This is a genomic window from Stutzerimonas tianxiuensis, assembly GCF_053470365.1.
This window is the reverse complement of sequence record NZ_JBPVWS010000011.1, coordinates 113,855-171,525: the sequence shown is the minus strand read 5'-3', so window position 1 is coordinate 171,525 and position 57,671 is coordinate 113,855. Positions and strand designations below refer to the sequence as shown.

The window sequence follows — 57,671 nt, the reverse complement described above, 5'->3', positions numbered from 1 at the left end:
GGCGCCAGCACCTGTTTTATCTGGCGCTGCTGGGCATAGCGATGGTGGCGCCGCTAATGGTGTACCCGGTGTTCCTGATGAAGCTGTTGTGCTTCGCCCTGTTCGCCTGTGCATTCAATCTGCTGTTGGGATACGCCGGGCTGCTGTCCTTCGGCCACGCTGCATTCTTCGCCTGCGGCGGCTATATCACAGGCTATATGCTGAGTACCTATACGGGTTTGAGTACCGAACTGGGGATAGTCGCCGGGACACTGGCGTCCACCGTGCTGGGCTTCGTCTTCGGCTTGCTGGCGATTCGCAGGCAAGGCATCTACTTCGCGATGATCACCTTGGCGTTGGCGCAGATGGTGTTCTTTGTCTTCGTCCAGGCGCCGTTTACCGGTGGCGAAAACGGCATGCAGGGCGTACCGCGCGGGCATCTGTTCGGTCTGTTCGACATGCAGAACAACATGTCCCTGTACTACTTCGTGCTGGCGGTGTTCGTGCTTGGCTTCGTGATCATCCAACGCACCATCCATTCGCCCTACGGTCAGGTGCTCAAGGCGATTCGAGAAAACGAGCCGCGGGCGATCTCGCTGGGCTACAACGTCGACGCGCACAAGTTGCTGGCCTTCGTCATCTCCGCGGGATTGACCGGCCTGGCTGGCTCGACCAAGACAGTGGTGTTCCAGCTTGCGTCGCTGACCGATGCCCACTGGCACATGTCCGGAGAGGTGATCCTGATGACCCTGCTGGGCGGCGTCGGCACCATTCTCGGCCCGGTGGTGGGCGCGACGGTGGTGGTCACGCTGCAGAGCTCGCTGTCCAACGGACCGCTGGGTGAATGGGTGCACGTGATTCTCGGGGTGATCTTCGTGCTCTGCGTGCTGCTGTTCCGCTCGGGAATCGTCGGGTGGATGGAGCGCTTGATCAAGCGCAACTTCAAATAGCGGGCTGCTGTTTACGGGCCCTGACGTGCCGCCGCTGGTTGGCCATACATGCGGCGGGAGAGGAGAGCCGAAACGGTGTGGCCGGCCATGCCTTCGCTGGGCCCGGATGGCATCGACCTGACGCAGTGCCAACATATGAGATCCAACATCGGCGCCTCGTTCAGGCTCTTCCTTGAGCCTGTCTTGTCAGCCTTTACGCATGATGATCAGACGCGCCTCAAGCGTTCTGCCAGTTAGGCTTGCGCTTCTCCAGGAACGCGTTGACACCTTCCTTCTGATCCTTTGTATCGAACAGCTCGGCGAACAGCTCGCGTTCCTCCGCCCAACCTGAGCTGTGATCGTCGTTGCGCGCGTTCATCACCAGGCGTTTGCAACGGCTGACCGAGGAAGGGCTCTGCTTGCTGGCACCTTCGGCAAGCTTCAGGGCTGCGTCCAGGGATTGCCCACGCGGGACCACTTCTTCGACCAAACCAATCTTCTCGGCGCGCTGAGCATCGATGCGCTCGCCGCAGAGAATCATGCGCTTGGCCCAGCCTTCGCCCACCAGCCAAGGCAGGTTCTGCGTGCCTCCGGCGCAGGGCAGCAGACCGACGCTGGCTTCTGGCAAGGCCATCTGAGCTTGTTCTTCGGCGATGCGAATGTCGCAAGCCAGCGCGCATTCGAGGCCGCCACCCATGGCGTATCCGTTGATGGCCGCGATGGAAACGCCGCGAAAGCGCGTCAGTGCATCAAAGGCACGGCCAAAGAGTTGCGCGACTTCTCGCGCGCCGTTCTTGTCACCGTCGGCAAACTGTTTGAGGTCAGCTCCTGCCGAGAAGAATTTGTCGCCCTGGCCAGTAATGACCAGCGCGTAGACGTCTGGATTGTCGTTGAGCTGGCCGATCATCCGTTCCAGCGCCGCCAGCGACTCGCGATCCCATGTATTGGCAGGTGGATTGGCAATGGTCACCAGCGCCGTGTGGTCGCGCATTTCGAGATGGATCTTCTGGCTCATGTCGGTTCCTTGTGCTTGAAAGGGGACGGTCGCGCTGAGGCGATACGAGGTTCGATAGACGAGCCTAGCAGTGTAAAAATAGTAAACCCATGGTGCGAAATGCAGAGGTATTCTGTGTTTTTGCACAGCGCGCCGCGGACGGCACGCGTCAACTCGATGGATCTGGAGTCTGCAGTGGATTGGGACAACCTGCGTTTTTTTCTCGAACTCGCGCGTGCGGGCAAACTGACGGTCGCCGCCAGGCGCCTGGCTGTAGACCACACCACGGTAGCCCGACGGGTGCAGGCGCTGGAGAAAAGCCTGGACCGGCAACTGTTCATTCGTGCCAAAGCAGGCTACCGGCTATCGGAGGCGGGCCGCGAACTGCTGGCCCAGGCCGAGGCGATGGAGAGCGCTATTGCCTCCATCGAACAACCCAGCCTCACCGCCGACAAACTCTCAGGCCAGGTACGCATTGGTGCGACCGAGGGCTACGGCACGGTGATGCTGGCAGGCCAACTGGCCAACCTGACCCGCGATTACCCGCACCTGGGCGTGGATCTGCTGGCGGTGCCGCGCTCGGTCAGATTGGCGCGGCATGAGGCGGACATCGTCATCACGCTGGAGCGCCCCGAGCGTGGCCCTTATGTGATCACCAAGCTCACCGACTACGTGTTGCGGCTTTATGCGTCGGAAGCCTACCTGGCGTCACACCCGCCCATCCGCAGCCGGGAGGACCTCAGCGGTCATGTCTTCGTCAGCTATATCGAGGACCTGCTGTACAGCAAAGAGCTGTTCTACCTCGACGAGATCGTTCGTCCCCGTCAGCACTCGCTGCGCAGCACCAGCATCCTTGCCCAGCAAGAAGCCGTTGCAGCCGGAGCCGGGCTGGCCATCCTGCCGGCATTCCTGGCGCGCAAGGAGCCGCTGCTCAAGGAAGTCCTGGTCGGCGAAATCGAATTCACCCGAACCTTCTGGATGCTGATGCCGGTGGAAAACAAGGATCTGGCGCGGATGCGCGTGTGTTGGGATTTCCTGAGGGACGTTGCCGCCAATAGCCATGACGTGATGATGGGGCGCGCATGAACCGCGACGGCAAGGGCACCATTTCCGTCAGGCTGGTGGACGAGGCGCTGCAAGCCTTCACTTCGCCTTCGTTGCCAGCCGATCAGCTGCTGCATCAACTCGGGCTGATGTCGGTCGATCTGGCAGATTCCGAGGCGCGAATCGATGTGGCTGACTTCAGTAAGCTCTGGCGGCGCCTGGCGCGGCACTTCGACGATGAGTTTTTTGGTATGGATGCGCGGCGCATGCGTGCCGGCAGTTTCGCCTTTGTATGCCGCGCGGCGATGGCCCAGCAAACCCTCGATGGCGCACTTCGTGTGGCCCTGGATTTCTTCGGGCTGACCTTCGAAGGCTTTCGCGGCGAGCTGTGTCGCAGCGAGAGCCTGGCTGAAATCACACTGTCGGAGTCACCCGGTGCCCGGCCGCTCAGAGCCTTCAGCTACTTCACTTTCTGGATGCTGTTGCACGGCCTGGCCTGTTGGCTGGTTGGACGGCGCATCCCGCTGCTGGCCGTCGAGCTGCGTTGCGACGAGCCGGCCTACACCGACGACTACCGCGTCATGTTCTCGCGCAACCTGCGCTTCGCGCGGCCGACCACACGGATCATTTTCGCTGCCGAGGTGCTCGACCTGCCGGTGCGCCGCAGCGAGCAGGAGTTGCACGGCTTCCTGGCGCATGCGCCTTCCAACATCCTGGTCAAATACCGCGACACCACGAGCCTCGCCAGCCGCATCAAGGCGCAGCTGCGTGAATTGCCAGCCGAAGAATGGCCGACCAGCGAAGCGCTGGCGCAGACGTTGTGCGTATCAGCCTCGACCCTGCGCCGTCGGCTGGCTGAGGCTGGGCAAACTTACCAGGCGATCAAGGACCAGGTGCGCCAGGAAATGGCCACCCTCTGGCTGGCAGACGCCTCCATCACCTACGCGGAAATCGCCGAGCGCTTGGGTTTCGCCGATGTCAGCTCGTTCTACAAGGCGTTCCGCAAATGGTCCGGGACCAATCCGGGGCAGTACCGCAGCCTGATATTGCGGGCGGACGAACCGGTTACTTCGCGCTTTTCATAACGGAGCCCACACCGACCATAGCGCCTGGCTTGGCCAAACCGGTCATCGCGATTGCGTGCATCGACCATTGTTCGTACCCACAGGTCTGAAGAAGATGAACCCAGCAGGATCCGGCAGCCAATGTGCCGCGATCCCATCCATCTCCATGAGGTCGTGCTGTGGACATTCAAAACAAGGTTTTCCTGATCACCGGTGGCGCATCCGGCCTGGGTGCGGCCGCTGCCGAAGCGCTGGTCGCCGCCGGGGCAAAGGTGGTGCTGGCCGACATCAATGCCGAGCTGCTGAACGAGCGCAGCGAAATGCTGGGCGCCAACGCCCACGCGGTAGTCACCAATGTGTGTGACGAGGTGGCCGCGCAGGCAGCGGTGAGCGCAGCGGTCGAACGGTTCGGCGGCCTGCACGGGCTGGTCAACTGCGCGGGTGTCGCCAGCGGCGAAAAGATCCTCGGTCGTCAGGGCCCACATGGCCTGGACAGTTTCAGCAAGGTCATCGGTCTCAACCTGATAGGCAGCTTCAACATGCTGCGCCTGGCCGCCGAAGTTATCGCCCGCGGCGAGCCCGATGCTCAGGGCAACCGTGGCGTGATCATCAATACAGCCTCTATCGCGGCCTACGACGGGCAGATTGGCCAGGCCGCCTATGCAGCTTCCAAGGGCGGTGTGGTCGCCATGACGTTGCCGGCTGCGCGTGAACTGGCGCGCCATGGTATCCGCGTTATGACCATCGCGCCGGGCGTTTTCGAGACGCCGATGATGGCTGGCATGACCCAAGAGGTCCGCGACTCGCTCGCCGCGGGTGTGCCGTTCCCGCCACGTCTGGGTCGTGCCAGTGAATACGCGGCGCTGGTCCGCCATATCGTCGAGAACGACATGCTCAACGGCGAGGTGATTCGCCTCGACGGCGCGCTGCGCATGGCCGCGAAATAATCGGGAGACAGATGATGAACAACGATCCAATCGTAATATTGGGCTCGGCCCGTACCCCCATGGGCGGTTTTCAGGGTGATCTGAAAAGCCTCAGCGCGCCGGAGCTGGGCGCAGCTGCAATTCGCGCCGCGGTCGAGCGCAGCGGTGTCGCCGCCGAACAGGTGCAGGAAGTGCTGATGGGCTGCGTGCTGCCGGCAGGCCTCGGCCAGGCGCCGGCCCGCCAGGCTGCACTCGGTGCGGGGCTGGGCAAGGCGACCGCGTCCACCACGTTGAACAAGATGTGCGGCTCGGGTATGCAGGCGGCGATCCTCGCCCACGATGCGTTACGCGCTGGCTCGGTCGATGTGGTGATCGCTGGCGGCATGGAGAGCATGTCCAATGCGCCTTATTTGCTGGAAAAAGCCCGCGGTGGCTATCGCATGGGCCATGGCAAGGTGCTCGACCACATGTTCCTCGACGGCCTTGAGGACGCCTATGACAAAGGCCGCTTGATGGGGACCTTTGCCGAGGATTGCGCGCAGAATCACGGGTTCACGCGTGAGGAGCAGGACGCCTACGCGCTGGCCTCCCTGCAGCGGGCCCGCGATGCCATTTCCAGTGGCCGCTTCGCCAGCGAAATCGTCCCGCTTGAAGTAACTCAAGGACGCGCGCAGCGCACCGTTAGCGAAGACGAGCAGCCACCTAAGGCGATGCCGGAGAAGATTCCGTCGCTCAAGCCGGCCTTCCGTGAAGGCGGCACCGTGACGGCTGCCAATTCCAGTTCGATTTCTGACGGTGCCGCCGCGTTGGTACTGACGCGACGTTCCCACGCCGAACAACTCGGGGTGAAACCTCAGGCGGTGATTCATGGGCATGCGGTATTCGCCGACGCGCCCAACCTGTTCCCGACTGCGCCCATCGGGGCCATCCACAAGCTATTGGAACGAACCGGCTGGAGCCTCGACGAGGTCGATCTATTCGAGATCAACGAGGCGTTTGCGGTGGTCAGCATGGTCACCATGCGCGAGCTTGGGCTCGATCACGCCAAGGTCAACGTCAATGGCGGAGCCTGCGCGTTGGGCCACCCGATCGGAGCGTCCGGTGCACGTATTCTCGTGACGCTGATCGCTGCACTGCGCGACCGCGGCCTGCGCAAGGGCATTGCGGCCATCTGCATTGGCGGTGGTGAAGCGACTGCCATGGCCGTCGAGCTGCTCGACTGAGGACTTGCCATGCTGCTCAATGAAGATCAAACCAGCATTCGCGATATGGCCCGGCAGTTCGCTCAGGAGCGCCTCAAGCCGTTTGCCGCCGACTGGGACCGTGAACACCGTTACCCGGCCGAGGCGATCAGCGAGATGGCCGAGCTCGGCTTTTTCGGCATGCTCTGCCCGGAGCAGTGGGGCGGCAGCGAGACCGGCTACATCGCCTATGCGCTGGCGCTGGAGGAGATCGCGGCGGGTGACGGTGCCTGCTCGACCATCATGAGTGTGCACAACTCGGTCGGGTGCGTGCCGATCCTGCGCTTTGGCAATGATGAACAGAAGCAGCGCTACCTCATGCCGCTGGCCAGTGGTGCGCAGATCGGTGCTTTCGCCCTTACCGAGCCGCATGCCGGTTCCGATGCCAGCAGCTTGCGCACCCGCGCCCGGCGTGACGGCGACAGCTACGTGCTCAACGGCGCCAAGCAGTTCATCACCTCGGGTCAGCACGCCGGCACGGTGATCGTCTTTGCCGTAACCGACCCGGAGGCTGGCAAGCGCGGTATCAGCGCCTTTATCGTGCCCACCGACACGCCCGGCTATCAGGTGGTACGCGTCGAGGACAAGCTCGGCCAGCACGCCTCGGACACCTGCCAACTGGCCTTCGAGGACATGCGCGTGCATGAGTCCCAGCGCCTGGGCGAGGAGGGTGAGGGTTACCGCATCGCCCTGGCCAATCTGGAAGGCGGGCGCATCGGCATTGCCGCCCAGGCTGTGGGCATGGCGCGTGCAGCCTTCGAAGCCGCCCGCGATTACGCACGGGACCGAGAGGCATTCGGCAAGGCGCTTACCGAACACCAGGCCGTCGCCTTTCGCCTGGCCGACATGGCGACCCAGATCGCCGTGGCGCGGCAGATGGTGCTGCACGCCGCCGCGCTGCGCGAGGCCGGTCAGCCAGCGCTGGTCGAGGCCTCGATGGCCAAACTCTTCGCCTCGGAAATGGCCGAGAAGGTCTGCTCGGCGGCGATTCAGACGCTGGGGGGTTACGGCTACTTGCAGGACTTCCCTGTCGAGCGCATCTACCGCGACGTGCGGGTCTGCCAGATCTACGAAGGCACCAGCGACATCCAGCGGTTGGTGATCGCGCGTAATTTGGGGTAGGAGACTGGGCCCGGTCACAACTTACATGGGCGGCCTGGGTTCGCTGCGCGACTTGCGACAGAGCCGCTCGCCGACCGTCCGCTTGTCGTAAGTCCCCCACATACGCTTGTGTCTCACATCTGGTATGCGAGCCGCCAAGACGATGCGCTGCGTTTCGAGCAATAGTTTCAACGCCGCGCACTTCCCCAGTTCCAGTGAGGCCAGCTTTGCCGGCAACGACTGGATACGCTCAGCCAGCCCGTAGCGTCGCCGTCTTAACTAGACTTCCTCGCAACCGCATGCCGAGCGCTGGCGAGGGGGACTGAGGATGGAGACGATTCTGGCCCATGGGCCCTATGTCGAATTCGCGGTGCTGCTGATGTTTTCGGCAGCAGCCGGTGCGGTTGCCGTCCGGCTGCGACAGCCGGTGTTGATCGCTTATATCGTTATCGGCATTTTGGTCGGCCCGGCGGTATTCGGCCTGGTGAGGGCGCACGACCAGATCAACCTGTTGGCGGAAATTGGCGTAACGGTGTTGCTCTTCGTGGTCGGGCTCAAACTCGACCTGCAGCATATTCGTCATATCGGACCGGTGGCGCTGGCCACTGGGCTCGGCCAGTTAGCGTTCACCATCGTCTTCGGATTCATCCTGACGCTGGCATTGGGCAAGAGCCCGGTGGAGGCGATCTACATCGCCGTCGCGCTGACTTTTTCCAGCACCATCATCATCGTCAAACTGCTTTCGGATAAACGTGAGCTGGACTCGCTGCACGGGCGCATCGCGGTCGGCTTCCTGATCGTCCAGGATCTGGCCGTGGTGCTGGCAATGATGACGATGAGTGCGCTGCGTGGGGCTGGCGAGGCGGGCACACTGGAAATCGCAGGTTCGCTGATCATGCGCCTGGTGCTCGCCGCGCTGCTGATGTTTCTGTTGATGCGCTATGTATTGCCGAGGGTGATGGCCGCCATGGCTCGCTCTCAGGAGCTGCTGCTGATCTTCGCCATCGCATGGGGCTGCGGGCTCGCAGTGATCGGCGAGTGGGCAGGCTTCAGCAAGGAGGCCGGCGCATTCATCGCCGGCTTCTCGCTGGCCTCGACTGGGTACCGCGAAGCGATGAACGCGAGGTTGACCGGGATTCGTGATTTCATGCTGCTGTTCTTCTTCATCGACCTGGGCGCCAAACTGGATTTTTCCACCCTTGGCGGTGAGGCGCTGCCCGCCGTGGTGCTGTCGCTCTTCGTGCTGATCGGCAACCCGTTGATCGTCATGGCGATCATGGGGTTCATGGGTTATCGCAAGCGCACAGGGTTTCTGGCCGGGCTTACCGTTGCGCAGATCAGCGAGTTCTCCATCGTGTTCGTCGCCATGGGCATCACCCTGGGCCACGTCGATGCCCATGCGCTGGGACTGACTACCCTGGTCGGGCTGGTCACTATCATGTTGTCGACCTACATGATTCTGTTCTCACAACCGCTCTACGAGCGTTTGATGCCCTGGCTTGGCGTGTTCGAGCGCAAGCGCCCGTTCCGCGAACTCGAAGTGGATCGGCCGTTGCGTCCCGAAGGCCAGCCACAGGTTCTGGTTTTTGGAATGGGTCGCTATGGTGCGCGCTTGCTGCGGCAGCTTGACGGCGCGGGTGTCACCGTAATGGGCGTTGATTTCGATCCTGAAGCGGTGCGTGCGCTGGCCCAGAGCGGGTTGAATGTGCGCTTTGGTGACGGGGAGGATCCCAGTCTGCTGGAGGCGCTGCCGCTGCAGCATGCCGACTGGGTCGTGACCACCTTCCCGCAGTGGGAATCGAACCGGGCATTTCTACATGCACTGCGGGTCGCAGGCTTCGGTGGCCAGGTGGCCGGGGTGGTAAGAGACGACCAGCACGGCCGGTCGCTCGATGACGCCGGTGTCGCAATGGTACTCAACCCCTTTACCGACGCAGCAGACTTTGCGGCACGTTGGCTGGTGAGTGACTTGGAAGAAAAGGCACGGCACTAGCGGCACAGCACCATCGTTTGGTCCGCGCGGCGTGCAAGGGTGGGGGTGAAGCGGAGCGTCGTACGGCCAATTGACTGATATGAGCCCACCCGGTTTGACCAAGATCGAGTTCGCACACTGCGCTATCAGTCCCAACCGCTTGTATTTTCGATGGGCTCCGTAATCGACCCCGGCGTTCTTGAAAACCGCGGCGCGGGGGCGGCGTGCAGGGCGCCATCGATGTCGTGATAAACCCCGCGCTCGCGCATATGCGGATGTTGCGCGGCTTCTTCCAGGGTCAGCACCGGGGCGAAGCAGGCGTCACTGCCTTCGAGTAGGGCGCACCACTCGGCTTGGGTGCGGCTGGCGAACAACCAGGCGAGCGCTTCGCTCTGCTCGGCCCATATCTCTGGGTCGTTGCAGCTCTGACGCAATAGGTCGGGCGCATCAATCCGCTGTATCAGTTCAGCCAGGAACTGCGGCTCCAGCGGCCCGATGGCAATGTCGCGGCCGTCGGCGCAGGTGTAGCAGCGGTAGTGCGGGGCGGCTCCTGCGAGCAGGTTGCGGTCGCGCTCCAGCGAGATGGCGCCGCTGGGCAAGAGGCCGGCGAAGAAGGTCATCATCGAGGACACGCCGTCGACGATGGCGGCATCGACCACCTGGCCCAGGCCTGACCGCTCGCGTTCCCACAACGCGGCCATGATGCCGAACGCCAGATACAACGAGCCGCCGCCGAAATCCCCGACCAGATTGAGCGGCGGGATCGCCGGGCCTTCGCGTCCACCGATGGCCGCCAGAGCGCCGGTGATCGCCAGATAGTTGATGTCATGGCCGGCGCTTTGGGCCAAGGGTCCGGTCTGACCCCAGCCGGTCATCCGGCCGTAGACCAGCCGTGGATTACGCGCATGAACCTGTTCCGGGCCTAGGCCAAGCCGTTCCATTACGCCAGGACGAAGGCCTTCGATCAGCACGTCGGCACCTTCGGCTAGCGTGAGGCATTGCTCCCGCCCGGCGTCTGTGCGGATGTCCAGCGTCAGGTGTTTGCGGCCGCGATCAACCACCGGATTGGGCCAGCCATTGCCACCTTCGCGCTCGATGCGAATCACCTCGGCGCCAAGGTCGGCCAGCAACATCGCGCAGTGTGGGCCGGGCCCAATGCTGGCGAACTCCAGTACTCGCAGACCGATCAGCGGACCTTGGCGAGGGGTGGCGGTCGACATAAGGCGCGTTCCTTTTGGTGATGGGGCCATCGCACCCGTACGTGCAGTCATCCGTGTGGTTCCGGCGCGGGCGGTTGTGATCGGCCTGGCGTGCTAAGTGGCATTGATGGCCGGGTTCACGGATGCGCACGGAGATGACACGGTCAGCCAGTGAAACGGCGCGGTTCGTTAGATCCCTCGAGTAGACGAGAGCGGTGGGCCGAAGCTCCAGCCCACGGGTCGCCAGTTAGCTCGCCGGAGATGGCGGGGTGAATCCGTGAAACGGTGCGGCCCGCTACGCTCGCTTGGCTGGGTGAGAACGGTGGGCTGAAGCCCACCCTACGGCGCGCCACAGGGTTCTGCCGCGCTACAGGCTCGCCGCATCCGCTGCGCTTTCCTCCAGCTCGATCAAATGGTCGCGATAGCGGTCGCGCAGGGTTTTCTTGTCAATCTTGCCGGTCGCGGTCAGCGGGACGCTGTCGATGATGACGGCGTCGGGCATCCACCATTTGACGATCTGTGGCTCGAGAAAGGCGAGTACGGTTTCGATGCAGATTTCGGTGTCATCGTGGGGCTCGATGATCAGGATCGGCCGCTCCTCCCATTTTTCGTGCGTCACGCCGACCACTGCGGCGATGCGCACGCCGGGGCAGGCCACGGCGATGTTCTCGATGTCGATGGAGCTGATCCACTCGCCGCCGGACTTGATCACGTCCTTGCTGCGGTCAGTGATGCGCATGTAGCCGTTGGGGTCGAGGGTGGCGATGTCGCCGGTGTCGAACCAGCCGTCAGCGTCCAGTGCGGTGGTTTCGCTGCGGAAGTAGCGCTCGACCGTCCAGGGGCCGCGCACCAGCAAGGCGCCGGAACTGACGCCGTCATGCGGCAGTGCGTTGCCTGCCTCATCGACAATCTTCAGCTCGATACCGAATTGCAGCCGGCCCTGGCGGGTCCAGATGGCCTCGTTGGTGGCCGCTTCGCCCATGGCGGCGAGCTTGGGCGTGGGCGTGGCGACGACACCGAGCGGGCTGGTTTCAGTCATGCCCCAGAGTTGGCGGACGCTGACGCCATATTTCGTCTCGAATTTCTCGGCCAGCGCGCGCGGCACGGCCGAGCCGGCGATGACTAGGCACTTGAGCTTGCCGGTGTCTTCGCCGGTGCGCTCCAGGTGATTGAGGTACATCGTCCAGATTGTCGGCACGCCGCCGGAGAAGGTGACGCCCTCGTTCTGGATCAGCTCCTGCAGGCTGGCGCCGTCCATCTTGTCGCACGGCAGGACGAACTTGCAGCCATTGATCGCGGCGGTAAACGGCACGCCCCAAGCGGTGGCGTGGTAGAGCGAGGAGCAGGGCATGATGCAATCGAAGGCCGAGAAGCCGAAGGCGCCGGTGAGGCCGGCTGCCATGGCGTGCAGAACGACCGAGCGGTGGCTGTAGACCACGCCTTTCGGATTGCCGGTGGTGCCGGACGTATAGCAGAGCATGGCGCCGGCGTTTTCATCGAACTGAGGCCAATCCGTGATTGGCGCTTCTCGAGCGATCAGCGTTTCGTAGCTTTGCGCGCCGACGTCCCCAGGCTCGGTGCGTTCGGCATCGGACAGCATGATGAAAGTTTGGATATGTTCAAGCCGTGGCCGAACTCGCTCGACCACGGCGAGAAAACTGCGATCGAACAGCAGCACGCCGCTGCCGGCGTGGTTCAAGGTGTAGATGATCTGCTCGTCCGACAGCCGCGGGTTGGCCGTGTGCAGCACCGCGCCGATACCGGGTACGGCAAAGAACAGCTCGAAGTGACGATGCGTGTTCCAGGCCATGGACGACACCATGTCGCCAGCTTTCACGCCCAGGCTTAGCAGCATTGTGGCTGCCTGGCCTGTGCGTGTGGCGAGCCCGGCGTAGTCGTAGCGCCAGATAGGTTCATCCACCAGCCGCGAGACGATTTCCCGGTCGCCATGGGCGAGGGCGGCATGGGTCAGAATGCCGCTGATCATCAGCGGGGTCTGCTGCATCGTACCTTTGAGCATCGTCGTATCCTTCTTATTGTTTTCTGGATGGGGGCCGCGCTTGCCCCCATCTGTCATTCGAATACTGCTTGCTGCCATGGCGAGTTGTTCTCGCTCTGTAAATCTAGCCGATTGTCCGCCAAGGGCCCGGCGTGCTCTTACCCGTTGGTCCTGTCCTCCGCGCTGGACCCACGCCTTGCGCGGGCACCCGTCGCTTGTCGTTCATAGCCCGTAATTGTTCAGCTCCCGCGCAATCAGCAGTCGCTGAATTTCGCTGGAGCCTTCGTAGATCTGCGTGATGCGCGCATCGCGGTAGTAGCGCTCGACCGGGTAATCCTCGAGATACCCGTAGCCGCCGTGGATCTGCATGGCTTTGGAGCAGACGTATTCGGCAACCTCCGAAGCGAACAGCTTGGCCTGGGAGGCCTCGGACAAACACGGCAGGTTGGCGCTGCGCAGGCGAGCGGCATGCAGGATGAGCAATCGCGCGGCGTTCAGGCGCGTGTGCATGTCGGCCAGCATGTTCGCCACGCTCTGGTGCTCGATGATCGGCTTGTCGAACTGAATGCGTTCGCGGGCATAGCCGAGTGCTGCCTCGAATGCCGCGCGGGCAATGCCCAGCGCCTGGGCGCCGATGCCAATGCGGCCGCCTTCGAGATTGGAGAGGGCGATGGCCAGCCCCTTGCCGCGTGGGCCGAGCAGGTTTGCTTCGGGGATGCGACAGTCACGCAGGGTCACGCCACAGGTGTCCGAAGCACGGATGCCCATCTTCTTTTCCATGCGGTCGACGACAAAACCGGGGTTGTCGGTGGGCACCAGGAACGCCGATAGCCCCTTCTTGCCCAGGTCCGGATCAGTGACGGCGAAGACGATCGCAATCTTGGCGCGCTTGCCGTTGCTGACGAACTGCTTGGCGCCGTTGATCACCCATTCGCCGTTTTCCAGCACGGCGCGGGTGCGCAGGTTGTGCGCCTCGGAACCGGCCTGGGGTTCCGTCAGGCCAAAGCAGCCGATGGCCCGGCCCGCCGCCAGATCCGGCAGCCATTCGTCCTGCTGCTCCGGCGTACCGTATTTCAGAATCGGACCGCAGCCGACCGAGCTGTGGATGCTCATCAGCGCACCGATGGCGCCGTCGCCGGCGGAGATTTCCTCGACGGCCAGGGCATAGGCGACATAGTCGATATAGGTGCCGCCCCATTGCTCTGGCACGATCATGCCCAGCAGACCGAGCTCGCCTAGTTGGGTCACAGTGTCGTCACCGATCCAGCCGGCCTGTTCCCAGGCCTCTGCCCTGGGCGCGATTTCAGCGCGGGCGAAGTCGCGCGCCATGTCGCGGATCATCCGTTGTTCTTCGCTCAGTTCAATGTCTTGCATATGCAGCTCCTCAGGCGCCGGCGAAGAAGGCCGCCACGCGCTCGGGCGTCACTTCGTCCAGCGTAGGCGGGTTCCAGCGAGGGTTCTTGTCCTTGTCGACGATCAGCGCGCGCACGCCTTCAATGATGTCGCCTTCGTCGAACCACTGGCGGTCCAGGTGAAGCTCCATGGCAAAGCAGTCGGCCAGCGACAAACTGCGACCGCGACGGAGCATTTCCAGCGTGACGCTCATCGACAGCGGCGAGCGGCTGTCCATGGTCTTGAGCGTCTCGGCCGCCCAATCGCAAAAGTCGGGGCGCGTTTCGGTGGCCAGCGAATGGCGAATGGCAGCGACGCTGTCATGGGCGAAATGCTGCTCGATGGCCGGGAACAGCGCCTTGAACGGCGCATCCGGCAATTCGGTGCAACCCATGGACACCAGCAGGTTGGTCAGTGCCTGCACCGGCGCAGCGCCCCAGTCCTGGCGGTCCAGTGCCTGTTCAAGCTCGGCGAAACGCTCGTAAGGCACGCAATAATCGGCGAGACCGGCATACAGCGCGTCGGCCGAGCCGACGTGGTTACCGGTCAGGCCCATGTAGAGGCCGAGGTTGTCCGGCAGGCGCGGCAGGAAATAGCTACCGCCCACATCCGGGAAGTAACCGATGCCGACCTCCGGCATGCCCATTCGCGTGCGCTCGGAAATCACTCGCAGCGAGGCTCCCTGAACCAGGCCCATGCCGCCGCCGAGCACGAAGCCGTTCATCAGCGCCAGCAGGGGTTTGCTGTAGGCATGGATGTACTGGTCCAGCGCATATTCTTCCTCGAAGAACGCCCGATGCAGGCTGTCGCCGCTCTTGTAACTGTCGTACAGCGAGCGGATATCGCCGCCGGCGCAGAAGGCTTTCTCGCCAGCGCCGCGCAACACCACGGCGACCACATCGGGGTCGTCCGCCCAGGCTTGCAGTTGCTCGTGGAGCATCCGCACCATGGGCAGCGTAACGGCGTTCAGCCCGGCGGGGCGATTGAGTGTGAGATAGCCGACGCGGTTGCGTACCTCGATCAGTACCGGCGCTTCTGCCTGGGTCATGTCTCGTCCTCTTGGCGGTAGAGTTTGATGATCGCGGAGAAGTCCAGCCCACCGTGGCCCTGCATGCTGAAGGCCTGATAAAGCTGCTGCGCGAGACCACCGAGGATAACCGGCTGGCGCACCTGTTTGGCCGCTTCACTGGCGAGGCCGAGGTCTTTGAGCATCAGATCGGTGCCGAACCCGCCGCTGTAGCCTCGCGAGGCCGGGCCGTTTTCCAGCACGCCAGGGAAGGGGTTGTTGATCTCCGATGCCCAGCAACGCCCGCTCGACGAGTTGATGATTCCGGCCAGCACTTTTGCGTCCATCCCCAGGGCCACGCCCAGCGACATGGCTTCGGCCACGCCAATCATCGAGATGCCGAGCAGCATGTTGTTGGCAACCTTGGCCACCTGACCGTTTCCTGTGTCGCCGCAATGGACAATGTTCTTGCCCATGGTGGCGAGGATCGGTTGTGCCTTGTGGAAGTCCGCCTCGCTGCCGCCGACCATAAAGGTCAGGGTGCCGGCTGCGGCGCCGACAGTGCCACCGGATACCGGGGCGTCGAGCATGGGGTTGCCGTTGTTTGCTGCGGCGGCGGCGACTTCCCGTGCGGACATTGGGTCGATGGTGGAGGAGTCGATCAGTAGAACGCCGGATTGGACGTTGGCCAGAAGCCCGTCTTCACCGAGGTAGACCTGCTTCACATGCGCGGCAGCCGGCAGCATGGTGATGACGGCTTCAACCCCTGCACCCGCGACGGCAGCCGGAGAGGTCGCCTCTTTGGCGCCGGCTTCGACAAGGCCCGAAACCGCAGCCGCTGAGAGGTCGAACACAGTGACTTGATGGCCGGCTTTGAGCAGGTTGCGCGCCATGGGCCCACCCATGTTGCCGAGCCCTAGAAATCCGATATGCATGGCCGTTTCCTTCTTGTTCTGATTGACGGCTGAAACGGCGCCGGGTGTTGAGCCGACGCCGATCCGATTACTTGAGGTTGATGGTGGTGTTCACCGGGCCGCCGACCTCGTTCTCATCGAACCAGCGCTGGGTGATGGTCTTGGTCTGAGTGTAGAACTGCACCACCTGCTTGCCATACGGGCCGAGGTCGCCAAGCTTGGAGGCGCGCGAGCCGGTAAAGGAGAACATGGGCACCGGTACCGGGATCGGTACGTTGATGCCGACCTGGCCAACGTCGATCTCTTCCTGAAAATGCCGGGCTGCGGCGCCGGAACGGGTGAACAGGGCGGTGCCGTTGCCGTTGGGGTTGGCGTTGATCAGCTCGATGGCCTGGTCGAGGGTGTCGACCTGCATCACGCAGAGCACCGGGCCGAAGATTTCCTCCCGGTAGATGGTCATGTCCGGCTTCACCCCGGAGAAGATGGTCGGCCCGACGAAGTTACCTTTCTCAAAGCCCGAGACCTGCGGATTGCGGCCGTCCAGCACCAGTTCTGCACCTTCCGACACGCCGTGCTCGATCAGCGAACTGATGCGATCCAGCGCAGTGCAGGACACCACGGGGCCGACATCGGTCCCGCTTTCAGCACCCGAATTAACCTTCAGTGTTTTGGCCTTGGCGACCAGATCCGGCAGCCAGCGCTGTGCTTCGCCCACCAGGATCAGCACCGACAGCGCCATGCAGCGCTGGCCAGCTGCGCCGAAGGCCGCGCCGACGAGGTTGTTGAGGGTCTGCTCCTTGTGCGCGTCGGGCAGGATGATGCCGTGGTTCTTAGCGCCCATCATGCACTGCACGCGCTTGCCGGCTCCGCTGGCGCGGTTGTAGACATGGGTGCCGACCTTGGTCGAACCGACAAAGGAAACGGCCTTGATGTCTGGGTGATCGCAGATCAGGTTCACCGCTTCGGCGCCGCCGTGAATGACGTTCAGCACGCCCGGCGGCACGCCAGCTTCCATCGCCAGTTCGGCGAGACGCATGGTCACCATCGGGTCCTGTTCGGACGGTTTGAGGACGAAGGTATTACCGGTGGCAATCGCCATGGGGAACATCCACAACGGAATCATCGCCGGGAAGTTGAACGGGGTGATGCCTGCGCACACGCCCAGCGGCTGCAGCAGCGTGTAGGTGTCGACGCCGGTGGCGACGTTGTTGGCCAGCTCGCCCAGTTGCAGATTGCCAATGCCGGCGGCGTGCTCGACCACCTCAAGCCCGCGGAACACATCGCCTTCAGCGTCCGGCAGGGTCTTGCCCTGTTCGGCAGTGAGGATGGCGGCGAGCTCCTTCATGTTTTCGCGAATCAGCTGCTGGTACTTGAGGAAGATCCGCGAGCGCGCGCCGATGGGGGTCTTGCGCCAGGTCTTGAAGGCTTCCTTGGCACTGGCGACGGCAGCGTTCATCTCCGCCTCGGTGGCGAAGGGTATGCGGGCCAGGACTTCCTGCGTCGCCGGGTTGACGATGTCGCGCCATTCGCTGGTTGATGACTCGACCAGCTCACCGCCGATCAGGAGTTTGACTGTGGGGATGGCACTTGACTGGGTCATGGCGTGTCCTAGCGATTGTTGTTCTTTGGATAGAAGAATGGATGGAGCTGTCCTGATCCTAGAGTGCATATTTGCCGACATCAATGCGGCTCGCTGCATAGCTGGTCTGCATAAATGCACAAGCTGGCCTTCGCGGTGAATACTGCTGGGCTGTCTGGACTCGCCGTCTCGCTTGGTCCGGTAAACTCTGCCGGCGGGACATCCATCGACTGGTCGTGAAAGGTGCTGATGCAGATTGCAAATATCCCCGGTGCGAACCTGGTAGCCGAATCCCTTGCGGATTCGTCGCCGTTCGATGATCCCGTATTCGACGTCATGCCTATGGGTGTGTGCGTGCTCGACGCCAATGGCGCCGTGCTGCGCTACAACCGAATGGCCGATCAGCTGTGCGGCGGTGTGTTAGCCAATCATGGCCGTCTGCGAATAGTCCGAAGCGATGGCGAGCTGATATCCCTTGCCGATACCCCGTTGGGTCACACGATCCGCACGGGGCGCGCCGCTCAGGACGTCGCGCTGCTGATCGAGCGTCCCGATGGCATTCCGGCGGCCGCACTGGCCAATATCGAAGCGCTGCGCAACGACGCCGGGCAGATCACCGGCGCAGTCGTCTGCTTTCAGGCGACGACACCTGCGCGGCAATCAAGTGCTGACCGGCGGCGTAACGTCGACTGGTTGAGCGCGATGGTGAACCACACGCCCGAGTGCGTGAAGGTGGTTGATCGCGACGGGACGCTGGTCCAGATGAACCCCGCTGGCCTGCAGATGCTGGCAGCAAATGCTCCAGAGGACGTAGAGGGTGGCTGCGTATTCGAGCTCGTTGCGTCTGAGCACCGCGCGTCTTGGCAGGAGCAACATCTGCGCGTTTGCGATGGCGAGAAACTCAGCTGGGAATTCGACATCATCAATCTCGCCGGGGAACGACGGCACATGGAAACCCACGCGGTGCCCATGACGATGCCAGACGGCAGCAACGGATCCAGCGGCGGTTACGTGCAACTGGCAATTACCCGCGACATCACCGAACGCAAGCAGCTGGAGGCCGCTAACCGAGAGGCAGAACAGCGCCTGCGCGATCTTTTGGAAGCCTTGCCCACAGCCGTTTACACCACCGATGCGAATGGCAAAGTCAGCTATTTCAACCAGGCTTGTGTCGAGCTGGCCGGGCGTGTGCCGGTGATCGGGAGCGATGAGTGGTGCGTGACCTGGAGGTTGTATTGGCCAGACGGCACACCGATGGGTCACGAGGATTGCCCGATGGCGGTGGCGCTTACCGAAAACAGCGCCATTCAGGGCGCCGAAGCGATAGCCGAGCGCCCTGACGGAACCCGCGTGCCGTTTCTCGCCTATCCCGCGCCACTGCGCAATGGCGCGGGCGAGCTGATTGGTGCGGTCAACATGCTGGTCGATATCACCGAGCGAAAGGTCGCCGAAGACCATCGCCAGCTGTTGCTCAATGAGCTCAATCATCGAGTCAAGAACACGCTCGCGACGGTGCAGTCGATTGCTGCACAAAGCTTTCGTCGAGACGCCAGCAACCAGGGCTATCACTGGTTTGAAGGGCGACTGATTGCGCTATCAAAGGCGCACGACGTGTTGTCTCGGGAGAACTGGCAAGCCGCTGACCTGCGTGAGGTGATTGAACAGGCTATCGCGCCGTTTCGGGTCGATGGTCGCCAGCGTTTCATCAGTGAGGGGCCGGCGCAGCGGTTGCGGCCCAAGCAGGCACTGGCGCTGGCCATGGCACTGCATGAGCTGTGTACCAACGCGGCCAAATATGGGGCCCTGTCCAGCGATTCGGGCCAGGTTCGCATCGTCTGGAAGCTGTCACAGTCAGAGCAGACAGCCACTTTGCAGTTGCACTGGGAAGAGGTCGGCGGGCCGATCGTTTCACCACCCGTGCGAAAAGGCTTCGGGTCGCGCCTGCTCGAACGCGGTCTGGCCGGTGAACTGAACGCTGAAGTACGTCTCGCTTTTCCCAGTGGTGGCGTTGTCTGCGATATCGAGGTGCCATTGCAATGAGCGGACTGTGTTCAAGAGTACTGGTCATCGAGGATGAGGCGCTGGTCGGGATGCTGCTGGAAGACATGCTGCAGGATATCGGCTGTGAGCATGTGGAGCTGGTGCCGCGGTTTGCCGAAGGCATGCAGGCTGCCGAGAACGGTGATTTCGATCTGGCGGTGCTGGACGTCAATCTGGACGGGGTAAGTAGCTTTCCGATTGCCGATCGACTGATTGGCCGCAACATTCCGCTGGTATTCGCGACCGGCTATGGCTCGGTCGGAATGGACCCGCGCTACGCGCACATTCCGACGCTGCAAAAACCTTTCTTCTTCAGTGACCTCGAGCAAATCGTGCGCCGGGCCCTGGCTGCTGATTGAACTGGCCTGCTGCTGCGGAATGAGGCGGCTGCAGGCCCTGGGCGTTATGGCCCCTGCATAACAATCGCCGAATTGCCCGTGCCGTCCTGCCTGATGGTCGCGTCGTACTGCTGCACGTTGTCCCACGCACCGGTCTGCAGGAGCGAAGCGTAATTCTCCGTGCCGGTCTGCTCGACGGTGCCGCTGCTGCAATAGCCCATCTGAACCACATCGATCTCGTTGGCCGTCCCGTTCTGGTCGATGACGAGACTACTGCCATCGAAGCTCTGCTCGATGTCGACCCGGTTGTCGTTACCCGTGGAGCGACCGTCCACTGTCGTCGAGCGTCCGCCTTGCTCTGCGGTCAGCACGTTGCCGGTGCCATCTTGAGTGAAAGAGAACGAAGAGAAGCCACCGGACTCCACGACATCGGCGACGTTGTCCGTGCCGATTTGCACCAGCGTTACATCACCGGACGAATAGCGTCCTCCAGAACGCTGGTCGAGGGTTGCCTCATTACCTATGCCGTTCTGGCTGATCGACGCGTATGCCCCATAGGGGAAACCATCCTGGGAGAGCCTGATGACGTTGGCTGTACCGCTCTGCTCGGTATCGGCAGCGGCGCCGCCCGTCTGTTCGATGTAGGCCGTATTGCCGTCACCGTTCTGAACGCCGGTGTAGCTTTTCCCTAAACGGCCAACCTGGAACACCTCGGTGGCGTTGCCCTGGCCATTCTGGGTAACCGTGGCGGCGTTGCCGGCACCGTCGGGTTGTTCGATATAAGCCAAGTTGCTGATCCCCGCCTGGGAGATGGCTACCGACTGGCCTGTGCCTATCGAGGATTGAAGAACCGTGGCCAGGTTGTATTCCCCGTCCTGGCTGATCGCCACGTTACCGTTAACGCCACTCTGATCGGTGATGGAGATATTGCCGCTGCCGGCCTGTTCGCTGTCGGCCGTCATCCCGGCACCGCGTTGGTCGGTGTAAACGACGTTGCCCGTGCCGTTCTGGCGCTGGGAAATACTGCTGTCTTCGCCTTGCTGGAAGACATCCGCGTAGTTTTCGGACCCCGTCTGGTCCTGGGTTGATTCATTGACCGCGTAGGCGTGGTTGATGAGCAGTACGGAAATGGCGGCTGCCAGAATTGTTCTTGTGGCTTGCATGTCAGAGTCCCTCCGGTGCGGAAGCCTGAGTTCTATTCATCAGGTTTGCCGCTGTGTATCCACCGGAAAGCCTATCTGGCATGGATGGAGGATTAATCCGGCCACCGTCGCTCTGTATTAGGCGCAGTTACTGAGTCTCAGGCAGGTATTGCCACCATTGTGCTTTGTACCGATTGGAAATAAAGAACCCGCACAGCCGCGTGGCAAGGGGCCGCGTCTGCTTAGGTCCGTGGCCAGGCGGCCAGCAGTTGCTGAGTGAACAACGCCTGTTGCGACTTGAGGCTGAACAATTCTGGCGAGAACAGCCAGCTGTGGGTGATGCCCATGAGGCTCGCATAGAGAAACAGCGCACGGCTGTGCGACTTGGCTGGGGCAGGGCTGTTGCCGGAGTCTGCCGCTTCGATCAGCTGCTCCAGCAGCTTGACGATGTCGCGTGTCAGTTTGCGCTCACGCTTGAGCGTATCGGCCATCTGCTCGGTGAACTCGGTCTTGTTCAACAAGATCTCGAACGACTGCCGGTGCCAGCGATCTTCAAGCAACAGGCGGAACCACTCGCTGATGAAGTGTTCAAGCGCCGACCGTGGCTGATCCGCCATGCCCAGGCTCTGCGAGATCAACTGCTCCAGCGGCTGCTGGGAAAATCCCAGAACCGCCTGAAACAGCTCGTCCTTGTTCTTGAAGTGCCAGTAGATCGGCCCACGGCTGAAACCCGCTTCGTCAGCGATCATCGCCAGCGTTGTATTGGAATAACCGTTCTTGCTGAACAGCTCCAGGGCGGCAGCGATGATCTTCAGGCGGGTTTGCTCGGCGTCTTCTTTTGTACGGCGCATGGGCTCGATCGTCGGGGGTGAGGGAAGGGCGAGGGAGTTCTAGCTTCCAGCGTTGGCCTGGAAGCTAGAAGCTAGAAGCCAGAAGCTTTCTACAGCTTTCCATCCGCCGCCATTTGCATGTAGGTGGTATCGAAGCGCAGTTTGACGTTGCTCTCGGAGCCGAGCAACTTGTCGCCCGGCATGGCGATGCCGACAAAATCAACCGAGTCGGCGCCGTCGCCCAGCAGGCCGTGATCGAAAGAGAACTGACGAACGCTGTCCATCGCCTGATAAGCCTCATCGCTCTGAATGAAGGCCAACGAATCGGCCGGCGTCCAGAACATCTTCATGCCCTTGAGCTGGCTTTCGTAACCGGCTTGATCGGTGCCCGATGCCTGACCAAGGGCCGCACGCGCCTTCGCCCCTTCCTCGGTATCGCTTTCAAGAATGCCCATCACCTCGTACCAGGCGCCGACCAGCGCTTTGCCGAAGTCCGGGTTGTCAGCCAGCGTTTCGCTGTTGACGATGGTCAGGTCCTTGATGTGACCGGGAATATTGCTGGAGTCGAAGGCCTTGTGCGCATCGGGCATGGCGGCGACTTCATCCAGCAGCGGATTCCAGGTCACCACGTTGCGCACGTCGTCGGTACTGAAGGCGGCGACCAGGTCGGCATCCGAGGTGTTCACCACTTGAACATCGCGCTCGCTCATCCCCACGCTGTCCAGCGCTTGGGCCAGCAGGTAGTGCGAGACCGACAGTTCGACCAGATGGATCTGCTGGTCCTTGAGGCTTTTCAGATCAGCGCTGCCCTTCATCACCAGCCCATCGTTGCCGTTGGAGTAGTCGCCAACGATCAGTGCTGTGGTATCGACGCCGCCCGCAGCCGGGATCGAAAGCGCATCCATGCTGGTGGCGACCACGCCGTCGAACTGGCCCGCGGTGTACTGGTTGATGGATTCAACGTAGTCGTTGATCTGGGTGATGTTGACCTCGATCCCGTACTTGTCGGCCCACTTTTTCATGATTCCCGACTCGTCGGCGTACTGCCAGGGCATCCAGCCGGCGTAGATGGTCCAGGCGATGTCGAAGCTTTTCTTTTCTTCAGCCTGGGCGGCGAATGGCGACAGCGCAGCGAAGATGACGGCGCCGGCACAGAGTGCTCGCTTGAAGGTATTGGCTTGCATGGTGAATCTCCTTGTCATCTGGTCAGAAGAATTTCAGGTAGCGCTGGATTTCCCAGTCGGAAACATGGGTGTGGTAGGCATTCCATTCGTCGCGTTTGTAGTCGACGAAGGCCTGGTACATGGCATCGCCGAACACCTGGCGCGACAGCGGGTCGGCCTCGAAGGCGTCGATGGCTTCGGACAGGGTGCGCGGTAGGGTCTCGATGCCCATGTCCGCGACGTCTTTTTCGCTGTAGTCGTACATGTTCTCGCGGTGCGGCTGGCCCGGTTCGAGCTTTTCGCGGATGCCTTCAAGGCCGGCTGCAAGAATCATTGCGGCGCCGAGATAAGGGTTGCAGCCGATGTCCGCCGCGCGACATTCCACGCGCGCGCCCTGGGATGGAATGCGCAGCATATTGGTGCGGTTGTTGTTGCCGTAGCAGACAAACACCGGTGCCCAAGTCGAGCCGGACATGGCGCCCTTGCGGATCAGGCGCTTGTAGCTGTTAACCGTTGGCGCGATCACCGCGCAGATGGCCTTGGCGTGTTTCAACACGCCAGCGATGAAGTGGTAGGCGAGCGGGGTGACACCGCAACCGTGAGGATCGTCGCCGTCTACCTCAAAGAGGTTCTTGCCCGAGGTCAAGTCCGCCAGAGACATGTTGTAGTGCGCGCCGCTGCCGGTGCGCTGCGCTGAGGGTTTGGGCATGAAGGTGGCGAAGGCGCCGTGCTTGCGGGCGATCTCGTTGGCCATCATGCGGAAGAACACGAAGCGGTCGGCCATGGTGAGCGCGTCCGAATACTTGAAATCGGTTTCGAACTGGCCGTTGGCGTCTTCATGGTCGAAGGAATAGACGCCCCAGCCCATCTCGTTCATGGCCTCGACCAGCTCATCGATCACCGGCAGGTTGTCCATCAGCAGGCGTGGGTCGTAGCAGGGCTTGGCCGCGGTGTCGCGATCGCTGAGCGGGGCGAAACCGCCGTCCGGCGTGTCCTTGTAAAGGAAGAATTCGGTTTCGATGCCCAGGTTGAAGCTGTAGCCCATCTCGGCCGCTGCTTCGGTCTGGCGCTTGAGAATGCCGCGTGAGCAGGCGTCGAAGGGCTTGCCGTCCAGGTACAGGTCGCTGGCAAACCAGGCCAGGCTGCGGTTCCAGCTGCATTGGGTGGCGCTGGCCGGGTCCGGCATAGCGGCGACTTCGTTGTCGCTGATCTGCTGCGGCACGCCGTCGAGCGCAGCGCCGGTATAGAGCTCGGAACCGCGCAGCATCTGGCCCAGATGAGCCAGTGGCACGAACTTGCCCTTGATCACCCCGTGCATGTCCACGTAGCTGGCCATGGCGTACTTGACGCCCTTGTCCTGCAGGCCTTGTTTGAGTTCGTCGATCTGGGAAAGCGGAAAGGTCGTCATGGTGAAAATCCCTTGCTGAATTCGGGCCAGCGTCATGCGCTGTGGCACGAATCCTTCATCCAATATACATGCCAGTGTGTATAGAAACGGTTCGGCGAAGCCCGCAAAGGTCGTCGCCAATGTGCCTCAGGAGGCCCGCAAGTGATTGAAGTTGAACGACTAAAGCAATACGCAGAGCTGGGCGATCTAGTGCTCGACAGTGGCCAGACTTTGCAGAAAGCGCAGTTGTGCTATCAGGTTGTGGGTTCGCCAAATGCCCAGAAAGACAACATCGTGCTGGTTCCCAGCTACTACGGTGGCTCGCATTGGGGCAGTCTGCCCCTGCTTGGTGCAGGGAGCCCCCTGGCCGGTGGTCACTACTGTGTGGTGCTGACCAATCTGTTCGGTGCCGGCTGGTCCAGCTCCCCCAGTAATGCCGCCGCAGGGCAGCAGGGCGCGGACTGTCCCCGCATCACGCTGACTGACAACGTGCGGGCTCAACGCATGCTGCTCGACCAGCTGTTCGGGCCGTCCTGGCAATTGCGGCTGGTGACGGGCTGGTCCATGGGCGGAATGCAGGCGCTTTACTGGGCATTGGTGTTCCCTGAAAAGGTGCGAAGCATCCTGCCGTTTTGTTGCACGGCGCGATGCTGGCCGCACAACTTCGTCTTCCTCGAAGGTGTAAAGGCCGCGTTGCAGGCTGACTCGGCCTGGCTGGGCGGGCGCTATACTGAAGCACCCGAACGCGGCCTGCGAGCCTTCGGTCGCGCCTATGCCGGTTGGGCCTACTCGCAGGCGTTCTTTCGCAAAGAACAGTGGCGTGAACTGGGTTTCCCCAGTGTCGACGCCTTGCTCGACTACTGGGAGCAAGACCATCTGGAACAGGATGCCAACGATCTGCTGTGCGTGCTGGCTACCTGGCAGTCGGCTGATCCGCCGGTGCTGGCCGGCGCGGGCAGCCTGGAGGACGCGCTGGCCCGCCTCTCGGCGCGGGCGATCATCATGCCGAGCAGCACTGATCTTTACTTCACCGTGGAGGACGCGCGCCACGAAGCCTCGCTGATGCCCAACGCCGAACTGCGCGTGCTGGAGTCGGACTGGGGCCATTGCGCGGGCGGGCCGGGGCGTAGCCCAGAGGCTATGGCGCAGGTCTTCTCTGCCATGCATGACCTGCTCGCATCCTGACCAAAAGGTCCTTTCCGGACTGGCACGTTTCTCGCTAATAGCTATTGGCCAGCGCTGCCAGGTGCTGTGCATACCGCTGCCGCTGCCGACTTCTTCCATGGGACACCTATGCCGAAAGATTCCATCGATATTCTCTGGGTAGTGCTCTGCGCCGGGCTGGTGTTCAACATGCAGATTGGCTTTCTGTGCCTGGAGGCCGGTCTGACGCGCAGCAAGAACGCTATCAATGTTGCAACCAAGAACATGGCCGACCTGTGCATCGCCTTGCTGTTGTATTGGTTGTTCGGCTTTGCGCTGATGTTCGGCACCAGCCAGGACGGCCTGATGGGCTCGGGTCTGTTCATGCTCGACTTCGCCATCGACGACAGCTGGCCGATGGCGTTTTTCCTGTTCCAGGCCATGTTCTGCACAACCGCCGCCACCATCGTCTCCGGCGCAGCGGCCGAGCGCATGCGTTTCAATGCCTATCTGATCGTCGCTGCCCTGTCGGCTGGTTTGATCTACCCGTTGTTCGGCCATTGGGCCTGGGGTGGTGCCCTGCGTGAGGGGCAGGGTTGGCTGGCGCAGCAAGGCTTTGTCGACTTTGCCGGTTCCACCGTGGTGCACGGCGTCGGCGGCTGGATCGCGCTGGCAACGGTCATGGTTATCGGCCCTCGCGCGGGACGCTTCGATACGAAGTGGCTGCGGCAGAACATGCCGGGGTCGAACCTGCCCTTGGCGATGCTGGGCGGCTTGCTGCTGCTGTTCGGATGGTTTGGTTTCAACGGTGGCAGCACCCTGAGCTTTGACGGGCGTGTGCCGGGGATCGTCGTGAATACCGTAGTGGCAGGCATGGCCGGCATGGCCTTGTCGATGTTGCTGTCGCAGTGGCGCCACGGCTACATCGCGCCCGTCGCGTTGCTCAACGGCATGCTCGCAGGGCTGGTGGCCATCACCGCAAGCGCACATGCGGTCGGCATAGCCGATTCCCTGCTGATCGGCGCGGGCGGGGGCCTGGCCATGTGGCTGTCGGACCGACTATTGGTGCGCTGCGGTATCGATGACGCCGTCGGCGCAGTGCCGGTGCACCTGGCGGCCGGCTTGTGGGGCACCGTTGCGGTGGCGCTGTTCGCTGACCCGCTACTGCTCGGCACTGGCCTGGGTCGCCTCGATCAGCTGATGGTTCAGCTGCAGGGCGTATTGGTGTGTGCGGTCTGGGCCTTTGGCGTGACCTATCTGCTGTTGCGAGTGATCAATCGTTATTACCCGATGCGGGTGGACCCCGATGACGAGCGGGTGGGGCTGAACGTCAGCGAGCATGGCGCACGCACCGAACTGATCGAGCTGCTGGACGCCATGGCCGAGCATCAGCGGCAAGGGCAGTTCCAGCGCGAAGTGGAAGTGGAACCCTTCACCGAGGTAGGCCAGATCGCGGAGCAATACAACAAGGTAATTCGCGCTCTGGAAGATGCCGTGGCGAAGACGCAGACCATCGTGCGGGATATTCGCGACGGCATCGTCACCTATGGCCGAGACGGCATCCTGACCAGCTGCAACCCGGGTGCCGAGCGGCTGTTCGGCTTGCCGGCCGAGCAGATCATCGGGCAGCCCTTTCAACGTTTTGTCTTAGGCAGCAACGCGTCGCTGTTGCCTGAGGCCGGCGGCGAGATGAAAGCTGAAATGATGCTGCACGGCAAAGACGGTGAGTTGTTCGCCGCAGAGCTGACCGCCAGCCAGGGTGGTCGCCCGGACGACGCGTTTGTCTGCATGGTGCGAGACATCACCGAACGCCGGCAGGTCGAAGAGCAGCTGTTTGCAGAGAAGATGCTCGCCCAGGTCACCCTGGCATCCATTGGCGATGGCGTGATCACCACCGACAGGGTCGGGCGTGTGCGCTATCTCAACCCCAGTGCGGAGCGCCTCATCGGTTGGAGCCAGGCTGCCGCACAGGGGCTGGTGCTTGATGAGGTGTATCAGCTTTTCGACGAAGCTACCGGTGCGCGACTGCCCAACGCCGCCAGCCTCGGTCTGCGGCGCAGAAGCGACCGTCAGGATCGTACCGAACGGCCGCCGGGCTTTCTGCAACGGCCAGATGGCACACGACTGGCGGTGCAGGATGCGGTGGCGCCCATCCGCGACGCCGAAGGAGCAATCATAGGTGCGGTGCTGACCTTTCGTGATGTCACGGTTACTCACCAGTTGGCCCGCAAGCTGACCTTCCAGGCCAACCACGACAACCTCACCGGGCTGATGAATCGCTCTGCGTTCGAACGTCGAATCGAATCGCTGCTACGTGAGTGCAGCGGTGGCGACCATGTTCTCTGCTATATGGATCTGGATCAGTTCAAGGTGGTCAACGACACCTGTGGCCACGCAGCCGGTGACGAGCTGCTGCGCCAACTGGGCCAGTTACTGAAAGGCCGCGTGCGTGGCAGTGATCTGCTGGCGCGGCTGGGCGGCGATGAATTCGGCATCCTGTTCAACAATTGTTCGTTGCAGCAGGCGGTGCGGATAGCCGAAGACATACGCCACGCGGTAGACGAGTTTCGCTTCAGCTGGGACGGCAAGAGCTTTGCGGTTGGCGCCAGCATCGGCCTGGTAGCCATTGATGAACACGTCAAAACCCTGGGGCCTTTGCTGGGCGCCGCTGACAGCGCCTGCTATGCGGCCAAGGACGGCGGTCGCAACCGCGTGCATGTGTATCAGGCGGACGATCAACAATTGATGGAACGCCGCGGCGAGATGCAATGGACGCAGCGGCTCAGGCAAGCGCTGGATGGCGACCTGTTGCGGCTGTTCGTCCAGCCCATCGTGCGTGCCGCAGGCGACGACGGTTCGCAGCGTTATGAAGTGCTGGTACGCATGCAGGGCGAGGATGGCAGCATCATTCCGCCAGGAGCGTTCATGCCGGCGGCCGAGCGCTACGACCTGGCGCCAGCGGTGGACCGCTGGGTCGTGGGTAATTTTCTGGCATGGATTGGCGATCTGCGACGTCGCCCCGGTGCGTCGCTCGGGCATTATTCGATCAACCTGTCGGCAACCTCGCTGGGGGAGGAGAGCTTTCTCGAATTCGTCCTATCAGCCATCGAGCGTCACCGGATTCCCCCCAATTGCTTGTGTTTCGAAATCACCGAAACCGCAGCAATCGCCAACCTTAGCCGCGCGATGACTTTCATGAAGAGGCTCAAGGCGGTCGGCTGCAGCTTCGCGCTGGATGACTTCGGCTCCGGTTTGTCGTCCTTTGGCTATCTGAAGACCTTGCCAGTGGACTATCTGAAGATCGATGGCAGTTTCGTGCGGGACATTGACCAGGACCCGATTGCACGAGCCATGGTGGCCTCGATCAACAACATCGGCCACGAAATGGGGCTGAGCACGGTGGCGGAGTTCGTCGAGTCGGCGGCCATTCTCGAGTGCCTGCAGGAGATCGGCGTCGACTACGTGCAGGGCTATCACCTGGGCCGGCCGGGACCGCTGTCCGAACTGTCCGGTGTGCGGATGATGCCGCGCTGAAGGGCAGCGTCGGCTGACGTGGCGACGCACATCGCTGTTTGAGCGCTGCTCGCTTCCGATTGTTTTCGTAGTGATCGGTCGGAAGTCGGGCTGTTGCCGCATGGCTGTCTGATCGCGTCGGCGTCTTTGCAGGCATTCGTAATGCCGAAGCATTTCGCAGAGCCAACGCCTTCAAAATCGTGAGCCATGTCTCAAAACGGAGCGTCGCGTTCCCAGCCCCGATCAGAATGCTCAGTAACGGTGCGGACTGCGCTGATCCACAGCCCAATGTCATCGTAATCAGTGGGGCTATACCGCGTGGCGCGTAGTTTGCACTGCTGTTGGGCAGGTTTCTGTTCGAGGGCTCCGCATGGACCGCGTTTTTTACGATGAGATGTACGATGCGCAGGGCAAATGCCGCTCGCACTACCAAGCGTTCTCGACCTGGCTTTCCGATACGCCACCCGAGCTGCTCGCGCAAAGGAGGCGCGAGGCCGACCTCCTGTTTCACCGTGCCGGGATAACCTTCACCCTTTATGGAGATGACCAAGGCACCGAGCGTCTTCTGCCGTTCGACACCATTCCTCGCTCGATCCCCATGAGCGAGTGGCGAGTCGTGGAGCGGGGCTGCATTCAGCGGGTGCAGGCGCTCAACATGTTTCTTGCCGATCTTTACCGAGACCAGCGCATCATCAAGGCGGGACTGGTTCCAGCAGAGCAGGTCCTGGCCAACGAAGGTTATCAGCCGGCCATGCAGGGCCTGGATTTGCACCGCAACCTCTATGCACACATCGCAGGCGTCGACCTCGTTCGCGACGGTGACGGGACCTACTACGTACTGGAAGACAATCTGCGCACGCCTAGCGGCGTCAGCTACATGCTGGAAGATCGCAAGATGATGATGCGGCTGTTTCCTGAGCTGTTTTCAGCCCAGCGCATCGCTCCGATCAACCATTATCCCAACCTGCTGTTGGAGACACTGAAGAACGCCAGTCCTCTGGATAATCCGTGTGTAGTGGTGATGACGCCGGGCCGCTACAACAGTGCGTATTTCGAGCATGCCTTTCTTGCCCGCGAGATGGGTGTGGAGCTGGTCGAAGGTGCGGACATGTTTGTTCGTGATGAATGTCTGTACATGCGCACCACCTCCGGAGCTCGTAAAGTCGATGTCATTTACCGTCGCCTCGACGATGCGTACATGGATCCGCTGGCCTTCAATCCCGACTCCTCACTGGGCGTTCCGGGTCTGCTGTCGGCCTATCGGGCGGGCAATCTGGTCCTGGCCAATGCCATCGGCACTGGCGTTGCCGATGACAAGTCGGTGTATCCATTCGTGCCCGACATGATTCGCTTCTATCTGGATGAGGAGCCGGTTCTGGCCAACGTGCCGACCTGGCAATGTCGAAAGCCGGCCGATCTCTCTCATGTACTGGCCAACCTGAAGGATCTTGTCGTCAAGGAAACACAGGGATCTGGCGGCTATGGCATGCTGGTCGGACCGGCCGCGAGCGCGGCCGAGATCGAGATGTTTCGTGCCCGCATCAAGGTCAATCCCAGCGCCTATATCGCTCAGCCGACCCTCTGCCTGTCGACGTGCCCAACGTTCGTGGAAAACGGCATCGCGCCTCGGCACATCGACCTGCGTCCGTTCGTCTTGAGCGGCCGCGAGACACGGTTGGTCCCTGGCGGCCTGACACGCGTGGCGCTACGAGAGGGATCGCTGGTCGTCAATTCGTCTCAGGGTGGCGGCACCAAGGACACCTGGATTGTGGAGGACTGCTGATGCTCAGTCGAACGGCTGCCGATCTGTACTGGATGTCTCGTTATTTGGAGCGTGCCGAGAACATGGCGCGCATGCTGGAGGTCAGCTACTCGCTTTCATTGATGCCGCAAGATGGCCGCGGCGATGGCCTCGACGAACTGGCCATGCCGCTGTTGATCACCGGTACGCTGGATCACTACCGGGAGCAGCAGGGTGAACTGAACGTCGACCGGATGCTGCATTTCTTTGCGCTCGACGAGAGTAATCCTGCCAGCCTCTTCAATTGCCTGCGCTTGGCGCGTAGCAACGCTCACGCTGTGCGCGGGCGCATCACGTCAGACATGTGGGAGAACATCAATGCGGCCTGGCTGGAAATGCCTGGCATCGCGGAGCAAGGGCTCGGGCGATACGGTATCAACCGCTTTTGTGAATGGGTAAAGGAGCGCTCGCATCTGTTCAGAGGCGCTACCGTGGGCACCATCATGCGCAGCGACGCCTACCGGTTCATCCGTCTCGGTACGTTCATCGAGCGGGCCGATAACACGCTGCGCTTGCTGGACGCCCGGCACGAGTTGCTTGGCGAAGAAAGCGAGAACCTCGACGACAGATCCGCTCGCGCTTACTACCAGTGGAGCGCCTTGTTGCGTGCGTTGTCATCATTTGAGGCGTTCGCCGAAATCTATCGCGGCTCGCCACGCACGGCAAAGGTTTCCGAGTTGCTGCTGCTGAGGGCTGATGTGCCGCGTTCGCTGCGGTCCTGTCTGGTCGAACTGCAACTGATTCTGGCGAGTCTGCCGGGAGATAACGGTCGGCCCGCCCAACGCCTGGCTTCCGAGCTTGAAGCCGGCTTGCGTTACACCTCTATCGATGAAGTGCTGGATACCGGTCTGCATGACTGGATCACGGCCTATATCGACCAGATCGGGCGACTGGGCAGCGCCATTCATTCTTCTTATCTGGAGGCCGCATGAAACTATCCATCAGCCATGACACCAGCTATCGCTACCAGGATCAGGTGCGCGCAAGTATTCAGTACCTGCGGCTGACACCTCAGCAGAGCCAACGGCAGCACGTCTTCAATTGGCAGCTTGAGTTGCCCAGACCCGTGCGTGCACAACGTGATCCCTACGGAAACGTCTTGCATGTGCTGACGCTCGATGAGCCGCATGACGAATTGGTCATCCGTGCGCAGGGGCAAGTGGAAATCGACGAATCCTGTGAGTGTGAGGCTGAAGAGGGATCGCCACTGCCTTTCTTGCGGTCGAGCCCCCTGACCCAGGCCGACGGCGCCCTCAAGGACTTCGCCCATAGCCAGTGCGGTGCGCGTCGCGATCGAGAGGCGCTGAGCAATTTGATGAACGCTCTGGCCGACCACATGATCTACACGCCTGGCTCCACACAGGTGGAAAGCACCGCGGCCCAGGCATTTGCCGGCGGTGCCGGTGTCTGCCAGGACCACAGTCATGCATTCATCGCTTGTAGTCGTTCGCTGGGCATTCCTGCACGCTATGTGTCTGGGTATTTGCTGACCGACGACAGCGGCCATCTCGCCAGTCACGCATGGGTTGAGGCGTGGTTCGAGGGGCAGTGGTACAGCTTTGACGTCTCCAATCGACTGATCCGCCCCGACCGCCATCTGAAATTGGCAGTCGGGCTGGATTATCTTGATGCCTGTCCAGTACGGGGCATGCGCCGCGGCGGCGGTAGCGAGTCGATGCATGCACACGTACAGGTGATGCCTATGCAAATGGCGGCGCAGTAGCGACCGGGTCAATTACCGGCGCTCACTGAAGCTATTTATCTGCGCCTCCTATACGGCCAGCCTTTACTTAACGAGCCAGAAAAGCATGACCTATTGTGTAGCCATGAACCTGGCAGACGGACTGGTGTTCGTTTCGGATTCGAGAACCAACGCGGGCGTTGATCACATCGCGACGTTTCGCAAGCTCTATCGATTTGGGGTCCCCGGCGAGCGGATGATCGTGCTGCAAACGGCTGGCAACCTGGCAACATCGCAGGCAGTAGTCAGTTTGCTGCGCCATCGACTGACGGGTGAGGGCATTCATCTGAACAACGTGCCGACCATGTTCGCTGCGGCTCGCCTGGTGGGTGAAACCATGCGGGAGGTCGTCGCACACGACAGCACTCCGAGCACAGGCCCGGAAATCGACATGAGCAGCTCGTTCCTTATTGGCGGGCAAATCGCTGGTGAAGAACCCGAGCTATACAACTTGTATCCGCAAGGAAACTTCATCTGCGCAACGACTGACACGCCTTATTTTCAGATCGGCGAAAGCAAGTATGGAAAGCCGATTCTGGACCGCGCCCTCAGCCATACCACCACGCTGGATCAGGCAATGCGCTGCGCACTCATTTCCTTTGACTCAACCATCCGCAGCAATTTATCGGTCGGAATGCCGCTGGACCTGATGGTCTACCGCAAGGACAGCCTGGAGCTTCCTGAAGGCCACCGGATTACCGAGGGTGATCCGTATTTTCAGGAGATCCGTGAGCAATGGTGCAGCACTCTGCGACGTTTGCTTGAAGAGTTGCCGCCAGCGCCGGCATTTTATCTCGACTGAACGGCTGGGCTATCAATCACGATGGCGCACAGGGTGCGCCTGAATGTAAAAAAGTTGCGGCGTTGCATCTCAACCACGTGCCGCGCTGTTTTTTCCTCTAAAGCGGGGGCGTACTGGTCTACGGGCATGCCCGCTGAACGGGACTCCGCTTAACCCGCGATGGCCGTCAGTTTCGCCAGCTGATCGAGGTCGGTCTGCATGCCGGAGGTCTCGCGAATCCGCCCGAGGATCTCGCGCTTGAGGGCGGTGAATTCAGGCGAGAGCTTCATGTCCTGATGGCGCTGTGCGGGCAGCGGGACGTCGTAAATCGAGTCGATGCGCCCCGGCCGCGGCGCCATCAACACTACGCGGCCGCCCAGGTAGATGGCTTCCTCGACGTCATGGGTGACGAACAGAATGGTGGTCTTCTCCAGCCTGTGAACATGCCGGATCAGGTCGTGCATCACCTCGCGGGTCTGCGCATCCAGCGCGCCAAAGGGCTCATCCATCAACAAAGTCGCGGGTTTGGGCATCAAGGCCCGGGCAATGGCTACGCGTTGCTGCATGCCGCCGGAGAGCTGGCTGGGAAAGGCCTCGGCGAAGATGGTCAGGCCCATCAGACTGAGCAACGCATCGGCTCGGCCGGCCGCTGTTTCCACATCGCCATCGCCACGCACGGTGTCAGAGATGACCTTGAGCTGACGGCAGAACTTGATGTTCTTCATCACCGTCAGCCAGGGGTAGAGGCTGTAGTGCTGAAAGACCATGGCGCGGTCGACTCCCGGGCCGTCCACGGGCTTACCGTCGAGCAGGATTTCTCCACAGCTGAGTGTTTCCAGCCCGGCGATGATGCGCAGCAGGGTGGACTTGCCGCAGCCCGATGCGCCGACAAAGGTGATGAATTCGTTTGGCTGGATATCCAGGTTGACAGCCTGCAGCGCCTCGACCTCGCGCTTCTCGCTGACGAAAGTCTTGCCCACCTGCTGAATGCGGATCTTGGCGTCGCTCATGCTTGTTTTCTCCATGGGAAGGCCCGGCGTGACAGCCAGCGGAAGCCCTGGTCGGTGAGCAGGCCGATGATGCCGATCAACAGAATCCCGGCGAAGATCTTGTCGGTATGCATGTAGCGCTGTGCCTTGAGGATGGCGTAGCCGAGGCCCGAATTGGCAGCCACCAGCTCGGCGACGACCAGGTAGGTCCAGGCCCAGCCGCAGGTGATGCGCAGGGTATCGAGAATGGCCGGACGCGCCGACGGCAGGATCACCAGCTTGACGATCTCGCCCCGGTTGGCGCCCATGGTCTGCGCCGCTTCGATCTGCGTCATAGGTACACGGCGCACGTCTTCGGCCACCATCAAGACCATCTGGAAGAAGGTGCCGATAAAGATGATCAGCACCTTCGAACCCTCGTCGATGCCGACCCAGAGCATCACCAGCGGAATGAAGGCTACCGCCGGCATGTAGCGGATAAAGTCGGTCAGTGGCTCGAGAAAAGCCTGCACCGGGCGATAGGTGCCGATGTACAGCCCCAGCGGCAGCGCGAGCAGAGCCGAGGCGCCGAAGCCAGCCATCACCCGCCAGACGCTGATGCCTATGTCGGTTAACAAGCCTTCGCTGGCCCACCAGCGGCCCAGGCGTTCGAGCACAGCGCCGGGGCTGGGCATGAACATCGGGTCCGCCAGCCCCAGAGCGGTATAGGCCCACCAGAGCACGAAGGGCGCAATCAGCCCTGCGGCTGCCAGTGCCCAGACCGTGGTTTTCGGCAGATCGCCTCGGATGCGCCACCAGCGCGCTCGGCGTGGCTTGGCCGGGACCGTGTGCGGCGTGCTGGCGGGCTGCCTTTCCGCCGCCGTGGGACGATCCAGAGCGGTGTCCGCGGTAAGGGATAAATGCGCCGTCATGCGACTACCTCTTGAACGGTCGGTAAATGCGGGTTCGCTACGCTGACCCAGCCCAGCGCTGGAGGAAAATGGCCGATGCGGGCCAAATCCTCTTCGGGAATCCCGGCCGGTTGGCTGAAATTCCAATAGCTCGGCAGCAGGCTGTCACCGACACGTCCGGGCAGGGTCGAGTGGCTGATCATCCAGGGCGTCGCACCGTTGCGTTGGCGGCCGAAGGAAATCTCGCAGGCCAGCAGTTCGAGCCGTTTTGCCGGCGCGGCGCGGGCGACCTGATCGCGCAGGCGACTACCATCTGCGTCCAGGGCCACGGGCCGGTCGGCGGCGAACATGAAGTAGTCTCCGGCCACCAGCAGACAGGCCTGTCGCTCCGGCTCATCGGCCGAGCGCAGCCACAGGCCCCAATTGGTCCCTTCCGATTCGGGCACGCGCTGCCAGACCTCGTGATAGCGGCCGTCCAGGCCGTCTTCAAGCAACTGATCCGCACCTTCGAAACGCATACGGCCGATGTCTGGTGCAGCGCCTGGTGGCTGGTAATCGATCAGACGCTGCCATTGGCAGATGTCACCCTCCACCAGGGTCAGCCCGGCAAAGCCGCCTTGCTCGCACAGGTCGAGCTGTTGGGCCTGCGAACAGGTAGCCAGGGACGCGGAGGCGGTCGGCGGGTGAGGGATGCGTATGTCGGCGTGCAGTTGGGCGGTCTGTAGCCAGTAGACATCGCTGGTTTCATCGCGGCGCCCGTCGGTCGTGGTCAACAGACGGCGTCGCCACACGCCCAGATAAGATTCGGGAACACTGTTCATGCGTGGTACTCCGGGAAGCGTTTGAGGGTTCGCCAGAAGGCCATGTCGTGGTTCGGCCACAACTCAGCCTTGGCTTCGGCGGCCAATCCCTTGAGCTTGCGAATGCTGTCCAGCGCCAGGTCTTCTCTGTCTTGCCAGCAGACACCGGGCGCGATTTCATCGGTGAGGTTTTCCTGCAGGTCGGCCGCATCGCCGGTCAGAATCACCGGCTTGCCGTGCGGCAGTTCGACCATCAATGACATGTGGCCGGCGGTGTGCCCAGGCGTGTTGATCGCCTGCACACCCGGCACCAGCTGGTATTCCTCGCGCTGCAATTTCCAGCGCTGCTGGTCGACGATGGTGTCGGAGAAGTCGTCCGCAAAGTAGGCATCGTCGGCCTCGGCGAGCGCAGCCTCCAGTTCGGCCTCGTGCACGTGCACATCGCAACCGCATAGCTCGCACAGCCCACCGGCGTGGTCGAAGTGCAGGTGGCTTAGAAACACCAGGTCGATGTCGGCTGGTGTCAGCCCGTGCCGGGCCAGATGCGCGGGCAGGCGCTGATCCTCGGTCATCTGCGGCGGGCCCATGGGGAACTCCACCGGGTCGTACCACCGAGCTTTGAGTATGGGGTCGCTGAGCTTGGCGTAGTCGCAGCCGACGTCGAAAAGGATGCGGCCCTGCCGTGTCTCAATCAGAAACGCCAGGATCGGCGCCTCGATCTGGACACCCTGGCCCCGATTGCGGGTCGAGATGGACTTGTCGTAGCGATGGGTCGCGGTGAGCAGCGGCCAGAGTTTGAGCACATCGGTCATGCGGGCATCTCCAGCAGGGCAATAAGCGCATCACTGGTGATGACTTCACCGAACAGCCCGCCCTCGACGCCAATCATCGACAGCGCGGCCGCGTGCAGCGCGGGGTAGGCCGAGCCGCAGGCATCAGCGACGGTCAGGCAGGAGAAACCGAGGTCCACCGCGTGTCGCAGGGTCGAAGACACGCAGACTTCGGTGGTCACGCCTGTCAGAATCAACTGCCCAATGCCGCGATTGCGCAGCAGCAATTCCAGGTCGGTGTGAGCGAAGGCGCTGTAGCCCGGCTTGTCGATCACCGGCTCACCCGCCTCGGGTTGCAGTTCATCGATCAGGTCATTGCCGTATTCACCACGCACCATCAGGCGACCCATGGGGCCAGGCGTGCCGATGGGTGCGCCGCTGGCTTCGGCGCGCCGCCGCTTGGTCTCGGGCAGGTCACTGAGGTCGGCCCGATGGCCTTCGCGGGTGTGCGCGATGAACAGGCCGCAACGGCGTGCGGCGACCAGCAACTGGCGGATCGGCTCAATGGGCGCTCGCAGCCGCTCGATGTCCAGGCCGGCTTGATCGGCATAGCCGCCCGGTGCGCAGAAGTCGCGCTGCATGTCGATTACCAGCAGCGCGGTATGCGCCAATGCCGGATTCACAGGAGATTCTCCAGAGCAAACTCACCGCGCACAGCGGCAGCAATACCGCCCACGATGTCTTCGGCCATGCGCTGACCTTTTGCTGCCGTCGAGCCCTTGGCCGAAGACAGCACGCCAGACGGCGGTACCCACTCGGTGCGGGGCGGATACATGTCGTGGGGTGGAAAGTCGGCGGGGGCTTCGTCCGGGATGCGCTCCAGCGCCACCAGGCTGGGGTAGTAATGCAGCATCAGCGAGGTTTCGATGACAGCGGCGTGCTCCAGGGCGAAGCCTGGAAAACCGTCTGGAAACACATCGGCCAGGGTGTCCTCACGGCAGAAGTCCCAATGCTCCAGGCGCATGATCTCGAGCCCCGCATCCGGTCCCAGATCACGTAGCGCCAGTTGAATGCCTTCGCCAACGAACCACTGGTTTTCGTAATGGCCAACCACCAGCACCAATCGCTTCACGCCGTGCCGATGGAATTCGCGCACGGCGTCGCGCACCAGGGCGCTTAGCGTGGCGCCATCAAGGCTGGTGGTGCCGCAGAAGTGCTGGCCGCCACCGCATTTGGGCTGTGATTTGTAGCCGTAGGACAGCGCTGGCGCGACCAGCCCGCCGACACGTTGCGCCACATCGGCGCAGATGGCGCTGGCAAGCAGCGCATCGGTGCCCAGTGGCAGGTGCGGGCCGTGCTGTTCGGTGGCACCGCAAGGCAGGAAGAGCACGGAGCCGTCACGAACGCGGTGTTCGTACTCGACCCAGCTCAGTTGATCCATGTGCACGCTGTTCATAGCGAAGGACTCCGAATTACGGTCAGGGCCAGGCGTTCTGGCCAGCTGGCGGTCAGTGCCGCAATCATGACAAGGGCTGCACCCAGCCATTCATGGGTGCCGATGGCCTGGTTGCCGAGCCAGGCGGAAGAGAGCACGGCGGCCACCAGTTCGAAGACCACTAGCACCGCCGCGCGCCCAGCCTCGATGTGACTGACGCCGTACTGCACGGCAGCCATGCTCAGCAGCCAGCCCAGCGCCATCAGGCCGATCTGCCAGCTCAGCGTGAGACTCAGCGGTGGCGGGTATTCACCAAGCACAGGGCAGAGCACAACGGCAATCAGTGCACTGCCCAGGAACGGCGCCAACGTCTTGCTCGCCAGTGGCACCTGATCGGCGGCGCGCGTGGCGAGATTGTTCAGGCTGAAGCCGAGGCCAGCGGCGAGTGCGAGCCAGTCGCTGCCGCTCAGTGGGTGGGTCAGTGCGCTGCTGATATTCAGTGTCAAGGCAATGCCGAGCATGGCCAGCAGCAGGGCACCGATACGCAGCGGCGTCAGGCGTTCGCCCAGCAGCAACCAGCCACCCAGTACGCCCCAGACAGGTGCGAGGTAGAACAGCAGCATGACCCGCACCACCTCGCCGATGGCCAGCGCCGTGACCAGTGCAGCGGTCGCACCGCCTCCACAGACGGCGATGGCCAGCAAACCGTTGCGCTGCGGCATCCACGCACGGCGCTCGAACCACAGCACTGGAATGGCGAAGAGGCTGAGCAAGCCATAGACCAGCAGTACCAGCGGCATGCCGACCAGCCCGACGCTGGCGAAATGGTGCAGGGGCAGCCAGCCGAGGCCCCAGGCGACTGCGCCGGTGACCAGTAAGATCTGCGGGAGCAGGGTCATCAGGCGCCCATCCAGGAGCCGCCATTGGGCCCGAGTGTTTGCCCAGTGAAGTAGCTGGCCTGGGGCGAGAGTAGAAAAACAATGGCGGCCGCGACCTCGTCCGGCGTACCAAGCCGGGCCATGGGTATGTCGAGTTCCTTGGCCATCCACTCACGACTCATGTGCGCTGGCGAAACCATGGCCGTGGCGATGGGGCCCGGCGCGACGGCGTTCACACGGATGCCGCTGGCGGCGAATTCGCGGGCCAGTGAGCGCGTCAGGCCGATCACGGCGGCCTTGGCGGTGCAATATGAGGCGTAATCGCTGCGGCCAAGAAAACCGAGGTCCGAGGCCACATTGACGATGGCCCCGCAGCCGCGCGGTTGCATATGGCGCAGTGCGTGCTGGCAGCAGCGGTAGACGCCATGCAGGTCGACGCCGAGCACCTGCGCCCAGTCCTGTTCAGTGGTGTCGAGAAAAGGTTTCTCCAGGATGATCCCGGCATTGTTGACCAGCAGATCCAGCGGCCCGTCGGCGAGGATCTGTTCGAACATCCCTGCAACGGCGGCTGCAGAACCAACATCAGCCTCGACATGGCGCACCTGGCCACCGCGCGATTCGATTTCTGCACACAATTGTTCCGCCAGTTCGTGCTGGCCGAGGTGATTGATCCAGACCCGCGCGCCGGCTCTTGCCAGGCCCACGGCGGTTGCACGACCAATGCCGGTCGCCGCGCCGGTGACCAGGGCCACCTTGCCCTCCAGTGGCAAACAATCCATCAATGCATGACCTCGCCGTGGCTGACTGACAGCGCCTGGCCGGTCAGCGCCGCGGCCAGCGGCGAGCCGAGAAACAGAAAGGTGCCGGACAGGTCCGCTGGGGTCAGCAATTCCGGAATGGCCTGGGCGGCTAGCACAGCGACCAGTTCTTCGGTCTCGCTGCGGCCGTTTTCCGCTGCCATGATGCGCAGCGAGCGCATCGCGGCATCGGTGCCTATCCAGCCAGGGCAGACGGCATTGACGCGGATGCGCCGAGGCCCCAGTTCCCACGCCAAGGAGCGCGTCAGGCCGATCACTGCATGCTTGCTTGCCGCATAGGCGGAAAAGCCCGGCACGCCTTTCAAGCCCCAGATCGAAGCCTGGTTGATCACGCTGGCACCGGCGCGCAGGCGAGGCAGCAGCGCACGAGTCAGGCGCTGCATGGACGACACGTTGTTATCCAGTAGCTGCGCCCAGCAAGCGTCGGCTTCGGCAGTGGGTTCGGTAATGGGTGTCTGGTACTCGACACCGGCATTGTTCACCAGCACCTCGACCGAGCGGTTGCGGCAGGCGAGGTCGTCAGCGAATAGCTGCACCGCCCGCCAATCGCCGAGCTCAAGCGTGGTGGCGTGCAGCGGGCCCTCCGGCTGCAAACTTTCGACCAGTTCGGCGAGGGCGTCCGGGTCGCGGTCGACCAGTTCCAGCGTGGCGCCGGCCTCGGCGTAGGTCTTGGCCAGCTGCCGACCAATGCCGCCAGCAGCCCCGGTGAGTACGACACAACGTCCGCGATAATCGAGTGCTTTATGCATTTTCACACCGCCGTGAGGAAAGACACGCCAACTGCACCGTAGAAACCTTCTGCTTTTCGCGGGCCTTCACTGACTGCGCCGTAGTCGTCATCCAGTACACGACGCAGGCGATAGCGGTGGAAGCTGCCAAGCAGGTCGCGCATCGGAATGACCTGGTTGTAGGCGCTGCCATACAGCTCGGCGTGCAGCGCGGGGAGGCGATACCAGGGCGCGACGGGTTTCTCGTGGTGGGCGTTGTGGTAGGGAAAGTTGAGCAGCAGCAGGTTGAGCGACGGCCAACGGGCGGACACCACGTTGCTGTAGGTATTGAGCTGTTCGTAGGCGCGGTCGCGTGGCTTGTCTTCCGGTACCTGGCCGTCTTCCAGCACGGCGAAGGCATCGTAGGTGTGCTGGTAGGCGTCGGCAAAGCGCAGCACGGTGACCATCAGCAGCCATGCCACGGCATACAGCGCTAGGGCTTTGAGCGATAACCAACCGAGCAGGGCGAACAGCAGTGCCCGGATCAGCATGACGCGGGCGACTTTGCCGCGGCGGGCACGGTGCTTCTCGTTGGTGGTCACGAAGGGCAGCACGATTACGTAGAGGTGCATGATCAGCTCGACCGCTGGCACGTAGGCCCACTCCAGCGCGATCACCAGCTTCTGGAACCACACTGGGCGTGCCTTGAGAAAGGCCTTGCTGTCGAAGGTGATCACATCGGCACGGTCGACGTGGTGACGCATGTGCTTTTTGCGCAGGTCCTGGAAATCGGCGTAGCAGCTGCCGGCCAGCCAGCTGCAGGCGTTGCCGGCCCACTGGTTGTGCTTGGGCACGCTGAAAATGGTGCCGTGGGCGAACTCATGGATCAGGTAGGCAGCGATGATCATCGCGTGAGCGAGCAACAGTGTGCCCATGGCATTGAGCCAGGCATTGGCCGGGAAAAGCAGTGCCAGCCCGGCGAGGTAGCCGAGCAGGGTGTAGGTCATGGCCAGGCTGTTCGGCACGTGGCCGTCGGCATATCGGTAGAGCGGTTTGCGAGTTTGCATATCGGTCTCCAACCGGGCGAGCGGTGGCTCGCCCGGCATGCACTACTTGGCGAGCGTCTCGATGAACTGGGCGTCGTAGGTGTTGCTGAAGTCCGGCATGGCCGGGATCTGTCCGTTGTCGACCAGCAACTTGGCGATGATCGCGCCGCTGCCATGGAAGGAATGGGTGTCGTCACCGGGAGCAAAGCTCTTGCCCATTTCAGCGAGCGGAATGTTGTAAGCGCCGGACATCTGTTCAGTGGCTTCCTCGGCGCTGACGCCCAGCACTTCACCGATGATCTCTGCCGACTCTTCAGGGTGCGCCTGCATATAGGCGAGGCCGTCGAGGTAGCCCTGGATCATCGCCTTGATGGCTTCCGGCTTCTTGGCGATTACCGCCTCGTCGAACACCAGCACGTCTGTGATCAGGCCGGGCGCGTCCTTGGAGGAATACACCACCTTGAACTTATCGCCGCTGCCCATGGAGAGGATCTGCGAAACGTTGGGTTCGTAGGTCACGCCGACTGGCAGATTGCCAGAGGCCATGGCGCCGGGAATGCCTTCGGGCGTCATGTTGACTGGATCGATGTCCTTCTCGGTCATGCCGTTCTGCTGCAGCGCATAGGCGAGCAGAAAGTCGGAAGGTGACAGCGGGTTGTAACCCACCTTCTTGCCTTTGAAATCGGCCACAGAGTTGATTGAAGCGTCGGCGACGATGGCGTCACCACCGTTGGAAAAGTCGATGGGCATCACCACGCGGTGCTTGAGGCCCTTGGCGACGGAGGCCACCACCTGGTCATAGGTGAGCATGCCGCCGTCCAGAGCGCGGCTGAGCATGGCGGTGGGGATCAGCGCCGGGTCGTTGAAGAACTGCAGTTCGACATCCAGGCCGTGGGGCTTGAACAGGTCTTTCTTGTCGGCGACGTAGAAGGGGCCATAACCGGCCCATACCACAGTGCCGATTTTCATCGTTTCCGCGGCTTGAGCTGCCAGCGGAGCAAATACCGTCGCGGCCGCCAGCGTGGCGCCAAGCAAGGTGTGGTGCAGCGAACGCAGCAGTGGTCCAGTCATGATGAAACTCCTACACAGTGGAAGAACCGGCACGGGATGACATCGCGTCCTCCCGGGCTTTTATCCCGCCGTGTAGTCCCAATCCGTGGGACCGGAGAACTCTCGGACCAGCGCTCATCTGCATGAGCCGGAACCCTAGTTCGCCTGTTGTGTTGCTCCTGTGTGCCGAGCGTCATGAGCGTGGTGGCGACTCATCCCGTTCTATCTGGGATGAGCAGGTTGCGTGCCATCTTTATCTGGTTGATTTTTGCTGAACGGATTCAATGAGTTGGCCGGTATATCTCGACCGACTGTCACGCTATGGCCGTAACCGGGCTGCGCTCAAATGGTGAGTTGTGCGCTGCAATGGTGCCCCGTTGGTCGTGACAGGGGAGGAGCGCGACGGACGTCATCAGGGGGAGGACGAGGCATCAACTGGGAGCGACGGATGCCTCGTGGCGTTCTGCGGCGGTGTGCGGGGCTCAAGCAATTGCTCTGGCATTACGTCCTGCGTCATGCCACCCGTTGAATACTGGCGGTCGGCGCTACGCCGGCACCGGCACATCCTCAGGCAGCAGTTGCTTGTCCTTCAGTGCCCGCCAGAACGCGGCCGGTATCTCGGCTTCGAACTGCCGCACATACTGCGCCGGACGCTTCGGGTTGCTGGTGCCGGGGATGGCTGACAGCACCGCGGGATGGGCCAGGCAGAACTGCAACGCTGCGGCACGAATATCGACGCCGAACTCACCGCACACGGCCTCGATCGCCTGGGTCTTCTTGCGGATCGCCTCGGGTGCGTCGGCATAGTCGTAGTGCTCGCCGCCGGCCAGCACACCGGAGTTGAAGGGGCCACCGACGACGATCCCAACGCCACGCTCCACGCACTGTGGGAACAAGGTCTCCAGCGCTTCGCGGTGATCCAGAAGCGAGTAGCGCCCGGCTAGCAGGAAGACGTCAGGGTCGGACTGCTCGAGCGCCATACGGCAGGGCTCGGCCAGATTCACGCCAAGGCCCCAGCCGCGAATCAGGCCTTCCTCGCGCATTTGCGTCAGGGCTTTCGCCGCGCCCTGCATGGCCTGCTGGAAGTACTCGGTCCACTGCGGCCCCCATTGGTCTTCAGACACGTCATGAATGAAGGCGACATCGATTCGGTCGACACCCATGCGCTCAAGACTGTCTTCGATGGAGCGGCGCGCGCCATCGGCGGAGTAGTCCACGACGCGCTTGTTGGGCAACTCATCAACGAAAGGCTTGGCGTTTTCCGGTGCCGCTGCGGGCTGCAGCAGGCGGCCCACCTTGGTGCTCAGCACAAATTCGTCGCGCGGCTTGTGGCTCAGCAGGCGGCCGAAGCGCTGTTCGGCAAGGCCCGCGCCGTAATGCGGCGAGGTGTCGTAATAGCGGATGCCCGCTTCCCAGGCGGCCTTGAGCGTCGCGTCGGCGGTGGCTTCGTCGAGTGGCTGGAACATGTTGCCCAGCGGTGCGCCGCCAAAGCCGAGAGGTGGAAGGGTGATGCGCATGGAGCCTCCTCTGATGCAGATTGAGCCGAATGTTCGGCGTCGCTTTGCATCGGAGGACGTTCAGTAAGGGATGTTCCGGCGGGGACGAAAAGGAGTGGCGATATCAATCCCGCCCAACACCGAGCCACGTCGCAGCCAGGCCGAGCGGCAGCAGATGCGAGTGGCGGTGTTCGTAGGGCCAGATCATCCGGCCCGGATGGCTGTTAGCGCCGACTCTTCATATAGGCCCGCCAGCCACCGAATTCGGTGATGTCAACGGCGCCCTCCAGACCATAGGGCTCGCAGATGAAGCCGGTTTCCCAGCGGCCGTCGGCCAGCTGCACCTTGCCCAGCCCCAACGGTGCGGGGATGCCGGTGAGAAAAGAGCCCAGTTCGCTGCTGGGAATTTCCCAGACTTCCACTTCGATGGCGACTCCGTCATCGTCAACACGGACCATGCCAGGGCGGAACGGTGGGCCGCCAGCCAGCGCGTAGAGCTTGTAGTTCGCTGAGCTGTAGGTGGCTTCCAGCAGCCGACCATTGCGCTGCTTGAGCTGCCAGTTCAGCGGCAGACCGTCCAGATGCGCGCCGCAGACGACCACGCGGGCCCGGTCATTGCGCGCCGGATGTGTCGGCGCGGGTTTGGTGATGGTATGGCCGCCGACCAGGGGGATTACGGTGCCTCGCTGCAGTGCGTCGGCCAGGCTCAGCAGGTACTGGTCGGTGAACACGCGACCGAACAGGGTAACGCCCCACGGCAGGCCGTTCTGCATTGTGCCGGCGGGCACCGCAACGGCGGCATAGTCGAGCATGTTCATGAAGTTGGTGTAATAGCCCAGATCCGAGTTGCGCTTGACCGGTTCGGCGTGCAGCTCGTCCAGGGTGACCGGTCGCGGGTAGGCAGGCGTGAGGATGCAGTCGACCCCAGCCATGATGCGGTCGCAGATGGCCTTGAGCTGCTGCAGCCGATATTGCGCGCGAAACAGCTGAACTGCGGTGGTGCCGGGCGCCTTTTCCAGGACAGCCTTGATCACCGGCAGCACGGCGTCCGGCTGTTGCTCGATCAGCTCGCCGGCGACGCTGTAACGTTCTGCGACCCAGGGCCCCTCATACAGCAAGCGCGCTGCTTCAAGGAACGGCTCGAAATCGATCTCGACTGGCTCGCCACCAAGCGCCTGTAGATGCTCGATGTTGGCAGCGAATAGCGCCGGGCTCTCCGGGCAACCGAGAAACTCCAGCCCGCTTGGCACGCCGAAGCGGAAGGTAGCGATCTTGCCGAAGGCCGAACCGTCGTTCCATGCCGGGTTGGCGCGGCTGTATTCGTCACGCGGATCGAGCCTGGCGGTCAGGGCAAGAAGCTGGCTGGCTTCGGCTGCGGTCGCGGTAAAAAAGGTGACGCAATCCAGCGTGCGGCACGCCGGCACAACGCCTGCGGTGGAGATCAGTCCCTTGCTGGCCTTGAGGCCGACCAGGTTGTTCAGCGCCGCCGGCACCCGACCGGAACCGGCGGTGTCGGTGCCCAGCGCAAAGCTGCAGATGCCCAGCGCGACGGCCAGGGACGAGCCGGCACTGGAGCCGCCCGACGGGTAGGCCGGGTGCACGCTGTTACGGCATTCACCATAGGGCGAGCGGGTACCGTTGAGGCCGGTGGCGAACTGGTCGAGGTTGGTCTTGCCCAGCGGGATCGCGCCAAGGGCAATCAGCTGCTCGACGACGGTGGCGCTGGTTTCAGGCGTGTAGGCAAAGGCCGGGCAGGCGGCCGTGGTGGGAATGCCGGCCAGGTCAATATTGTCCTTGATGGCAAAGGGGATGCCGTACAGCGGCAGCTCGTCCGGGGATTTGCTGTCCAGGGCGGCGAGGTAGGGCTCCAGTTCATCCTCTGTTAGCAGATGAATGAAGAGGTTGAATTCGGCTTGCAGGGCGGTGGCTTGCTCGTGCACTGCAGCGATAAGGTTGCGCGGTGACAGCTGGGCGCTGGAGTAAGCCGTGCGCAGTGTGTCGAGGCGTAGATCGAAGTCGATGGTCACGTTGTAGTCCTCGTAGGGTGGAAAACGGCAAAGCCTTTTCCACCGCAATGTTCGTTGCCGACCCGTTGGGCCGGTTGGTGGATCGGTGAAGCGTGATCCACCCTACGGTTGGCTTGCGTTGGTTGTGGGGCTTTACGCTTCCTCAATCACTACCACGCGCTGTCCGGCTCGCACTGGCGAGCCGGGTTGCACACGGACTTCCTTGATCACGCCGGAAACCGGTGCGGTAATTGGGATTTCCATCTTCATGCTTTCCAGGATCACCAGCACGTCGCCGGGTTCCACCCGTGTGCCCTCAGCCACCGAGACTTGCCAGAGGTTGCCGGCAATGTGGCTTTCGATACCGTGCTCGCCGGCGCCGAGCGGAGCGTCTTCACCGAGTTCAGCGGCGACTTCCTCGCTCTCGAAGTGCGCCTGGCCTGAGGCGATCCAGCGTTGGCGTTCGGCGTCGAACGCGGCGCGCTGCTGGCTGCGAAAGGCGTCAATGCCTTCGGCTTCCTTCGCCAGAAAGTCCTGATAGTCGGACAGGCGCAGCTCACTCTCTTCGATCTTCAGCGGGTAGCGGCCCAGGGGAAAATCGCGGCGGATCTTCAAGAGTTCTTCGGCAGAAACCGGATAGAAGCGGATCTGGTCGAAGAAACGCAGTAGCCAGGGCTTGCCGCCGAAGGCCTCCACCGCACGGTAGCGGTTCCACATCTGCAGGGTACGGCCGACGAACTGGTAGCCACCCGGGCCTTCCATGCCGTAGACGCACATGTAGGCGCCACCGATGCCCACGGAGTTTTCCGCAGTCCAGGTGCGTGCCGGGTTGTACTTGGTGGTGACCAGCCGATGCCTTGGGTCGAGCGGCGTCGCGACCGGGGCGCCGAGGTAGACATCACCGAGGCCCATCACCAGATAGCTGGCTTCGAACACCGTGCGATGCACTTCGTCGAGGTTTGGCAAATCGTTGATGCGGCGAATGAATTCCAGGTTGCTCGGGCACCAGGGCGCATCCTTGCGTACGGTGGTCATGTATTTTTCGATGGCCAACTGACAGGCCGGGTCGTGCCAGGACAACGGCAGGTAAACGGTTCGCGAGGGGACTTTCAGGTCGCGGGCGGCGCACACCGCGTCCCATTCGCCCTCGACGATGTCGAGCAACGTCCGCAACGGCAGGGTTTCTGGCTGGTAATGGACCTGCAAGGAGCGAATGCCGGGGGTGAGGTCGATTACGCCGTCGAGGTTCTTCGCCTCCAGCGCCTGCATCAGCGCATGGCCACGAAAGCGCAGAACAAGATCCAGTTCAGGCGCGCCGATTTCCAGCAACAGGTGGGTGTCGCCGGAGAGGCGGGCGACCAGCCGGGTATCGTCCTCACCTAGATCGAGGACGATGGGCGAGGTGAGCGCTTGCGCACTTGTAGGAACGACGGTGCCGCTCTGACTGCCACGAAGCGCACATTCGTCGCTCAGCGCCTTCGCCAGCTGCCGCGCGGTGGTCACCTCCACTGGTACGAAACGCACCTTGTCGCCAGCCTTGAGCTGACCCATCTGCCAGAGGTCGGCCTCGATGATGGTCACCGGGCAGACGAAGCCGCCGAGGCTCGGGCCGTCCGGACCGAGGATTACCGGCATGTCGCCAGTGAAGTCCACCGCGCCGATGGCGTAGGGGTTGTCGTGGATGTTCGAAGGGTGCAGGCCGGCCTCGCCACCACTGTCGCGTACCCACTCGGGTTTCGGGCCGATCAAGCGCACGCCGGTCCGGCTTGAGTTGAAATGCACTTCCCAGTTGGTGGCGAAGAATTTGTCGATATAGCCTTCGGTGAAATATTCCGGTGCACCATGCGGGCCGTAGATCACGCGAATCTGGCGCACTGCGGGCAAGGCTGAGCACAATTCCAGCGGCAGGCTTGCGCCAACGCTGTCGTCAGCCAGTTCGGGAAGGTGCAGCACATCACCGGCCCGCAAGGCCCGTCCAGCATGGCCGCCGAACTGGCCAAGGGTGAAGGTGCTCTTGCTGCCCAGATAATCGGGCACCTGCAGCCCGCCGCGTACGCTTAGGTAACTGCGCGCACCCGCACCGGCGATGGTGCCGAGCGCAAGCGTGCTGCCAGCCTTGACCAGAATCGCGGTGCACATCGGTTGCTCGATGTCGTCGAGTTTCACTGGAATGTCAGCGCCGGTTACTGCGACTACCGCATCGGTATTGAAGCGCAGGATCGGCCCGCTCATGGTGACTTCCAGGCCTGCGGCATAGGCCGGATTGCCCAGCAGCGCGTTGCCCAGGCGCAGCGCACGGCTGTCCATCGGACCGGACGGTGGCACGCCGACAGCCCAGTAGCCGAGCCGTCCGGGGAAGTCCTGCACGGTGGTCTGGGTGCCAGCTGTGAGCACCTCGAAAGTGGCGGCTTGGTAAGTCAGGCCTTCCAGGCAGCGGGTCCAGGGATTGCCTTCGGCAAAGGGCGCATAGGCGAGGATCTGACGCAGGTAGTCGCGGTTGGTCTCGACGCCATAGAGCAGGGTGTCGGCCAACGCCTGATCGAGCGCAGCGTGGGCCGCTTCACGGGTCGGCGCATAAGTGATGAGCTTGGCGATCATCGGGTCGAAGTAGGGCGGAATCTCGCAGCCAGCCTCGACCCAGGTGTCGATGCGCAGACTTTTGCGATCTGACTCGGGGAAATTCACTGCGGTCAGCAGGCCCGGACTCGGTTGGAAGTCGCGGCCCGGGTCTTCGGCGTAGAGGCGTGCCTGGACGGCGTGGCCGCTGGGATTCAAGTCCTTCGCCAGTGCCGACAATGGTGCCAGATCGCCTGCGGCCAGCTCGATCATCCAGCGCACCAGGTCTACGCCCCAGACTTGCTCGGTCACGCCGTGTTCGACCTGCAGGCGGGTGTTCACTTCGAGAAAGTAGAAGCGCTCGGCCTCAGCGTCGTAGACAAACTCGACGGTTCCAGCGCTGCGGTAGTTCACCGCCTTGGCCAGCTTGATGGCGGCTTCGCACAGAGCCTCGGCCATGCCGGTCGGCAGGTTCGGTGCCGGTGTTTCTTCCAGCACCTTCTGGTTGCGGCGTTGCACCGAGCAGTCGCGAACGCCCAGCGCGATCACCTCGCCCTGGCCATCACCAAATACCTGCACTTCCAGATGGCGGGCGCGCTGAATGTATTTTTCGATGAACACACCCGAATCGCTGAAGTTGTTCTGCCCCAGGCGTTTAACTGCGTCGAAGGCATCTGACAGCTCCTCGGCCGAGCGGCATACGCGCATGCCAATGCCGCCGCCGCCAGCCGTGCTCTTGAGCATGACCGGATAACCGACCTGTTGGCCGGCTTCCAGCGCGGCTTCGAGGCTCTCCAGCAGTTCGGTGCCTTCCAGCATCGGCACGCCGTGCTGCTTGGCCAGCGCTCGGGCGGTGTGCTTGAGCCCAAACACCCGAAGCTGCTCGGGCGTCGGTCCGACAAAGGCGATGCCGGCCGCCTCGCAGGCCTCGGCAAAGGCGGCATTCTCGGAAAGAAAACCGTAGCCCGGATGAATCGCCGTCGCACCGGCGGCCTGCGCGATACCGAGGATCTTGTCGACCACCAGATAGGTGTTCGTTGCAGCGCCTTCACCGAGGCTATGGGCTTCATCAGCCTGCTGGATGTGCAAGCTGGCGGCATCCGCTTCTGAATAGACGGCCACGCCTTTTACGTCCAGGGCACGCAGCGTGTGCAGAATGCGGCAGGCGATGGCGCCGCGGTTGGCGATCAGGAGTTTGTCGAACATCTTCATTCCCTCAGGGGGAGGCGGGCCGTCCCGCTTTCTTTCGTCGTCGCCCCCGGCCGTCCAGGGACTGAATTCGTTTTAAGGGTGGTTTCAGCGAAGCGGCGGGCCGCTGTCTGGGGCTGTGCGAGTGGTTTTCGCAGGTGCTGAGTCGGGCGCATCCGGGACATGCGTTGCAGGCCGCTGGCCGGCGCGCGCCTGCATCAGGGGCAGCACATAACGCTGCAGCAGCGGCATCAGTCCCATACCAGTACCTCGGCAGGCGTGGGATTCCAGCCGTTGCACGGGTTGTTTAGCTGTGGGCAGTTGGAAATCAGCACGATCACGTCCTGCTGGGCTTTCAGCTCAACGTATTTGCCTGGGGCGGAGATACCGTCCTCGAAGGTCAGGCTGCCATCGGGCGTGACCGGAACGTTCATGAAGAAGTTGATGTTGGCGCCGACATCGCGTTTCTCCAGGCGACCGTCATGCAGGCTGGCGCGCAGGAAATTGTCGCGGCAGCTGTGCATGTAGCGCTTGTCCAGCGCGTAGCGCACCACGTTGCTCTCCTGAGCACAGGCGCCACCGAGGGTGTCGTGGCGACCGCAGGTGTCGGCAACGATGGTTAGCAGCGGGTTGCCGAGGTTGGAGTAGAGCACCGTGCCGGTGGTGAGGTAGACCTTGTTCTGCTTGCGCAGGGTGCGCTGGGGGTCATAGCGCTCACGCGGGTTCGTGGCACTGAAGAACAGTGTATCGACCGCCTGATTGCCCTCAAGGTCGAGCAGGCGCAGGGTCTGGCCGGCCTTCACTTCGAACAGATAAGGCTCGCCCGCCGGGATCATATGGCGAAAGGTGGCGGCCTCGGGGTGCAAGTTGCTTTCGTGGATGGTCATGTTGGCGCCCCCTCAGATGTAGAGTCGTTCGGTGTTGTGGAAGCCGCGGGCATTCTCCGGGCGCGATGTGCGGCAAAGGACGCTGATACCGTCGCTGTCGACACGGTGCCAGCTGAGCTGCACGGGTTTTGGCGCGTACTCGGGATTCGGGTCCATTGGGTGCTGCAAGCTGGTGAGCACTACCAGCGCGTCCATTGGCGCGTACAGCTCGAGATAGTCGCCGGCTTTGCTGTTGCCGGACTCGAAGCCGAAGCTGCCATTGGCGTCGACGGTGACCTTGCTGAACAGGTTGAGGGTCATCAACAGATCCTGCAGGTTCAGGTTCCACTTGCCCATTTCCACCAGCAGGTTGTCTGTGCCGTTGCGGAAGAAGCCGTTACGCAGCTCCTGATAGCGACCCTGGCCGTATTTCTCGGCGACTTCGTCTGCGTTCAGTACGCCACCGAAACTGTCATGCCAGCCGCAGATGTCAGCCGTGATGCAGGCCAAGACCCGGCCCATGTCCGAATAGAGGCAGTGGCCGGCGGTGAGTTTGGCGGTGTGCTGACACTTCAGGGTGTCCGGCAGGTTGAGGCGCTCGCTTTTTTCATGCGTGTTAAACATCAGCAGGCTGACGTTGGCGCCGCCTTCGAGATCGGTCAGGCGCAGCAACTGACCGCGCTTGAGGATGAAAGAAGTGTGGCCGCCGCCAGGAACGAGTTCCTCGTACAGCGTGGGGCGAATGGCGAGTGAAGCACTCATGTCAGGCTCCTTGATTGTCGGTGTGCAGATGGCCCAGGTGCGTCGGCAGGTCGCCAGCAGAGGCGCGCGCAACGTGGCGATCGGTGTTCAGCGGGATGTCGTAGGTGACGCGTGCGCCATAGGCGCCGGGGGCGTGAGGATCAAGGCGGGTCTTGTCGAACACCAGAATGCGCGTGCCGAGGGTGAAGCCCTCGGACAGGTCGTGGGTGACCATGAACACGGTCAGTCGGGTTTCACGCCAGAGTTCCAGCAGCAGCTCGTGCATGTCCTTGCGAATACCGGGATCAAGCGCGCCAAACGGCTCGTCCAGCAACAGCACGCGGGGCTTCATCACCAGTGCCTGGGCGATGGCTAGGCGTTGCTGCATGCCGCCGGAGAGCTGCGCTGGGTACTTGTCCAGCGAGTGCCCAAGGCCCACTTTGCGCAGGATCACTTCGGCCTGCTCGCGTGCTTCGCGCTTACTGCGGCCGAACAGCCTGCCCAGTAGCGGGGCTCTGGGCAGCTCCAGGCCGAGGGCGACGTTGTCCAGCACCGACAGATGCGGAAACACCGAATAACGCTGAAATACGACGCCGCGGCTGACGTCCGGCTCACCGGCAATGGGCGCATCGTCGAGCAGGATTTCGCCCCGGCTGGGTCGTTCCTGGCCGAGCAACAGGCGTAGAAAAGTGGATTTACCGCAGCCGGAGGCGCCGACCAGGGTGCAGAACTCACCTTCATTGACGCTCAGATTCAGGCGTTCAAGTACCACCTGATCGCCATATTCCTGCCAGACGTTATTGACTCGTATGAATGGTTTGGCGGGTTGTTCGCCTACCGTGCGGATGACATCGCTCATGCCTTGGCTCCTTCGTACCAGGGGAAGGCCAGCTGGGTGAGCTTGCGCAGACCGAAATCCATGCTCCAGGCGAGCAGGGTGATCCAGGCCACATACGGCAGGATCACGTCCATTGCCAGATAACGGCGAACCAGAAAGATGCGGTAACCCAGACCGTCAGTGGATGCGATGGCCTCGGCGGCGATCAGGAACAGCCAGGCCGAACCCAGCACCAGGCGCAGCGCGATCAACAGGCGTGGCAGCAGTTGCGGCAGTACCACGCGCAGGATCAGCGTCCAGGTGTTGGCACCCAGCGTCTGTGCCTTTATCAGCAACTCCGGCGGCAACTCCCGAGCGCGCTGCTCCAGATCGCGCGCCAGAACCGGGGTGACGCCAATAACGATGAGCATGACTTTGGACAGCTCGCCGAGGCCAAAGACGATGAACAGAATCGGCAGGATTGCCAGCGGCGGAACCATCGACAGCACCGTCAGCAACGGCGACAGGGGTGCGCTGAACAGCGGCAGCGTTCCAGCCGCAACACCGAGGCACAAGCCGGCAACCGCTGCAATGCCGAGGCCGACACCCAGGCGTTTGAGACTGGACGCGGTGTCCTGCCAGAACAGGTAGTCGCCGCTGCGTTTGTCCGGGGTGAACGCGAGGCGTTCCACTGCACTGGACATCTGCGTGAAGCTGGGCAGGAGCTTGTCGTTGGGGTTGGTTTCAAGCCGTTGTGCAGAGCTGGTCAGGTAGGTGAACAGCAGGATGGCAAAGGGCAGGATTACCAGCAGCGTCCAGCCGGTGCGGCCGGGAACGCGATTGATCAGACGCATGGGGAGTACCCCCTTTTGATTGGGGGGGCTTGCCGCGGGCCGGTCGTCTTGTCGAATCCGAGCGGTGGCATATAAGGGCCTCCAGTGAGTGGGCATAGCAAAGGAGCTGCGTGTCGAACGCCGTCTCCCGGGCTTTTATCCCGCCGTGTAACCTCACTGGAGGTCGCCAACTCTCGGACCAGCCACTCGCAACGCGAGCCGGAACCCTAGTCGGCTATTTCTAAATTTGTCTCGTCCCTGGGCCGCAGCTTCCTGGCATAAGTGGTTTTGCAAGAGCGGTGCCAAGCGCAGAGCCGCCTGGTTTGGGCCATTGCCACGCTGGCGGGCAGCTCTGGCGCGCCTTGATGGTGCAATGCGCGCGTCGCGTGCTTCCTTTCGAAGCATCAATTTGGAATAGGCGGCAGCTCAGGTGGGGCCGGGCGAAGTCGGACTTCGCCAGCAGCCATGTCCGTCGTTCTGACGTATCCCAAGAAATGCGCGCTTCACTGCGCCGTCAGGCACGCCGAGCCCGCTCAGTTATGGCGCTAATCTGCGTCGCCACGTTGTGGCCGCACCAGGATATAGCCGGTCCCAGATCATGTTTTCGTACGCGAAGCGAACGCTGAGCGTTTAATCGGGATCGGGTGCGCATAGGCGTAAGCGTTAACCGGCAGCCGGAACGTTTTGCCGAGCCGATCAGTGTCGCTTGATAGTGGTTTGGGTATTTGGAGTACAGGAGGGGGGGCGAATCTGCCGACTTATTCGGTTTCTACAGATGCGGAGTTCATAAGGCGCGGTCCTGGACCGGAGCGACGCGTTGGAATCAGGTGGGGATAGAGCAGGGTGGGAGGGTCCGAGCAGGCGCTGCGTCCGCGAGGACGTCAGCGGCCCGGTTTCCTGGATGCAGTGACTTAGTTCACTGCGTCCTTCAGCGACTTGCCTGGCTTGAAGCCTGGCAGCTTTGCTGCGGAGATCTTGATCGTTGCACCTGTCTGCGGATTACGGCCGTCACGGGCTGCGCGCTCTTTGACAGCAAAGGTGCCGAAGCCGACGAGCGTCACGCTGTCGCCGTTCTGCAGGGTGTTGGTCACGCTTTCGGTGAAGGCATCCAGCACACGAGTGGCAGTGCTCTTCGGTACATCGGCGGAGGCGGCGATCGCTTCAATCAACTCGGCTTTATTCACGGGTGTGGCTCCAGATTGGAATGGGTGGTCAGTATAAGCAGCGTCTTGCCCTGTCGCCTGCGGCAAATTTCCTCTTTTTCAAAAATATCCCGTGCGGGGCGACAAATCACTTGGTTGCCTGATCCAGACGCTTCTGTCTGGACATCGAAATTTTGGCTCCGGTTCATTGCCCTCCCGACCATTGGTAGCTTGCTGTCTGCTGGATGCGCCATAAGCACCCCCTCACGCAGCATGGAACACATGGTTCGAGATCTGAAGGCAGTAACCGTCTATTCACAGGCTGATTGGCTCGTCTTCAACTTCAATAATGGACGTCGATGCCGATCTCCAGAGGCTTGTCGCCTGGCACATCGAACCGGCTATCCTCGAACGCCGGCGGGCCCATCACCTTGGGGTTGTTGGACAAGCCATAGCCTTCGGTGGGAAACATGCCAAACCTGAGGTCCAGTTCGCCGTTAGCGTTTTCGTCGTGGTAGGCCATCACGGCGTAATCACCGGCAGGAACGTCTTCGAACAGCACAGTGACAGTTCCGGCCTTGGCCGGCGACTCGCTGGAGGCGAATGCCTGGTCCGCTTTACGGAATGTCTTCGGGTCGGAGAACAAAGCCACGCGAACAGTGCCGCGATCGTGCTCGAGGTTGTTGAGTTTGACTGTCAACGGCTGGCCATCGGCGAAAGCCGGTTGACCTATCACCATTGCTACCAAGGTTAGCGCTTCGCGCAGTGTCATCGGATTCGCTCCTGGTCGACGTGTCTATCGAATGAATCGAGGGCGGGCGTATGAAACTGCCCAAAATGTCTGGCGATAGTGCCGTGCTTCTAACGGATCGGCCAGCCAAACGGCTGACCAGTCAGTCTCGCCTTGTAGCGAATGACGCCGCCGTGGCTCCACGAACGCAGCAATGCGATGCTAGGCGCCAGACGCCCTATCGACCGAGCCCGCATGAACAAGACCCATCTTCAGACGCTGATAATCGACAAGCTGCAGGCCGATCTGGCTGTTGCAAAGGATGCACTGAAGGCCTCACACGAGGCGGCGACGCACGCCGAAAGCAAAGCGGAGAACAAGTACGACACCCGAGGATTGGAAGCCGCCTACCTGGCCGATGGGCAACGGAAGCGCGTTCACGAAATAGAGACAGCGATCTCAAGCTACCAAAACCTGCCCGTACGATCGCATCGCAATGAAGCCATCACCCTGGGCGCGTTGGTTTCGCTGGAGTCCGCTGACAGTTGCCGTTGGGTGTTCCTGGGGCCAGATGCCGCTGGGCTGAGTGTGACGGTTGAAGGCGAAGAAGTACTGGTGATTTCCCCGCGTTCGCCGCTGGGCAGGGCGCTGCTGGGCTGCGAGGAAGGTGATGAAGCCGAGATCAAGGTCGAGGGTCAGTCCCTTCGATACAGTCTGATAAGCGTCAGTTGAGTCAGCATCCAGCGCGCACGGAGCGGAAGGGCTCCGAAACGCTATAAATCTGTTTATTATCATTTGAATCAGTTAGATAGGCGTTTTAATTAATGTCGATTATCGGTTTTTGTCTCGCCTTACCTGCTGAGCATGCGAGCCGCATAAATATCAGATAAACGATATTAAAAATACTCTATAACTTACTGATTTGAAACGTTAAAGATAATAATAACTCCCTGCCTATCTTCTAGCTGAAGCCCTCGCTCTCAACCGTTCTGTCGAACCATTCAAACAATTTGCACGGGTGGCGCAGCGGCGGTTCCGCTAGCTAAATGCCACCCTTCAGCTCGCCTAGAAACAATTTGACGCATTCAGTCTAGCTGACTATCGTGCCGCATGCAGATGATAAGCAATCTCATTAGTATTTGCGGAGGTGATGGTGAACGCACTGACTCGCGTCGCCTACGACGGGCCTCGGGAAGGTTACAAATTCCCCCCGTCGTATCGATTCTATTCGCCGGCTGGGGGCATCGAAGCCAGCGGTTGTTTCAAAGTGATAGACACGCCGGCGGAGGGTGCCGGGCCGTGCTTGGAGCGAGATGTCCAGCGTGGGTTCGCCGAAGCCCAGGCGGCCGGGCTGAGTAACCCGGTACTGGTCGGCGTGATCCCCTTCGATAAACAGCAACCTTCAAGCTTGTTCATTCCGCGACACATTAGCCATCTCCCTCCTACGGCACCGCCCACATCAATCTGCGGGTTTGGCTGTGGCAATGCCCGTCAGTGCATCGAGCAGCCCAACCAGGCCGGTTTTCAGCAGGCCGTTACCCGAGCGCTCGCGGCGCTTCGTAACGGGCGTCTCGACAAAGCGGTGCTGTCCCGTCTGTTGCAGCTTGAGTTCGACGAACCGCCCTGCGCGGCAACGATCTTTCAGGGGTTGCGTCAGCAAAATCCCGAGGCGTATCACTTCTTCGCGGATCTGCCTGACGGTGGCGTACTGATCGGCGCCAGTCCAGAGCTGCTACTGCGCAAAACCGGCCAACGTCTGGAAACCAACCCTTTGGCAGGCTCGGCCCGGCGTCATGCCGAACCGGCGGACGACGAATACGCGGCGCAGTGTCTTCTTGATTCTGCAAAAGACCAGCACGAACACCGCTTGGTGATCCGCGATATGGAGCGCCAGTTACGGCCTATATGCCGGGAACTGCATATTCCCGACGCACCATCCCTCATGAGCACTGCGAAGCTATGGCACCTGTCCACGCGAATCGAAGGTGAGCTTGCCGAGCCCGTGTCAGCCCTCAAGCTGGCGTGTCAGCTGCACCCGACCCCAGCGCTCTGTGGCTTTCCTACGGCAGCAGCCAAACAGCTGATCGCAGAACTCGAACCCTTTGATCGGGGAGTGTTCGGCGGCATCGTCGGCTGGTGCGATGCGGCAGGTAATGGTGAATGGGCTGTGGTTATTCGCTGTGGCGTCATCGATGAGCGAAAAGTTCGGCTGTTTGCCGGGGCTGGGCTGGTATCGGAATCCTGCCCCGAGTCTGAATGGCGTGAGACCGGCACCAAGCTTGGCACCATGCTCGCGGCGTTCGGTCTTGACCGGGAGGCGGTATGAGCCTGGTTCCGTTTACACGCTGGCCTGAGGAATTCGCAGAGCGCTATCGCCTGTCCGGCTACTGGCGTGGCGAACCGCTGAGCCAGATGCTCGTCGAGCAGGCCAGCACCCACCCGGACACCGTTGCGGTGATCGACGGCAGCAGCTCGCTGAGCTATGCCGACCTGGACCGGGCTTCAACTAACCTGGCGCAGCGGCTGGCGAACCGCGGCCTGGGGCAGGGTGACTGCGCGCTGGTCCAGTTGGGTAATCAGGCCGAGCTGTATGTTGTGTTCTTCGCCCTGATCAAGGCTGGAATCGCCCCGGTAAACGCGCTGTTCAGTCACAACCGGCTGGAACTGGTGGCCTATGCCGAGCAAATCCGCCCGC

Annotated in this window: 49 protein-coding genes and 2 riboswitches (2 of these 51 running past the window's edge); of the genes, 18 read left to right on the top strand and 31 right to left on the bottom strand. The window is 62.1% G+C overall.

Annotated elements, in window-relative coordinates:
- On the top strand, positions 1-929 hold the 3' portion of the coding sequence (locus ACSSNI_RS15375; protein ID WP_200639588.1) for a branched-chain amino acid ABC transporter permease. It extends 97 nt beyond the left edge of the window; the window shows 929 of its 1,026 coding nt (coding positions 98-1,026); its start codon lies beyond the left edge, outside the window; its stop codon occupies positions 927-929.
- Positions 930-1,146: 217 nt separating this feature from the next.
- Here ACSSNI_RS15375 and ACSSNI_RS15370 read toward each other — a convergent pair whose 3' ends face one another.
- On the bottom strand, positions 1,147-1,923 hold the full coding sequence (locus ACSSNI_RS15370) for an enoyl-CoA hydratase (protein WP_200639589.1): 777 nt from the start codon (positions 1,921-1,923) through the stop codon (positions 1,147-1,149).
- 174 nt (positions 1,924-2,097) lie between these two features.
- Here ACSSNI_RS15370 and ACSSNI_RS15365 point away from each other — a divergent pair, with 174 nt between their 5' ends.
- From ACSSNI_RS15365 to ACSSNI_RS15340, 6 genes are all read left to right on the top strand, one after another.
- A complete protein-coding gene (locus tag ACSSNI_RS15365) occupies positions 2,098-2,988 on the top strand; it encodes a LysR family transcriptional regulator (RefSeq protein ID WP_148924429.1) in 891 nt (296 codons plus the stop codon).
- Positions 2,985-4,031: an AraC family transcriptional regulator gene (locus tag ACSSNI_RS15360; RefSeq protein ID WP_200639590.1), complete on the top strand. Its 1,047-nt coding sequence runs from the start codon at positions 2,985-2,987 to the stop codon at positions 4,029-4,031. The genes ACSSNI_RS15365 and ACSSNI_RS15360 overlap by 4 nt, the downstream gene beginning before the upstream one ends.
- A gap of 158 nt (positions 4,032-4,189) precedes the next feature.
- On the top strand, positions 4,190-4,957 hold the full coding sequence (locus ACSSNI_RS15355) for an SDR family NAD(P)-dependent oxidoreductase (protein WP_200639591.1): 768 nt from the start codon (positions 4,190-4,192) through the stop codon (positions 4,955-4,957).
- Between the two features lie 14 nt (positions 4,958-4,971).
- Complete coding sequence (locus tag ACSSNI_RS15350) at positions 4,972-6,159, top strand: acetyl-CoA C-acyltransferase (RefSeq protein ID WP_200639592.1); 1,188 nt, start codon at positions 4,972-4,974, stop codon at positions 6,157-6,159.
- A 9-nt stretch (positions 6,160-6,168) separates the two neighbouring features.
- Positions 6,169-7,299 (top strand): acyl-CoA dehydrogenase, encoded by a 1,131-nt coding sequence (locus tag ACSSNI_RS15345; protein WP_200639593.1) that lies wholly within the window; start codon positions 6,169-6,171, stop codon positions 7,297-7,299.
- A 307-nt stretch (positions 7,300-7,606) separates the two neighbouring features.
- A complete protein-coding gene (locus tag ACSSNI_RS15340; protein WP_200639594.1) occupies positions 7,607-9,271 on the top strand; it encodes a cation:proton antiporter in 1,665 nt (554 codons plus the stop codon).
- A gap of 125 nt (positions 9,272-9,396) precedes the next feature.
- Here the strand turns inward: ACSSNI_RS15340 and ACSSNI_RS15335 are convergent, their stop codons facing one another.
- From ACSSNI_RS15335 to ACSSNI_RS15310, 6 genes are all read right to left on the bottom strand, one after another.
- Positions 9,397-10,470 (bottom strand): CaiB/BaiF CoA transferase family protein, encoded by a 1,074-nt coding sequence (locus ACSSNI_RS15335; protein ID WP_200639595.1) that lies wholly within the window; start codon positions 10,468-10,470, stop codon positions 9,397-9,399.
- A gap of 346 nt (positions 10,471-10,816) precedes the next feature.
- On the bottom strand, positions 10,817-12,469 hold the full coding sequence (locus ACSSNI_RS15330) for a long-chain fatty acid--CoA ligase (protein ID WP_234484571.1): 1,653 nt from the start codon (positions 12,467-12,469) through the stop codon (positions 10,817-10,819).
- Positions 12,470-12,670: 201 nt separating this feature from the next.
- A complete protein-coding gene (locus ACSSNI_RS15325; protein WP_200639596.1) occupies positions 12,671-13,822 on the bottom strand; it encodes an acyl-CoA dehydrogenase family protein in 1,152 nt (383 codons plus the stop codon).
- A 10-nt stretch (positions 13,823-13,832) separates the two neighbouring features.
- The gene (locus ACSSNI_RS15320; RefSeq protein ID WP_200639597.1) at positions 13,833-14,888 is read right to left on the bottom strand and encodes an enoyl-CoA hydratase/isomerase family protein; all 1,056 of its coding nucleotides are present in this window, start codon (positions 14,886-14,888) and stop codon (positions 13,833-13,835) included.
- Positions 14,885-15,781 carry a 3-hydroxyisobutyrate dehydrogenase gene (gene mmsB / locus ACSSNI_RS15315; protein WP_200639598.1) on the bottom strand — a complete coding sequence of 299 codons (897 nt, stop codon included), beginning with the start codon at positions 15,779-15,781 and terminating at the stop codon, positions 14,885-14,887. Before mmsB ends, ACSSNI_RS15320 begins: the two co-directional genes overlap by 4 nt.
- Positions 15,782-15,848: 67 nt before the next feature.
- Entirely contained in the window at positions 15,849-17,360 is a 1,512-nt protein-coding gene (locus ACSSNI_RS15310; RefSeq protein ID WP_200639599.1) for a CoA-acylating methylmalonate-semialdehyde dehydrogenase, read from the bottom strand.
- Positions 17,361-17,588: 228 nt separating this feature from the next.
- Here ACSSNI_RS15310 and ACSSNI_RS15305 point away from each other — a divergent pair, with 228 nt between their 5' ends.
- Positions 17,589-19,379 (top strand): PAS domain-containing protein, encoded by a 1,791-nt coding sequence (locus ACSSNI_RS15305; RefSeq protein WP_200639600.1) that lies wholly within the window; start codon positions 17,589-17,591, stop codon positions 19,377-19,379.
- Positions 19,376-19,738: a response regulator gene (locus ACSSNI_RS15300; protein WP_200639601.1), complete on the top strand. Its 363-nt coding sequence runs from the start codon at positions 19,376-19,378 to the stop codon at positions 19,736-19,738. The genes ACSSNI_RS15305 and ACSSNI_RS15300 overlap by 4 nt, the downstream gene beginning before the upstream one ends.
- Before the next feature lie 44 nt (positions 19,739-19,782).
- On the opposite strand, the gene ACSSNI_RS15295 is transcribed toward ACSSNI_RS15300, so the two are convergent.
- The 4 genes from ACSSNI_RS15295 to glnT all read right to left on the bottom strand — a co-directional run bounded on the left by ACSSNI_RS15295 (position 19,783) and on the right by glnT (position 24,260).
- Positions 19,783-20,880: a hypothetical protein gene (locus ACSSNI_RS15295; protein WP_200639602.1), complete on the bottom strand. Its 1,098-nt coding sequence runs from the start codon at positions 20,878-20,880 to the stop codon at positions 19,783-19,785.
- Positions 20,881-21,101: 221 nt separating this feature from the next.
- Complete coding sequence (locus ACSSNI_RS15290; protein WP_148924381.1) at positions 21,102-21,710, bottom strand: TetR family transcriptional regulator; 609 nt, start codon at positions 21,708-21,710, stop codon at positions 21,102-21,104.
- An 89-nt stretch (positions 21,711-21,799) separates the two neighbouring features.
- Positions 21,800-22,873, bottom strand: a complete 1,074-nt coding sequence (locus ACSSNI_RS15285; protein ID WP_102835113.1) for a putative urea ABC transporter substrate-binding protein — start codon at positions 22,871-22,873, stop codon at positions 21,800-21,802.
- Positions 22,874-22,895: 22 nt separating this feature from the next.
- Positions 22,896-24,260 (bottom strand): type III glutamate--ammonia ligase, encoded by a 1,365-nt coding sequence (gene glnT / locus ACSSNI_RS15280; RefSeq protein WP_200639603.1) that lies wholly within the window; start codon positions 24,258-24,260, stop codon positions 22,896-22,898.
- A gap of 141 nt (positions 24,261-24,401) precedes the next feature.
- On the opposite strand from glnT, the gene ACSSNI_RS15275 reads away from it, so the two are divergent.
- The 6 genes from ACSSNI_RS15275 (at position 24,402) to ACSSNI_RS15250 (ending at position 33,239) form a co-directional block, all read left to right on the top strand.
- Entirely contained in the window at positions 24,402-25,424 is a 1,023-nt protein-coding gene (locus ACSSNI_RS15275) for an alpha/beta fold hydrolase (RefSeq protein WP_200639604.1), read from the top strand.
- A gap of 108 nt (positions 25,425-25,532) precedes the next feature.
- A complete protein-coding gene (gene amt / locus ACSSNI_RS15270) occupies positions 25,533-28,916 on the top strand; it encodes an ammonium transporter (protein WP_200639605.1) in 3,384 nt (1,127 codons plus the stop codon).
- Between the two features lie 349 nt (positions 28,917-29,265).
- Positions 29,266-30,678 carry a circularly permuted type 2 ATP-grasp protein gene (locus tag ACSSNI_RS15265; protein ID WP_200639606.1) on the top strand — a complete coding sequence of 471 codons (1,413 nt, stop codon included), beginning with the start codon at positions 29,266-29,268 and terminating at the stop codon, positions 30,676-30,678.
- Complete coding sequence (locus ACSSNI_RS15260) at positions 30,678-31,628, top strand: alpha-E domain-containing protein (RefSeq protein WP_148924375.1); 951 nt, start codon at positions 30,678-30,680, stop codon at positions 31,626-31,628. The genes ACSSNI_RS15265 and ACSSNI_RS15260 overlap by 1 nt, the downstream gene beginning before the upstream one ends.
- The gene (locus ACSSNI_RS15255) at positions 31,625-32,419 is read left to right on the top strand and encodes a transglutaminase family protein (protein WP_200639607.1); all 795 of its coding nucleotides are present in this window, start codon (positions 31,625-31,627) and stop codon (positions 32,417-32,419) included. Before ACSSNI_RS15260 ends, ACSSNI_RS15255 begins: the two co-directional genes overlap by 4 nt.
- Before the next feature lie 85 nt (positions 32,420-32,504).
- Entirely contained in the window at positions 32,505-33,239 is a 735-nt protein-coding gene (locus ACSSNI_RS15250; RefSeq protein ID WP_200639608.1) for a proteasome-type protease, read from the top strand.
- A 149-nt stretch (positions 33,240-33,388) separates the two neighbouring features.
- On the opposite strand, the gene ACSSNI_RS15245 is transcribed toward ACSSNI_RS15250, so the two are convergent.
- From ACSSNI_RS15245 to ACSSNI_RS15150, 20 genes are all read right to left on the bottom strand, one after another.
- Positions 33,389-34,228, bottom strand: a complete 840-nt coding sequence (locus tag ACSSNI_RS15245) for an ABC transporter ATP-binding protein (RefSeq protein WP_200639609.1) — start codon at positions 34,226-34,228, stop codon at positions 33,389-33,391.
- Entirely contained in the window at positions 34,225-35,118 is an 894-nt protein-coding gene (locus tag ACSSNI_RS15240) for an ABC transporter permease (protein WP_200639610.1), read from the bottom strand. The genes ACSSNI_RS15245 and ACSSNI_RS15240 overlap by 4 nt, the downstream gene beginning before the upstream one ends.
- Positions 35,115-35,918, bottom strand: coding sequence for a hypothetical protein (locus ACSSNI_RS15235; protein ID WP_200639611.1), 804 nt, complete (start codon positions 35,916-35,918; stop codon positions 35,115-35,117). The genes ACSSNI_RS15240 and ACSSNI_RS15235 overlap by 4 nt, the downstream gene beginning before the upstream one ends.
- Complete coding sequence (locus tag ACSSNI_RS15230; RefSeq protein WP_200639612.1) at positions 35,915-36,709, bottom strand: N-acyl homoserine lactonase family protein; 795 nt, start codon at positions 36,707-36,709, stop codon at positions 35,915-35,917. Before ACSSNI_RS15230 ends, ACSSNI_RS15235 begins: the two co-directional genes overlap by 4 nt.
- A complete protein-coding gene (locus ACSSNI_RS15225; protein ID WP_325166589.1) occupies positions 36,706-37,350 on the bottom strand; it encodes a cysteine hydrolase family protein in 645 nt (214 codons plus the stop codon). The genes ACSSNI_RS15230 and ACSSNI_RS15225 overlap by 4 nt, the downstream gene beginning before the upstream one ends.
- Positions 37,347-38,123 (bottom strand): creatininase, encoded by a 777-nt coding sequence (locus ACSSNI_RS15220; protein ID WP_200639613.1) that lies wholly within the window; start codon positions 38,121-38,123, stop codon positions 37,347-37,349. The genes ACSSNI_RS15225 and ACSSNI_RS15220 overlap by 4 nt, the downstream gene beginning before the upstream one ends.
- Complete coding sequence (locus ACSSNI_RS15215) at positions 38,120-39,001, bottom strand: DMT family transporter (protein WP_234484572.1); 882 nt, start codon at positions 38,999-39,001, stop codon at positions 38,120-38,122. The genes ACSSNI_RS15220 and ACSSNI_RS15215 overlap by 4 nt, the downstream gene beginning before the upstream one ends.
- Complete coding sequence (locus ACSSNI_RS15210; RefSeq protein WP_200639614.1) at positions 39,001-39,759, bottom strand: SDR family NAD(P)-dependent oxidoreductase; 759 nt, start codon at positions 39,757-39,759, stop codon at positions 39,001-39,003. The genes ACSSNI_RS15215 and ACSSNI_RS15210 overlap by 1 nt, the downstream gene beginning before the upstream one ends.
- Complete coding sequence (locus tag ACSSNI_RS15205; RefSeq protein ID WP_102835126.1) at positions 39,759-40,547, bottom strand: SDR family NAD(P)-dependent oxidoreductase; 789 nt, start codon at positions 40,545-40,547, stop codon at positions 39,759-39,761. The genes ACSSNI_RS15210 and ACSSNI_RS15205 overlap by 1 nt, the downstream gene beginning before the upstream one ends.
- A 2-nt stretch (positions 40,548-40,549) precedes the next feature.
- The gene (locus ACSSNI_RS15200) at positions 40,550-41,572 is read right to left on the bottom strand and encodes a fatty acid desaturase family protein (RefSeq protein ID WP_200639615.1); all 1,023 of its coding nucleotides are present in this window, start codon (positions 41,570-41,572) and stop codon (positions 40,550-40,552) included.
- A 42-nt stretch (positions 41,573-41,614) separates the two neighbouring features.
- Positions 41,615-42,622: an ABC transporter substrate-binding protein gene (locus tag ACSSNI_RS15195; RefSeq protein ID WP_200639616.1), complete on the bottom strand. Its 1,008-nt coding sequence runs from the start codon at positions 42,620-42,622 to the stop codon at positions 41,615-41,617.
- Positions 42,623-42,669: 47 nt separating this feature from the next.
- A riboswitch (guanidine-I (ykkC/yxkD leader) is annotated at positions 42,670-42,772 on the bottom strand.
- A gap of 374 nt (positions 42,773-43,146) precedes the next feature.
- Entirely contained in the window at positions 43,147-44,118 is a 972-nt protein-coding gene (locus ACSSNI_RS15190; RefSeq protein ID WP_200639617.1) for an aldo/keto reductase, read from the bottom strand.
- 203 nt (positions 44,119-44,321) lie between these two features.
- Positions 44,322-46,124 (bottom strand): allophanate hydrolase, encoded by a 1,803-nt coding sequence (atzF, locus tag ACSSNI_RS15185; protein ID WP_200639618.1) that lies wholly within the window; start codon positions 46,122-46,124, stop codon positions 44,322-44,324.
- A 132-nt stretch (positions 46,125-46,256) separates the two neighbouring features.
- Positions 46,257-49,865, bottom strand: coding sequence for an urea carboxylase (uca, locus tag ACSSNI_RS15180; protein ID WP_448259582.1), 3,609 nt, complete (start codon positions 49,863-49,865; stop codon positions 46,257-46,259).
- A 233-nt stretch (positions 49,866-50,098) separates the two neighbouring features.
- Positions 50,099-50,734 (bottom strand): urea amidolyase associated protein UAAP2, encoded by a 636-nt coding sequence (locus ACSSNI_RS15175; protein WP_159967812.1) that lies wholly within the window; start codon positions 50,732-50,734, stop codon positions 50,099-50,101.
- Between the two features lie 12 nt (positions 50,735-50,746).
- Entirely contained in the window at positions 50,747-51,475 is a 729-nt protein-coding gene (locus ACSSNI_RS15170; RefSeq protein ID WP_200639620.1) for an urea amidolyase associated protein UAAP1, read from the bottom strand.
- Position 51,476: 1 nt separating this feature from the next.
- Complete coding sequence (locus ACSSNI_RS15165; RefSeq protein ID WP_200639621.1) at positions 51,477-52,313, bottom strand: ABC transporter ATP-binding protein; 837 nt, start codon at positions 52,311-52,313, stop codon at positions 51,477-51,479.
- Positions 52,310-53,125 carry an ABC transporter permease gene (locus tag ACSSNI_RS15160; protein ID WP_159967809.1) on the bottom strand — a complete coding sequence of 272 codons (816 nt, stop codon included), beginning with the start codon at positions 53,123-53,125 and terminating at the stop codon, positions 52,310-52,312. The genes ACSSNI_RS15165 and ACSSNI_RS15160 overlap by 4 nt, the downstream gene beginning before the upstream one ends.
- A 122-nt stretch (positions 53,126-53,247) precedes the next feature.
- Positions 53,248-53,346, bottom strand: a riboswitch (guanidine-I (ykkC/yxkD leader).
- Between the two features lie 669 nt (positions 53,347-54,015).
- The gene (locus ACSSNI_RS15155; RefSeq protein WP_019339665.1) at positions 54,016-54,288 is read right to left on the bottom strand and encodes an HU family DNA-binding protein; all 273 of its coding nucleotides are present in this window, start codon (positions 54,286-54,288) and stop codon (positions 54,016-54,018) included.
- A gap of 301 nt (positions 54,289-54,589) precedes the next feature.
- Entirely contained in the window at positions 54,590-55,018 is a 429-nt protein-coding gene (locus ACSSNI_RS15150) for a DUF2141 domain-containing protein (RefSeq protein ID WP_200639622.1), read from the bottom strand.
- A gap of 213 nt (positions 55,019-55,231) precedes the next feature.
- Between ACSSNI_RS15150 and ACSSNI_RS15145 the strand changes: the two genes are divergently transcribed.
- The 3 genes from ACSSNI_RS15145 to ACSSNI_RS15135 form a co-directional block, all read left to right on the top strand.
- Complete coding sequence (locus ACSSNI_RS15145) at positions 55,232-55,708, top strand: GreA/GreB family elongation factor (RefSeq protein ID WP_200639623.1); 477 nt, start codon at positions 55,232-55,234, stop codon at positions 55,706-55,708.
- A gap of 421 nt (positions 55,709-56,129) precedes the next feature.
- A complete protein-coding gene (locus ACSSNI_RS15140; RefSeq protein ID WP_200639624.1) occupies positions 56,130-57,302 on the top strand; it encodes an isochorismate synthase in 1,173 nt (390 codons plus the stop codon).
- Positions 57,299-57,671 carry the 5' portion of a (2,3-dihydroxybenzoyl)adenylate synthase gene (locus ACSSNI_RS15135; protein ID WP_200639625.1) on the top strand. 1,253 nt of this gene lie beyond the right edge of the window, so only the first 373 of its 1,626 coding nucleotides appear in the window; the start codon lies at positions 57,299-57,301; the stop codon falls past the right edge of the window. Before ACSSNI_RS15140 ends, ACSSNI_RS15135 begins: the two co-directional genes overlap by 4 nt.

Excerpts from the sequence above, each read along its gene's own strand:
- ACSSNI_RS15370 (WP_200639589.1), bottom strand. The coding sequence starts at position 1,923 with ATGAGCCAGAAGATCCATCTCGAAATGCGCGACCACACGGCGCTGGTG.
- ACSSNI_RS15360 (WP_200639590.1), top strand. The coding sequence starts at position 2,985 with ATGAACCGCGACGGCAAGGGCACCATTTCCGTCAGGCTGGTGGACGAG.
- ACSSNI_RS15350 (WP_200639592.1), top strand. The coding sequence starts at position 4,972 with ATGAACAACGATCCAATCGTAATATTGGGCTCGGCCCGTACCCCCATG.
- ACSSNI_RS15345 (WP_200639593.1), top strand. The coding sequence starts at position 6,169 with ATGCTGCTCAATGAAGATCAAACCAGCATTCGCGATATGGCCCGGCAG.
- ACSSNI_RS15340 (WP_200639594.1), top strand. The coding sequence starts at position 7,607 with ATGGAGACGATTCTGGCCCATGGGCCCTATGTCGAATTCGCGGTGCTG.
- ACSSNI_RS15335 (WP_200639595.1), bottom strand. The coding sequence starts at position 10,470 with ATGTCGACCGCCACCCCTCGCCAAGGTCCGCTGATCGGTCTGCGAGTA.
- ACSSNI_RS15330 (WP_234484571.1), bottom strand. The coding sequence starts at position 12,469 with ATGCTCAAAGGTACGATGCAGCAGACCCCGCTGATGATCAGCGGCATT.
- ACSSNI_RS15325 (WP_200639596.1), bottom strand. The coding sequence starts at position 13,822 with ATGCAAGACATTGAACTGAGCGAAGAACAACGGATGATCCGCGACATG.
- ACSSNI_RS15320 (WP_200639597.1), bottom strand. The coding sequence starts at position 14,888 with ATGACCCAGGCAGAAGCGCCGGTACTGATCGAGGTACGCAACCGCGTC.
- mmsB (WP_200639598.1), bottom strand. The coding sequence starts at position 15,781 with ATGCATATCGGATTTCTAGGGCTCGGCAACATGGGTGGGCCCATGGCG.
- ACSSNI_RS15310 (WP_200639599.1), bottom strand. The coding sequence starts at position 17,360 with ATGACCCAGTCAAGTGCCATCCCCACAGTCAAACTCCTGATCGGCGGT.
- ACSSNI_RS15305 (WP_200639600.1), top strand. The coding sequence starts at position 17,589 with ATGCAGATTGCAAATATCCCCGGTGCGAACCTGGTAGCCGAATCCCTT.
- ACSSNI_RS15300 (WP_200639601.1), top strand. The coding sequence starts at position 19,376 with ATGAGCGGACTGTGTTCAAGAGTACTGGTCATCGAGGATGAGGCGCTG.
- ACSSNI_RS15295 (WP_200639602.1), bottom strand. The coding sequence starts at position 20,880 with ATGCAAGCCACAAGAACAATTCTGGCAGCCGCCATTTCCGTACTGCTC.
- ACSSNI_RS15290 (WP_148924381.1), bottom strand. The coding sequence starts at position 21,710 with ATGCGCCGTACAAAAGAAGACGCCGAGCAAACCCGCCTGAAGATCATC.
- ACSSNI_RS15285 (WP_102835113.1), bottom strand. The coding sequence starts at position 22,873 with ATGCAAGCCAATACCTTCAAGCGAGCACTCTGTGCCGGCGCCGTCATC.
- glnT (WP_200639603.1), bottom strand. The coding sequence starts at position 24,260 with ATGACGACCTTTCCGCTTTCCCAGATCGACGAACTCAAACAAGGCCTG.
- amt (WP_200639605.1), top strand. The coding sequence starts at position 25,533 with ATGCCGAAAGATTCCATCGATATTCTCTGGGTAGTGCTCTGCGCCGGG.
- ACSSNI_RS15265 (WP_200639606.1), top strand. The coding sequence starts at position 29,266 with ATGGACCGCGTTTTTTACGATGAGATGTACGATGCGCAGGGCAAATGC.
- ACSSNI_RS15260 (WP_148924375.1), top strand. The coding sequence starts at position 30,678 with ATGCTCAGTCGAACGGCTGCCGATCTGTACTGGATGTCTCGTTATTTG.
- ACSSNI_RS15255 (WP_200639607.1), top strand. The coding sequence starts at position 31,625 with ATGAAACTATCCATCAGCCATGACACCAGCTATCGCTACCAGGATCAG.
- ACSSNI_RS15250 (WP_200639608.1), top strand. The coding sequence starts at position 32,505 with ATGACCTATTGTGTAGCCATGAACCTGGCAGACGGACTGGTGTTCGTT.
- ACSSNI_RS15245 (WP_200639609.1), bottom strand. The coding sequence starts at position 34,228 with ATGAGCGACGCCAAGATCCGCATTCAGCAGGTGGGCAAGACTTTCGTC.
- ACSSNI_RS15240 (WP_200639610.1), bottom strand. The coding sequence starts at position 35,118 with ATGACGGCGCATTTATCCCTTACCGCGGACACCGCTCTGGATCGTCCC.
- ACSSNI_RS15235 (WP_200639611.1), bottom strand. The coding sequence starts at position 35,918 with ATGAACAGTGTTCCCGAATCTTATCTGGGCGTGTGGCGACGCCGTCTG.
- ACSSNI_RS15230 (WP_200639612.1), bottom strand. The coding sequence starts at position 36,709 with ATGACCGATGTGCTCAAACTCTGGCCGCTGCTCACCGCGACCCATCGC.
- ACSSNI_RS15220 (WP_200639613.1), bottom strand. The coding sequence starts at position 38,123 with ATGAACAGCGTGCACATGGATCAACTGAGCTGGGTCGAGTACGAACAC.
- ACSSNI_RS15215 (WP_234484572.1), bottom strand. The coding sequence starts at position 39,001 with ATGACCCTGCTCCCGCAGATCTTACTGGTCACCGGCGCAGTCGCCTGG.
- ACSSNI_RS15210 (WP_200639614.1), bottom strand. The coding sequence starts at position 39,759 with ATGGATTGTTTGCCACTGGAGGGCAAGGTGGCCCTGGTCACCGGCGCG.
- ACSSNI_RS15205 (WP_102835126.1), bottom strand. The coding sequence starts at position 40,547 with ATGCATAAAGCACTCGATTATCGCGGACGTTGTGTCGTACTCACCGGG.
- ACSSNI_RS15200 (WP_200639615.1), bottom strand. The coding sequence starts at position 41,572 with ATGCAAACTCGCAAACCGCTCTACCGATATGCCGACGGCCACGTGCCG.
- ACSSNI_RS15195 (WP_200639616.1), bottom strand. The coding sequence starts at position 42,622 with ATGACTGGACCACTGCTGCGTTCGCTGCACCACACCTTGCTTGGCGCC.
- ACSSNI_RS15190 (WP_200639617.1), bottom strand. The coding sequence starts at position 44,118 with ATGCGCATCACCCTTCCACCTCTCGGCTTTGGCGGCGCACCGCTGGGC.
- uca (WP_448259582.1), bottom strand. The coding sequence starts at position 49,865 with ATGTTCGACAAACTCCTGATCGCCAACCGCGGCGCCATCGCCTGCCGC.
- ACSSNI_RS15175 (WP_159967812.1), bottom strand. The coding sequence starts at position 50,734 with ATGACCATCCACGAAAGCAACTTGCACCCCGAGGCCGCCACCTTTCGC.
- ACSSNI_RS15170 (WP_200639620.1), bottom strand. The coding sequence starts at position 51,475 with ATGAGTGCTTCACTCGCCATTCGCCCCACGCTGTACGAGGAACTCGTT.
- ACSSNI_RS15165 (WP_200639621.1), bottom strand. The coding sequence starts at position 52,313 with ATGAGCGATGTCATCCGCACGGTAGGCGAACAACCCGCCAAACCATTC.
- ACSSNI_RS15160 (WP_159967809.1), bottom strand. The coding sequence starts at position 53,125 with ATGCGTCTGATCAATCGCGTTCCCGGCCGCACCGGCTGGACGCTGCTG.
- ACSSNI_RS15150 (WP_200639622.1), bottom strand. The coding sequence starts at position 55,018 with ATGACACTGCGCGAAGCGCTAACCTTGGTAGCAATGGTGATAGGTCAA.
- ACSSNI_RS15145 (WP_200639623.1), top strand. The coding sequence starts at position 55,232 with ATGAACAAGACCCATCTTCAGACGCTGATAATCGACAAGCTGCAGGCC.